Origin of the sequence: Janthinobacterium sp. CG_23.3 (assembly GCF_046115965.1) — a bacterium.
Lineage (GTDB): Bacteria > Pseudomonadota > Gammaproteobacteria > Burkholderiales > Burkholderiaceae_D > Janthinobacterium.
In genome coordinates this window covers 1-56,462 of sequence record NZ_JBJXIB010000011.1, presented here as the reverse complement: position 1 = coordinate 56,462, position 56,462 = coordinate 1, and the positions used below count along the sequence as shown (strand labels likewise).

Here is a 56,462-nt window from a genome sequence, read left to right as displayed (position 1 = left end):
CTGGCTTTGCGCGTCCGCGCGCGCCCCGAAGATCAGTAGCTGCTCAAGGTCTTGGCGAACTTGATCAGCCAAAGCCGCCCCGGACGCTCGCGGTCGTCGCCGCGCGCGACCCGGATCGCGTTGGCGGCGTTGCAGCCGACCACGGTGCTGGTGACGATCACACCGTCGGCGCCGACCGTGCACTTGGTGACGTCGGCGCCGGCGACCTCGACGCCGGCGGCGTCGTACACCCGGGTCTTCATGCCGAAGTCGTTGTCGTTCGACAGCGCCAGCGTGGCGCCGTCGACCAGGGTCAAGCCCTCGGCCTTCTCGGCCATCCAGCCCAGCGCGTTCAAGTCCAGCAGCACGGTCTTCTTCAACGGTTTCACGGCGGCCCAGCTGGCGCCGTTCACGGCCACGCCGCCCATGCTGCTCTTCTCCAGGTCCGAAGTGGCGGCGTTGAAAGCGGCGCCGGAAATGTCGGTCGCCTCGCCCAACTCCACCAGCATCAGCCTGTTAAACACCTTGCCGGACGGCGCCGCGCCCTGCTCGATGACGACGAATTTGCCGCCACCCAGCGCGACCATGTCGCCCAGCTTGGCGTTGCCGGTGCGGCCGTCCTGGTAGTCGGCGCCGTCGAGCGGGTAGGCGTACATCTTGCTGGTGCTGCCGCTCAGCGGATCGAATTCAATCCAGCGCGTGAAGCGGGCGAAGCGTTCTATCGGCTCGCTCGACTTGGTCGGCGCGTACTGCGCCTTGCCGTCGCTCAGCGGGCTTTGCAGGAAGGCGTGCAGCTTGTCGGTGCCGGTGTCGAGCGCCATGCCCTCGACGCCGCGGTTGGCGCGGCGCTTGGCGAAGATCGCCGGTAAGCCTTTGCCCGGCTCGTACTTCGCCTGGATCACGCCGCTGGCCGGGTCGAGCTTGACGATGAAGGGACCGTATTCGTCCGACAGCCACAGCACATTGCGCTTCTTGTCGAACACGATCGCTTCCGGGTCGATGCCGCCGGCGTTGTAGACCGCCTTGCCGGCGGCGTCGAACCGCATCTTGTCGAACACCGGGACTTCGGCCGAATTGCCGACCGCGCCGGGCGGCACCGGCAGGCCCGACGCCTTGACCGCCGCCGAGACCCTGATCGGCGTGCTGGAGGCCAGCACCGCACCTTTTTTACCCAGTGTGATGACGCCGAACGACGGCGCGAAGCTCGGCGACGGGAAGAGTTTGCTGCCGCTACCGCCCTTGCCGCTCGGGTCGGGCAGGTTCGGGCCGTCGCCGTTCGGGCCGCGGTCGGTCAGGCCGTAGAACTCCAGGTCGCCGTTCGGCGCCGTGCCCTTGAACGCCAGGCCGGAGCCGTAGGACGGCAGGAAGCCGAGCGGGAACGCCTCTTTGACCTTGGCGTCGGCGCCCTCGTACGGCACGTAGAAGGCGCTGGCCGCCTGCACCTGGTAGCGCGTCACCGTGACGCTGACGCTGCCCAGCGCGCCGCTCTGCAGCGCCGTCTCGGCGACCGGCGCGCCGGCCTGCGAGGCCAGCGTGTCCTCGAAGTGTTCGCGCGCCAGCGCGCGGCGCTCGTCGTTGATGCCGCGTCCGGCGTACTTGCCGCCCAAGGCCGCCATGTGCGCGCCCAGCAGGGTATGGAAGCTGGCCGGCGCGGCGCCGAAGTCCAGGCTTTTACCCGCCAGTCCGGCCTTCACGTCGGCGCCGATCCTGATGCCGTTGGCCGGGTCGCCGTCCTCGTCGAGCAGTTGCAGCGCCAACAGGCGATTCACCACCTTGTCGTTCTTGACGTCGCCGCCGCCGGCCAGGTCGAGCGGGGTCAGGACGGCGCCGCATGCCGCGCTGCCGAGCGCCAGGCCGGCGACGCTGAAGGCGACCTTGTCGCCCGGAACGCAGGCGAATTCGCCCTTGGCGTTGGTGCTGGCGGTGGCCGCGGCGCCGGCGGCGTACTCCAGCCCTTCGACGGCGCTGTCGAGAAAGACCCCGGTCATGCTGGCCGGCGCTGGCGGCGGCTGCGTCGCGTCGCCGCCGCAGGCGCTCAGCGCCAGCCCGGCGGCGAGCGTGGTCAGGGTCAAAGTGGTGTGCAGCTTCATGCGGGCGTCCTCGTTGATGCTTCGATGATAAGAAGCGGCAACGATACACGACGCGCGTGACCGCCGCGTGACAACGGCTGCGGCGCCCCGCCCTAGGCGCCGAAGCGGCCGTCGGCCTGGCGCCGGAATTCCTTCGGCGTTACGCCCTTCACTTGCAGGAAGCGCCGGTTGAAGTTGGCAACGTTGTGGAAGCCGACGTCGTAGCAGACGTTGGTGACGTACTGGTCGGTGTTCATCAGCAGCTGGCAGGCTTTGTTGATGCGGATGCGGCTGACGAAGTCGGTGAAGCTATTGCCGGTGGTTTTGCGGAAGAAGCGCGAGAACTTGCTCAGCGACATGCCGAGCTGCTCGGCCAGCGCCTCGGCCGAAATCGGCTCGCGGTAGTTTTCGGTGATGTAGCTGAGCACGGCGTTGACCTTGGCCAGCGTGGCGTCGTCGTCGTAGGAGCGCATCGTCGCGCTCGACAGCAAGCGGTAGTTGCCGCTGCGCGCCAGTTGGCACATGAACTGCACGAAGTGGCCGAAGCGCTCGGCCCCGGCGCTGCCGCGGATGCGCAGGAAGTGCTGCTCGGCCTGGGCGCCGATGTCGAGGAATTCAATGCCGTAGGTCGAGCGCTCCAGCAGCGGCAGCAGTTCGCGCAGCTCGGGAACCAGTTTGGCGGCCTGCTCCAGCGGGTCGTGGGCGAATTGCAGGATCATGTCGCGCAGTACCACGCCCTCCTCCGGCACGCTGCTCGAAATCCAGTTGTGCGGCAGCCGCGGCCCGGTCAGCACCAGGTGGCCGGGCGAAAATTCGCCGATGTAATCGCCGACGAACAGCTTGCCGCTGGTCGAGACGATCAAGTGCAGCTCGTATTCGTCGTGGCAGTGCCAGCGCACGCGCGGACTCGGGTAGCCGTGTTCGAGGTAGTTGATGATGCCGTCGTAGTTCTCGCGTTCGATTTCCGGCGACTTCGGTGCGCAGCGGTGCGCTTCCAGGCTGCGTGTCCGCGGCAAAATGTCCATGCTGTCATCCCCGTTTTCGTGTGGCGTGCTGCCAGTGCGCCGGTGCGCCGCCGGCCAAGCCATCCGTAGGTCGGATTAGCGTAGCGTAATCCGACATGCCGGCGTCACGCTAACGGGCGACGGAGCGGTATCATCCACTGTGGCCCAGTTTGCCCGAAATAGCGAGTTCTTCGACCCGTTTCCGTCGTCGCTGATGCTTTTTTGCAGCACTTTAACAATTTACTCCTTTTCCGGCGTTATTTTTAATACCTCCAAGCCAGCTTCCTATACTTTTTTGCAGGCGCCGATACGCTCGCCTATCATCCGCTCCAGCAGCGCCGAATCGACGCAGAAGCCGCGGATGCCCTCGGCCAGCTTTTCGCTGGCCATGGCGTCGTCGTTGAGCATCAGGCGGAAGGCCGACTCGTTCAACGCCAGCCGGGTCTGCGCCGGCGCCGCGTCCGCCGCGCCCAGGCGGCGCGCCAGCGGCGCCTCGCTGGCGGCCAGCTGCGCCAGCAGGTCCGGGCTGATGGTCAGCAGGTCGCACCCGGCCAGCTCGGCGATCTGCGCGGTGCCGCGGAAGCTCGCGCCCATCACCTCGGTGCGGTGGCCGAACTGCCGGTAGTACGCGTGGATGCGCCGCACCGACTGCACGCCGGGGTCGTCGGCGCCGCTGCCAACCACCCCGCCGGCCTTCTTGTGCCAGTCGAGGATGCGGCCGACGAAGGGCGAGATCAGGCGCGCGCCGGCGTCGGCGCAGCAGGCCGCCTGCGCCAGCGAAAACAGCAGCGTCATGTTGCAGTGGATGCCCTCGCGCTCCAGCACGCGCGCCGCCTCGATGCCCTCCCAGGTCGAGGCGATCTTGATCAGCACGCGCTCGCGCGCCACCCCGGCCGCCTGGTACAGCGCGAACAGCGCGCGCCCGCGCGCCACCGTCGCCGCCGTGTCGAAGGACAGGCGGGCGTCGGTTTCGGTCGAGACCCGGCCCGGCACCAGTTTCAGGATCTCTAGCCCGAAGGCCACCAGCAAACGGTCGGCGACCGCGTCGACGCCTTCGCCGCCGTGGTCGCGCACGGCCCGCTCCAGCAGCGGCCGGTATTCATCCATCCGCACCGCCTTCAGGATCAGCGAGGGGTTGGTGGTGGCGTCCCGCGGCGCGAACGCCTTGATGCTTTGGAAGTCGCCGGTGTCGGCGACCACGGTGCTGTACTGCTTCAGTTGTTCAAGTTGGTTCATGGTTTATTCGCAGGGTTGCTCGATCAGGGCGCGCACGGCGGCGCAGACGGCCTCGACGGTCAGGCCGAAGTGCAGGTACAGGGCGGCGGCCGGGCCGGATTCGCCAAAGGTGTCGATACCCACCACGGCGCCGCGCAGGCCGACGTATTTGCGCCAGTAGTCGCCCAGGCCGGCTTCGACGGCGACGCGCGGCGCGCGCCGCGGCAGCACGGCGTCGCGGTAGGCGGCGTCCTGGCGGTCGAAATTGTACGGCGACGGCATCGACACCAGCCGCACGTGGACACCTTCCAGCGCCAGCGCGCGCCGCGCCCGCATCGCCAGCTCGACCTCGGAGCCGGTGGCGATCAGCACCGCCGCCAGCGTGCCGGCCTCGGCCGCCAGCACGTAGGCGCCGCGGCGGATGTCGGCCAGTTGCTGCGCGCTCTTCGGCAGGTACGGCAGATTCTGGCGGCAAAACACCAGGCAACTGGGCGTGCCGCGGTGCTGCAGCGCCACCTGCCACGCCACCAGCGCCTCGGCCGTGTCGGCCGGGCGCCACACGTCCATGTTGGGGATCATGCGCAGCGTCGCGGTCTGCTCCACCGGCTGGTGGGTCGGGCCGTCCTCGCCCAGGCCGATCGAATCGTGGGTGAACACGAAAATCGGATTGATGCGCATCAGCGCCGCCATCCGCAGCGCGTTGCGGGCGTACTCCGAGAACATCAGGAAGGTGCCGCCGAACGGGCGCAGGCCGCCGTACAGCGCCAGCCCGTTGATGATGGCGGCCATGCCGAACTCGCGCACGCCGTAATAGATGTAGTTGCCGCCGCCGGCCGCCGAGACCGCGCGCGCGGCCGGCCACAGCGTCAGGTTGGAGCTGGCCAGGTCGGCCGAACCGCCCACCAGCTCGGGCAGTTGCGCGGCCATGAGGCCGATGGCGTTCTGGCTGGCCTTGCGGGTGGCGATGGTTTCGGCTTTCGCGTCCAAGGCCGCCAGCGCGGCGGCCAGTTGCGGCGCGAAGTCGGCCGGCAGCTCGCCGGCGCGGCGGCGCAGGAACTCGGCCGCCAGATGCGGGTGCGCCCTCCGGTAGCCGGCGAAGCTGGCCTCCCAGTCGCGCTCCAGCGCGGCGCCGCGCTCGCGCCCGTCCCAGGCCGCGTAAATCTCGGCCGGAATCTCGAACGGCGCGTGCGGCCAGCCCAGCGCGGCGCGCGCCGCCGCCACCTCGGCGGCGCCCAGCGGCGCGCCATGCGACTCGTGGCTGCCCTGCTTGTGCGGCGCGCCCTTGCCGATCACGGTTTTACAGCAGATCAGCGTCGGCCGCCCCTCGCCGACGCGCGCGGCGTCGATGGCGGCGCCCAGCGCCGCGTGGTCGTGGCCGTCGACCTCGCGCAACACGCGCCAGCCGTAGGCTTCAAAGCGGCGCGGCGTGTCGTCGGTGAACCAGCCGCCGACCTCGCCGTCGATCGAGATGCCGTTATCGTCGTAGAACACGACCAGCTTGCCCAGCCCCAGCGTGCCGGCCAGCGAACAGGCCTCGTGCGAAATGCCCTCCATCAGGCAGCCGTCGCCGACGAAGGCGTAGGTGTGGTGGTCGACCAGCTCGAAGCCGGGCCGGTTGAATTCGGCGCCCATCATTTTTTCCGCCAGCGCCAGGCCGACCGCGTTGGCCAAGCCTTGCCCGAGCGGGCCGGTGGTGGTTTCCACGCCCGGCGTGTAGCCGTATTCCGGGTGGCCGGGGGTTTTGCTGTGCAACTGGCGGAACTGCTTCAGGTCGTCGATGCCCAGCGCGTAGCCGCTCAGGTGCAGCAGCGCGTACAGCAGCATCGAGCCGTGGCCGTTGGACAGCACGAAGCGGTCGCGGTTGGCCCATTGCGGATTGGCGGGATTGTGGCGCAGGCGGCGCTGCCACAGCGCCAGCGCGATGTCGGCCATACCCATCGGCATGCCGGGGTGGCCGGAATTGGCTTGCTGTACCGCGTCCATCGCCAGCGCGCGGATGGCGTTGGCAAGGTCTTGTTGCTTGGGCATGGCTGTCTCTTTCGCGCGGAAGGGGGCGGCGCGCAAAACCGCGCCGTGGCCCTATCTTGCGGCAAGCGCGCGCTTGAAACCACGTCAAAAAAGACCCAAAACCGATACTATTCCGCGCCCGGTGAACTACTTTTCGTAGGTCGGGTTAGCGCGCAACGCGCGCGTAACCCGACAATGTTGGCTTGGCGGGACAAGAGGACGCGTGCGTGGCGGCGCATTGTCGAAAGGCTGGCTGCTGAAATCGCAGGAAAACATAACACCGCACGATCTGCGGTTTGACCGGCGCGGAGCGACGTAATAATCGCAAACAGGCGGTGGCCAAATCCGCTAACAACTTACGGTCGGGATGCTTTCGCCAGTTCGGAGATCGACCCCGATCCAGCATCGGTAGTCCTTTCCATTCCCATCCGGGCTGTAGGTGCACTGGACCCCTCCCTTGCGGCGATCCCGGTCGCCCTTGTCTTGGCTACACGCTGGATGGAGATCCGGGCCAATTGAATCGAATATCTCTTTCGCAGGCAGGCCTTCAATCGCCATAGCCAGCTTGCGGTCGGCCGCCGTTGGTGCTTCACGCCCCGCCAATTGCTGGCCGGAGAAGATCGCGTACTTTGCATGAAACGGTTTCCACGCACCGGACGACTCAGCGCCATAGGCCAACGAGAGCAGCGCGGACGCCCCAACAACCAACCCTATCAGCATTCGCATATCAACCTCTCAGCGCCATGTGGAAATGATCATCATGGTGAATCATCTTGGTGACGAACGGGATGTCGGGTCCATTGAAGTAGACCTTGATGACTGGGGCATAAATGCAGTGCCCTGACCGTCGGCGCGCATGAATTCGAGCTTTGCCTTCGGGATGGTGCGGCCCATCGAACATGCTTGCATCAGGACCGGCGAGGACATGTCCGCGAGCTTGGTGAACGAAAGGGTCCGGTGCTCGCACCGCTCGGTCGTGTCAGTGGGCCAATTAAGGCTTGTTGACGGCAGGGGCGGTCGGCTGGGTGACAACAGGGGCAGGTGGTTCAGCGGCCACTGGTGCATTGAACAGCCTTTCCATGTTGGCGTTAAATTTCGCCAACGCTTGAAAGCCGCCAAAAACCGCTCCAATGACAAAGATGGTCAGAATGTTGACGCCTAAATTTCCGACGACGTCGCCCGCCCAAGCACCTAGGCCCTTTTTGCTCTTCAGTTCGGCGAGCACAGCCGACACATTCTGGTTTAGAACGCTTTCCCGTATCTCGTCTTCGAAGTCCTGCACCCGTTTGGCCACTCCAGCGTTGAGGAACGCCTCAGCGAGCTGCTCTGCCTGTGCACGATACGTCCCGATCTTCGCAGGCAGGCAGGTCTGCGTGTGGAAGACTTTCAGTTCATCGGGTGTGGGGACACGCGCATGGGTGGAAAAGGTGGCTTCAATGAAAGCAATCTTGTCCCGTTTGTATAGAACATAGGCAATCGCTCCGACGGCATCGTCGGGATCTTTCACCAGTTCCTTGTAGATCCAGTTATAAGGTGAAGCCGACGACGGCGCTCCGTCAGATGAAGGAGCGCCGGGTACAACAGGTACCGGAGAGCTTGGCGCAGGGGGGACCGGTTGCGCTATCAATTACGTTCCATTTACCAAGCGGCGCGCTTCGGCGAAAGCACGATTAATCTCGTCGCGGCTGAAGCGCGACTGGCGGAGAAGTCGGGTTGCGGCCGGCGACAGACCGACTGGCACCTTGTCCTTGCGGGCAATGAGGTCGTTGTTTGCCTGGCGCACGTCATCGCACGTGAAACGCTTCAAGACTTGCTTCATATTTCACCCCATCATTGAGTCACTTGATATCATTGTACCCGAACTGACTTACGGCCTTGTACCCGATGCTGATCTCGACTGCGCATGGGCGGGGCCGCCCATGCCGCATATGTGAAAGTGCTTCAATCGCTTGCAAAACAGTAATATTTTGCGCTCCCGGCAGCCGCAGGTATTGTTTCAAGCCAATGAGATACAAGTCGGCGCGGCTGAATGCAGGTCTATTTGCAGTTATCTCCGGTTTTGATCTCCGGCAGTTGCACCGATTGCTGGCTGAAAAAGCGCTGAATGCAGGTCGGCGCGCCCTCAAACGCAGGTCGCTACATCTATCCGGTGTTTTGAACGATCCACAAAGGCCACGTCGCTAGGCGCCGAAGCGGCCTTGGGCTTGCTGGCGGAAGGCTTTCGGCGTCATGCCTTTCAGTTCGAGGAAGCGGCGGTTGAAGTTGGCGACGTTGTTGAAGCCGGCGTCGTAGCAGATATTGGTGACGTAGCGCTCGGTCTCCATCAACAGTTCGCAGGCCTTGTTGACGCGCAGGCGGTTGACGAAGTCGGTGAAGCTGTTGCCCGTCGCGCTGCGGAAAAACCGCGAGAACATCCGCTCCGGCATGTCCAACTGCTGCGCCAGTTCCTTCATCGAAAACTGGCTGGCGTAATTCTGCACGATGAAATTGATGGCGGAGCTGATGCGCGCCAGCGCGGCGTCGTCGTCGGTCGATTGCATCGGGATCGTCGACAGCAGCTGGTAGTCGCTGCTGCGCGCCAGTTCGCCCAGCAGCGTGAGGAATTCGATGAAGCGCGGCAGGCCGGTGCTGTCGCGGATGCGCATGAAACGCTCGTGCGCCTGCGCGCTGATGTTGAAAAATTCGATGCCGTGCAGCGCCCGGTGCAGCAGCGGCAGGATGCTTTTCACCTCGGGAATCACGCCGGCCAGCGTTTCCAGCGGCGCATGGGCGAACTGGATCACCATGTCGCGCAACTCGACGCCCTCTTCCGGCGTGTCGATCGAGACCCAGTTGTGCGGCACCCGCGGCCCGGTCAGCACCAGGTGGCCGGGCGCGAACTGGCCGATGTAGTCGCCGACGAAGACCTTGCCGCTGCTTTCGAGGGTCAGGTGCAGCTCGTATTCGTCGTGGTAGTGCCAGCGCACCAGCGAGCTGGGAAAGCCGTGTTCGAGGTAGCGGATGAAGCCGAACGTCCCCTTCGGCTCGAAGCCCTGGGTGGCGTCGCGCTCGCGCTCATGCTCGAGCTGCAAGGCGTGGTGGGCGCTTTTTGGCGGCATGTCTCGGTCTCCATCGGTGTGCGCCGCGGCGTCGGCGCGCGTGTGGCTCTTTTGGGGGGGGGACACTCATGCCGCTAAGTCAAGATTCCGTAGGTCGGATTAGCGACAGCGTAATCCGACGCCGAGCCGCCGCCGACGCCTGTCGGGTTACGCCCTTTCGGGCTAACCCGACCTACGAAAATCGTCAGCCGCCGGCACCGGACTACAGTATAGCAAGCCGCGGGGCGCTTAAAACAGCGGTTTCAGGCTGGCGTACAGCGCGCGGTAGCGCTCGAAGCGCGGCAGCAGCGCCGCGTGCCATTGCGGGTCCGGTTCGATCACTTCTAGCACCGGCGGCGCGTAGCAGACGTCGGCCACCGTGCGTTGCGGCTCGGCCGCCAGCAGCCCCAGCCTCGCCGCGCCCAGCGCCGCGCCGACGTGGCCGCCGCTGTTCAGGCTGAGCGGCAGGTCCAGCGCGCTGGCCAGCAGGCGCGCCCAGTAGCGACTGCGGCTGCCGCCGCCGACCAGCGCGGCCATCGCCGGGGCGCCGCCGGCGTCGCGCAGCGCCAGCAGGCTGTCGCGCAGCCCGAACGCCACGCCTTCCAGCACCGAGTAGCCGAGCAGCGCGCGGTCGGTGTCGTGGCGCAGCCCGAAAAACACGCCGCTGGCGTGCGGGTCGTTGTGCGGCGTGCGCTCGCCCGACAGGTAGGGCAGGAACAGCGGCGCGGCGCCGCGCGCGGCCTTGCCGGCGCCTTCGATTTCTACCAGCAGCGCGGCCTCGTCGGCGGCGTGGCTCAGCTGCGCCACCCAGCGCAGGCAGCTGGCCGCCGACAACATCACGCCCATCTGGTGCCATTGCCCCGGCAGCGCGTGGCAAAAGGTGTGCAGGCCCTGCGCCGGGTCGGGCCGGTAGCCGTCGTTGGCGGTGAAGAAGACGCCGGAGGTGCCCAGCGAGAGGAAGCCCTCGCCCTGCGCGACCACGCCCATGCCGACCGCGCTGGCGGCGTTGTCGCCGGCGCCGCCGGCCAGCACCACCGGCGTGGCGATGCCCCAGGCGCGCGCCAGTTCCTCTTTCAACAAGCCGCCTGGCGCCGAGCCTTCGACCAGGCGCGGCATGTGTGAACGGTCTAGGCCGCAGGCGTCGAGCATGGCGTCGCACCAGTCGCGCCGGCCGACGTCCAGCCACAGCGTGCCGGAGGCGTCGGACAGGTCGGAGATGAATTCGCCCGTCAGCAAATAGCGCAGGTAGTCCTTCGGCAGCAGCACCGTGGCGGTGCGGCGGAACAGTTCCGGCTCGTGTTGGGCGACCCACAGCAGCTTGGGCGCGGTGAAGCCGGGCATGGCCAGGTTGCCGGTGATCGCGCGCAGCTGCGGCGCGCGCCGTTCCAGCTCCGCGCATTCGGCGCCGGAGCGCACGTCGTTCCACAGGATGGCCGGGCGCAGCACCGCGCCGGCCGCGTCCAGCAGCACCGCGCCGTGCATCTGGCCGGACAGGCCGATGCCGCGCAGCGCCGCCAACTCGCCCGGGTGGCTGGCGGCCAGCGCGCCGACCGCGTCCAGCGTGGCGCGCCACCAGTCGGCCGGGTCTTGCTCGGACCATTGCGGCCGCGGCCGGCTAATGCTCAGCGGCGCGTGGGCGCTGCCGACGACGCGCTGGGCCGCGTCCATCAGCAGCACCTTCACTTCGGAGGTGCCGAGGTCGATTCCAAGGTACATGGCGGCCTCCCCTTTAGCGCGCCAGCGCGTGGTTCAGCGCGGCCCGCGCGCCGTCGCGGTACAGGCGCGCCAGCGCGTCCGCCACCCCGGCAACGAAGCGCGGCGCCTCGCTCAACTCGCCGAACAGCTCGCGCATCGACAACAGCGCGGCCGGGTCGGCGCCGCCGCGCAGCGCGTGCTCGCGCAGCCGCTCGGCGTACGGGTCGTTGATCGGCATCGGCCGGCCCTGCTCGTCGCTGCCGTTCAGGTAGCGGAACCAGCAGGCCACGGTAAAACCGAGCAGCTTGACCGGACCGCCCAGTTCCAGCTGTTCGCGCACCGACGGCAGCACGAATTTCGGAATGCGCGCCGAGCCTTCGGTGCCGATGCGCGACAATTGGTCGCGGATCGCCGGGTTGGAAAAACGCTCGATCAGCGTGCGCTTGTAGTCGGCCAGGTCGATGCCCTCGACCGCCGGCAGCAACGGCGTCACCTCGATGTCCATCATGTCGGAAAACAGCTGGCGGATGCCGGCGTCGGCCATCGCCTCGTGGGCGAATTCGTAGCCGAACAACATGCCGATGTAACACAGCGACTGGTGGCCGGCGTTGAGCAGGCGCAGCTTCATTTTTTCGTAGGGCAGCACGTCGCCGGTCATTTGCGCGCCGACCAGTTCCCACGCCGGGCGCCCGCCCGGGAAGTGGTCTTCGATCACCCATTGCTTGAACGGCTCGGTCATCACCGGCCAGGCGTCGAGCAGGCCGAATTTTTCGCGCAGCAGCGCGCGGTGCTCGTCGGTGGTGGCCGGGGTGATGCGGTCGACCATGCTGTTCGGGAAGGCACAGTGCTCGGCCAGCCATTCGCTCAGCGACGGCGAACGCAGCGCGGTGAAGGCCAGCAGCATCTTGCGGGCGACGTCGCCGTTGTTTTGCAGGTTATCGCAGGACATCACGGTGAACGGCGCCAGCCCGCGCACGCGGCGCCGCGCCAGCGCCTCGGCCAGGTAGCCGAACGAGCAGCGCGGCGTGTGCGGATTGGCCAGGTCGTGGACGATGTCGGGGTGGCCGGCGTCGAACTCGCCGCTGCCCTGGTTGATGTAATAGCCGCCCTCGGTGATGGTCAGCGAGACGATGCGGGTGGCTGGATCGGCCAGCTTTTCCAGCACAGCGTCCGGGTCGTCCGGCGCGTACATGAACTCCAGGATCGAACCGATCACCCGCGGCACGTCGCCGGCGGCGCTGCGTTCGACGACGGTGTACAGGCAGTCCTGCGCCAGCATGGCGTCGCGGATGGCGGCGTCGTGCGGCAGCAGGCCGACGCCGCAATAACCCCATTGCTCGTGGCCGGGCAGTTGCAGCAGGTCGTCCAGGTAGAGCGCCTGGTGGGCGCGGTAAAAACCGCCCACGCCGATATGCACGATGCTGCGCGCCACCGCGCCGCGGTCGTAGGACGGGCCGGGAATGCCGGACGGCAGGCCGCCCAGCGCGGCCTGGTTCAAGTGCACGGTCGCCTGCGTCATCACGCCGCTCCTTTCGCGACGTAGCCGCAGGTGTTGCCAAGGCGGTCGAAATGGTGCACGAAGTCGTGCTCGAAACTGAGGTGGGTGCGGTCGCCCGGATGCAGGAAAATCCGTTCGCTGCCGCGCGCCACCACCTGGATGTTGTTTTCCAGGCGCGCGTAGACCAGCGTCTCGACGCCCAGCGATTCGACCATGTCGACGCTGGCCGGCAGGCTGCCGGGCTGCGCCGCCGCCAGCACGTGCACGTGTTCCGGGCGGATGCCGACGAAGCCGTCGGTGGGCGCCCCGGCGCCGGCCATTTCGGCCAGCCGCGGCAGGCCGGCGGACGGCACCACGTTCATGCTCGGGGTGCCGATGAACTGCGCCACGAAGCGGTTGGCCGGGCGGTCGTACAGTTCCAGCGGCGAGCCGTGCTGCTCGATCTGGCCGTCGCGCAGCACCACCACGCGGTCGGCCAGGGTCATCGCCTCGACCTGGTCGTGGGTCACGTAGATGGTGGTGGCGCCCAGCTCGCGGTGCAGCTTGGCGATTTCAATGCGGGTCTGCACGCGCAGGGCCGCGTCCAGGTTCGACAGCGGTTCGTCGAACAGGAACACCTTCGGGTCGCGCACGATGGAGCGGCCGATGGCGACGCGCTGGCGCTGGCCGCCGGACAGTTCCTTCGGCGTGCGTTCCAGGTATTTGCCCAGGTCGAGGATGGCGGCGGCCTTGTCGACCTTTTCGCGGATCACGGCGCGGTCGACGCCGCCCAGTTTCAGCGCGAACGACATGTTCTCGAACACCGTCATGTGCGGATACAGCGCGTACGACTGGAACACCATCGCCAGGTCGCGCTTGGACGACGGCAGGTTGGTGATGTCGCGCCGGTCCAGGTGCAGGCTGCCCTTGTCGATCGGCTCCAGGCCGGCGATCAGGCGCAGCAGGGTCGACTTGCCGCAGCCGGACGGGCCGACGAAGACGACGAATTCGCCCTTCTCGATTTGCAGGTCGATGCCCTTGATGGCGTGGTGGTCGCCGAAGAATTTTTCTATGTTGCTCAGTTGCAGGTAAGCCATGATCGATGTCCTATTCTTATATATACGGTACTTATTTGACTGCGCCGAAGGTCATGCCTTGCACCAGTTGCTTCTGGCAGAACCAGCCCAGCGCCATGATCGGCGCGATCGCCATCAGCGAGGCGGCCGACAGCTTGGCCCAGAACAGTCCCTCGGGGCTGGAGTACGAGGCGATCAGCCAGGCCAGCGTGCCGGCGTTGGAGGCGCCCAGGTTGAGCGACCAGAACGACTCGTTCCACGACCAGACCATGCACACCAGCGCGGTCGAGGCGATGCCGCCCACCGACAGCGGCAGCACGATGTAGCGGAACTCGTGGAAAACGGTGGCGCCGTCCATGCGCGCCGCCTCCAGGATTTCGCGCGGCAGCTCGCGCATATTCGTGTACAGCAGCCAGATCATGATGGGCAGGTTCATCAGCATGAACATCACGGTCAGGCCGACGCGGGTGTCGAGCAGGCCGAAGTACTGGTAGCAGATGTAGATCGGCATCAGCGCGCCGACGCCGGGCATGTAGCGCGAGCTGAGCATGAACTTCAGCAGGCCGATGGTGCCGCGGGTCGGGAAGAAGGCCATCGAGTAGGCCGCCGGGATCGCGATGGCCAGCCCGACCGCCGTCGAGACCACGCTGGTGATCAGCGAATTGAAGGCGTAGCCGAGGTAGTGGTCGCGTCCCATGACGTCGCGGAAGCTCTCCAGCGTCGGCGTGAAGAACAGCAGCGGCGGCGTGGCGATCGCCTGGCCCTCGGTCTTGAAGGCCATCAGGCCGAGCCAGAAGATCGGGAAGAACAGCAGCAGCGCGAAAAACCAGGCGGCCACGGTGCGCGTATGCAGGACAAGTTTATTGTTCATCGGTGTCTCCTTATTTCGCCAGGTTCTTGCCGATGACGCGCATCAGGAAGAAGGCCGCGATATTCGCCAGCAGCACCGCGAACAAGGCCCCGGCCGAAGCCGCGCCGATATCGTAGGACAGCAAGGCTTGCTGATAGATCATGAAAGTGATGGTGGTGGTGTCGAAGCCCGGACCGCCGCTGGTGGTAGTGAAGATTTCGGCGAACACCGACAGCAGGAAGATCATTTCAATCATCAGTACCACCGAGACCGCGCGGCCAAGGTGCGGGATGTACAGGTAGCGCAGCTTCTGCAGGTAGTTGGCGCCGTCCATGCCGGCCGCCTCCAGCTGTTCCTTGTCCATCGATTGCAGCGACGTCATGAAGATCAGGCAGGCGAACGGCAGCCACTGCCACGACACCATCATGATGATGGCCAGCAGCGGGAACGCCGACAGCCAGTCGATCGGCGTCAGGCCGAAGAACAGGCTGACCTGGGCGAACAGGCCGTAGATCGGGTTGAGCAGCATGTTCTTCCACATCAGCGCGTTCACCGCCGGCATCACCAGGAACGGCGAAATAAGCAGCACGCGCACGATGGCGCGGCCCGGGAAGGCTTCGTTGATCAGCAGGCCGAGCGCGGCGCCCAACACCACCGTGATGGCCATCACGGAGAACATCAGCACGAAGGTGTTTTTCAACGCCGGCAGGAAGGCGCCGTCGGTGAAGAAAAAGTGGAAGTTCGCCAGTCCGTGGAATTCGTGCTCGCCGGGGCTGAGCATGTTGAAGCGAATGAAGGCGTAATACAGGGTGATCAATAACGGGACGATGGAAATGACGGCCACGGCGAGCACGGCCGGTGTCAGCAAGGTCCGAGGTATGAGTCGTGTCATAAGGTTCTCAGGTGCGCAGAGGGACGCCGGCCCGCGGGCGGGACGGCGATGAAACAGCGGCGCTGGAGCGCCCGGGGAGTCGCTGCAAACCAGCGGCGTAAGACCGGGGCCGGACGGGGACGCCGTGTCCCCGGGGGTCTGGCCCCGGCTCAACGCCGCTGGTTCGGTTTGGCGTTGGCGGCCCGTCGGGGCGCGCCGAAACCGTTTATTTGTAATACCCGCCCTTGCGCATTTCGCGGTCGGCCGCTTGCTGGGTGATTTCCAGCGCCTGGTCAACCGTGACCTTGCCCAGCAGCGCAGCGGTCATTTGCTGGCCGGCCGCCACGCCGATCGCCTGGAATTCGGGGATCGAGGCGAACTGCACGCCGATGTACGGCGACGGCGGCAAGGTGCTCTGGTTCGGCCGGCCGGTGGCGATGGCCTTGCCTTCGGCGGTGGCGAACTTGGCCGCTTTGACGAACTCCGGCGACGCGTAGGTCGACTTGCGGGTGCCGGTCGGCACGGTGGCCCAGCCGGTCTCTTTCGCCACCAGCTTGATGTACTCTTTCGAGGTGGCCCAGTTGATGAACTTTTGCGCCACCTCGGGCTGCTTCGAGCTCTTCGGAATGGCCAGCGACCAGGCCCACAGCCAGTTCGCGCCGCGTTCGGTCACCGCGACCGGCGACTGGGCGAAGGCGACCTTGTCGGCCACTTTGCTCTGCTTCGGGTCGGTGATGAACGAGGCGGCGATGGTGGCGTCGATCCACATGCCGCACTTGCCTTCGTTGTACAGCGCCAGGATTTCATTGAAGCTGTTCGAGGACGAGCCCGGCGGGCCGAAGTTTTTCAACAGGTCGACGTAGGTGCCGACGGCGTCCTTCCATGGCTTGCTGGTGAATTGCGGCTGCCATTTCATGTCGAACAGCTGGCCGCCGAAGGAGTTGGCCATCGTCGTGATCAAGGCCATGTTGTCGCCCCAGCCCGGTTTGCCGCGCAGGCAGATGCCGTACACGCCGTTGGCCGGGTCGTGGATCTTGGCGGCCACGGCGCGGATGTGCGCCCAGGTCGGACGGTCTTCGATCGTCATGCCGGCTTTTTTAACCAGGTCGCTGCGGTACATGATCATCGAGCTTTCGCCGTAGAACGGCGCGGCGTACAGCTTGCCGTTCAGCGACAGGCCGTCGCGGATCGACGGCAGCAGGTCGTCGACGTCGTAGGCGGCGTCGGGTTTGATCGGAATCAGCCAGTCCTTCTTGGCCCAGATCGGCGTTTCGTACATGCCGATCGTCATGACGTCGAACTGGCCGCCCTTGGTGGCGATGTCGGTGGTCATGCGCTGGCGCAGCACGCCCTCTTCCAGCGTGACCCATTTCAGTTTGATATCGGGATTGGCTTGCTCGAAGAATTTGCTGAGCTTTTGCATCTCGATCATGTGGCCGTTGTTGACGGTAGCGATCACCAGGTCGGTGGCGGCCACGGCGGCGTTGCTGACACAGAGTACAGCTGCGCACAGGGCGCCGCTTGCGATACGTTTCATGTTGTTGTCTCCAGTTTTTATCTTTGGCGGTACAAGGTCTGCACCACGTAGACAATGTATCACTCGGCTTCGATACTTTCTGATACTGGAAAACCTAGTGTCGATACTCTTTTGCACAGGGCTTTGGCGGCGCCACCGCGACGCTCGATGACGGCCGCCACTTGATATTTCTTGGCGGGGGGAGCGGTTTTTAAGATTTTCGACTTATGCAATAACGCCAACTTCAGCCCGGTGGAATTACGATATAATCGGCCCGGCATGGCACCTGGTCATGCGGTTTCGCTTTCCTTCAACACCTACTCCACAGCAGGAACTTTTATGCTCATTCTTCACGGCTATTGGCTGTCGCTGGCAGCTTACCGCGTGCGCGTCGCGCTCAAGCTCAAAGACGTGGCGTTTGAGGAACGCATGCATGACCTGTCCTGCGGTCATCAGCATGAGTCGGTGTTTCGCGCCCTGAATCCAGCCGGCGCCGTGCCCGCGCTGGAAGGCGGCACACCCGAACCGCTGACGCAAAGCCTGGCGATTTTGGAGTGGCTGGAAGAAACCTACCCAACAATGCCGCTGCTGCCGCCAGACGCCGCCGGCCGGGCGCGCGTACGTGCAATGTTCTTGTTGACGGCGGCCGATGCGCATCCGCTAGTGGTGCCGCGGGTGCAAAAGCGCCTGGCCACGCAGTTTGGCGCCAGCGAGGCCGCTGGCCGCGAATGGGCGGCGCACTGGTTTACCGAAGGCCTGGCCGCTTACGAAGCACTGCTTTCCGATGGCGCGACGCGCTGCCATAACGAAACGCTCAGCCTGGCCGACCTGGCGCTGGCTAGCCATTTGATTGGCGCAGAGCGTTTTGGCATCGATATTTCAACATTCCCCCGCGTGGCAACGGTCGGCGCGTTGCTGTTCAAGCTGCCGGAATTTGAATCGTCGCATCCGCGCCATCAAGTCGGCGCCGTGGCGACCTGAAGGCCCATGCCGGCATACCGGCCGCGGTTACCCGGGCCCCGGGCGCGAAGCGACACTGACAGAGGCGATCGTGCGCACCACTTTCGCGTTGACCGCAAAAACTGCCGGCGACTACTTGCGGCGACTCGCATTCTTGACATAACGAGGCCTACCGGCCCGCTGAAACGCGCAACCCAGGGGCATACTGGTGCGCTAGTTACCCAGCACAGCCTGGCGCCGCGGCGGCAGGGAAAATCAATGTGAATTCAATCAGATCGGCATTGGTCCGCACGTTGATGGCACCACCGTGCAGATCCATGATGGCACGCACAATCGAGAGACCTAGTCCGGTCGATCCATCGGCGTTGCTGCGCGCCGCGTCCGCGCGAAAGAAGCGCTCGAACAAGCGATCCAAGTGTTGCGGCCCGACCGGTATTCCCGTATTCGCCACGCTAATTTCGGTCGCGCCGTCGCGTGCGATTGCGCGCAGCGTAACAGTGCTGCCTTGGTCGGCATGGCGCACCGCGTTCGACACCAGATTGGCCAGCGCACGGCGCAGCAAATTAGGATCCGCCACCACCTGGCCATCGCCAACGCAATCCAACCGCAATCCGCGCTCGTCGGCCATGCCGCTGAAAAAATCGGAGGCATTTTTTAATTCGCCCAGGGCCGACAGTTGCTGGCGCGCCAGCACCACGTCGTCTTGCGCCGCGCGCGCCAGAAATAGCATGCTGCCGATCATGCGCGCTAGCCGCTCCAGTTCCTCGATGTTGGAGGCGATCAGTTGCTCGTACTCGGTGGCGGTACGGGCATTGGCCAGCATGACTTGGCTTTGAACCAGCATATTGCTAATCGGCGTGCGGAATTCGTGGGCGAGGTCGGCGGAAAAACTGGACAGGCGCAGGTAGCCTTCCTGCAGCCGGGCGAGCATGGCGTTAAACGCTTCGATCAGAGGCCTAAGTTCCGATGGCGCCGCGTCCACGTCGAGCCGCTGGGCCAGCGTGCCCGGCTTCACCAGCGCGGCCTGCGGGGCCAGGGTGCGCAGCGGACGCAGGCCGCGCCGCAGTATGAGCGCCGCCAGCAGCGCCGCCAGCAACGCGCTGACCAGGACCGCGCCGGCGATCTGGCCGCGGTACCGGGCCAACATCGCGCTACGCTCGGCGTAGACACGCGCGACGATCACCGTCACCTCGCCGCCGCCGAGGCGCGCGCTGCCGGCGATAACCCTGCCGGGAGCGTTGCGGCTACTCGACCAGTGGGCGATCGACGCCGGACCCGGCGCCCATCCGGCCGACGCCGGCACAGGATACGACTCGCCAGACGCGTTGATGTCGACCAGCACCGCCCCGCCGGGCGCCAGCAAGCGTACTAGTGAGTTCTCCTGGCCGCTCATCGTATCGCGGAAATAGTCTGGCTGGGAGCTGACCAGTTCGGCCGCGCCGGGGCGCCCGAGCAGCATCTGTACCTGGCGCAGCTTGCCCAACAGCTGGATGTCGTCGCGCCGCTCGAGTTCGCCGACGAAAGCCCGATACAGGTACATACCCAGCCCGGCGGCGGAGAGCGCGACCACCAGCACGAACATGGCGGTAACCCGTAGCGTCAGCGACTGACGAAGTGAATGACAAGACGCGGCCTTCACGCAGCCGCTTCCTCGTCGCACACATAACCCATGCCACGCCGCGTATGGATTAACTTTCGGGGGAAGGGATCGTCGATCTTGCGTCGCAAGCGGCGCACCGCCGCATCGATGACATTCGTGTCGCTGTCAAAATTCATGTTCCACACTTGGGAGGCGATCAGTGAACGAGACAGCACTTGGCCCTGGCGGCGCGCCAACAAATGCAGCAAAGCGAACTCTTGGGCCGTCAATGTGATCGTCACGGCGCCGCGCCGCACACGACGCCGCAATACGTCGATATCCATGTCGCCGATTTGGATCAGGTCTTCCTCGCGCGCCGGGCCGCGCCGTAACAGCGTGCGAATCCGCGCCACCAGTTCGACGAATGCAAACGGCTTCACCAGATAGTCGTCGGCGCCCAGTTCGAGGCCACGCACCCGGTCCTGCACCGCGTCACGCGCCGTCAGAAACAGCACCGGGATCTGCGCGGTCGCCGGGTCGTCGCGCAAGGCAGTGAGAACCTGCCAGCCATCCATACGCGGCAGCATGACGTCGAGTACGATCAAGTCGATCTCGCCTTCGCGCGCAATCGATAAACCGTCGCGCCCGTTGCGCGCAAGCTGCGTGGAGAATCCCGACTCGCTCAAACCGCGCTGCAGATAGTCGCCGGTTTTCGGCTCGTCTTCGATTACCAGGATAGTCATGGGCACAGGCACCGGATAAACCCACATTGTATGCCGATCGAAGCTGCTCGAACATGACGAAACTGTCATCCGGCGGTCAGGATTGCGTAGTGCGGCGAGTGGGAAAATGGCTGCCATACCAACTGACCAAGGAACATCATGCGCAAACCGATTGTTATCCTGATGACGACGCTGGCGACGCTGGCAGCGCTTCCGGCGGCGGCCCAATTTCGCGATTTGCCCGAATTGACGCTGGAGGCAGCTAACCGCCTGGCCGGCAGCGCCATCGAGACCTGCCGCAGCCAAGGCCGCGCGATCGTCGTCTCCGTGCTCGACCGGGGCGGCAACTTGGTAGCGCTGCAGCGTGCTGACGGAGTTGGCCCGCACAATATCGAAGCCAGCAGACGCAAGGCATACACCGCTTTATCGACCAAAAACGCCACGCTCGACCTGGCGCGCCAAGCGCAAGCCAATCCTGACGCCCGCAATCTGGCCACCTTGCCTGAATTGCTGCTGCTGGGCGGCGGCATACCGCTGCTGGTAGGCGCTCAGCCCGTAGGCGCCATCGGCGTCGCCGGCGGTGGCGGCGCGTCCAACGATCACGCCTGTGCAATAGCCGCCATCCGTACTCTGCCCGGCCTGGATCAGCCCCATCCCACCCTTTGATCCCTTCCACAACCATTTAGGAGAACAGCATGAAACGAATTAAACAACTGGTACTCGCTTGCGCCCTGGCCTCGACCACGGCCCTCGCGGCGGCCGCGCCCAACCCGCTCAGCGTCCATGTGCTCGACCTGCAAAGCGGCCAACCGGCTGCCGGTGTTGATGTCACCCTGGAGCAGCACGTGGGCGAACAGTGGCGCCAATTGAGCACCGGCGCCACCAACGCGCAAGGCCGGATTCCCGCCCTTTATCCCGCCGACAAAAAAATGACGGCCGGCGAATACCGGATTGTTTTCAACATCGGCGAATACTATGCGCGCTACGGGCGAGCGACTTTCTTTTCCCGCATACCTGTCGAGTTTAGCGCGGATGCAACGGCTGAGCACTACCATATTCCTTTGCTTCTGAGCCCGTTCGGCTATTCGACCTATCGCGGCAACTAAGGCTTATGTAGGCCGCGGCGCCCGGCCGCGGGACCTGGCACGGCAGCTGGGAGGGGTTTCAAGCCGGGTCGCCGCCGCCCTCGACGATGGCGTTCACTCGGTCGAGGAAGTCGATGTAGTTGATCGGCTTTTCGATATAGCCGTCGCAGCCGGCTTCCAGCAGCCGCTCGCGGTCGCCCTTCATGGCGAACGCCGTCAGCGCCACCACCGGCACCGCGCGGGTGCGCGGGTCGGCCTTGAGTATCCGGGTCGCCTCGATGCCGTCCATGCCCGGCATCTGGATGTCCATCAGGATCAGGTCGAGCCGCTCGCGCCGGGCGATGTCGAGCGCCAGCGGCGCCCGATCGGCCTCGAACAGGATGTGGCCGCAGCTCTCCAGCAGCGTTTCGATCAGCGTCATGTTGGCCGGCGAGTCTTCGACAATCAGTATGCGCGCCATGGCGCCCTCCTCAATGTGGGTCCGGCGCAGCGTCGCGCTGCTGCAGGGCGCGGTTCACTTCGCGCAGCAGTTGTTGGCGGTTGAAACTGTCTTTTCCCATGATGCGCAGCACCTGGCCGTTCAGGCGCACGCGCTCGGCCTGGCCGACCGTGGCGCCGCTCAGCACCAGCGTCGGCACGCCGGCCGTCTCGGGCAGCAGTTCCAGCGCGTCGACCAGCTCGAAGCCGCTGATGTCGGGCAGCAACAGGTCGACGATGACCAGGTCGGGCGGGTTGGCGCGCGCCAGCGCGATGGCGCTGTGGCCGTCCGGCGCACACAACACCTTGTAATTGAGCCCGCCGAGCAGGGCCGCCACCCGCGCGCTGGCGGCGACGTCCTCGTCGACCAGCAGCACGGTCGGCGCCGGCGCGCCGTCGCCGCCCAGGCCGAGCGCGTAGACGGCGTCGATCAGCGCCTGGTGCTGGATCGGCTTTTGCAGCAGTTGCGCCGCGCCCAGCGCGCAAGCCTTGAGTTCCTCGGCGCTCAGCGCGACGATCAGCACCGGCGTCGGCCCCAATAGTGGATTGGCCTTGATCTGTTCGAGCACGTCCCAGCCGCTGGCGCCCGGCAGCGCCAGGTCGAGCGTGATCAGGTCGGGAGCGCCGCGCTCGGCCAGCGCCAGCGCGCTGGCGGCGTCGGCCGCGACGACGACCTCGAAACCGATGCTGTCGAAGTTCCGGCGCAGCAACTCGGCGGCGTAGGCGTCGTCCGCGATCACCAGCACGCGGCGCCCGCGCGCCGGTTCGACCGCGTCGGCGCCGGCCAGCGCGCGCCACGGCAGCCAGACCGAAAACTGGCTGCCCAGCCCGACGCCGCTGGCGACGCCGACGGTGCCGCCGTGCAGCGCCGCCATGCGGCTCACCAGCGCCAGGCCCAGGCCGCTGCCCTCGTGGTGGCGCGCCATCGACGAGTCGAGCTGGCGGAAGCTCTGGAACAGGTGGCGCATGTCGTCCGGGTTGACGCCGATGCCGTGGTCGCGCACGCGAATTTCCAGCCACTGCTGGAACTGGCCAGGCGGCAGCGGCAGCACCCGCGCCGCCATGCCGGCCGGCGCGCCGTGGCCGACGCCGGCGCGCCCCAGGCGGTGCGCCGACAGCGTCACTTGGCCGCCGTCGGCGCTGAACTTGACCGCGTTCGACAGCAGGTTGTAGGCCATCTGTTTGAGCTTGCGCAGGTCGAACATGGCCGCTTCCAGCTCGCCGCAGGGCTCGAAGGCGAACGTCACGGCGCGCTTCGCCGCACCCTCCAGCACCAGGCTCAGGCAGCCGCGCAGCAGCGCGTCCGGCTGCACCGGTTCGAGTTCCAGTTCCATCTTGCCGGCTTCGACCTTGGACAGGTCGAGGATGTCGTTGATCAGCGCCAGCAGGTGCTTGCCGCTGGTGACGACGTGGCCGACACAGACCTGCTGCCTCTCGCTGAGCGGTCCCACCACGCCGCCGCGCAGCAGGTCGGAAAAGCCGATGATGGCGTTGAGCGGGGTGCGCAACTCGTGCGACATATTCGATAGGAACTCCGACTTGAGCCGGCTGGCCTCCTCCAGCTGGCGGTTCTTCTCGTCGATCTCGCCCTGGCGCTCTTGCAGCGCGCGCACCGCCAGTTCCAGGTCGCGGTTTTTCTGCTCCAGGATGGCCAGCAGCTCGGCGCGGCTGTCGGCCAGCGCGCGCGCCGCGCGCATCTCGGCGGCTTCGCGCTCCTTGGCGCCGAGTTCGGCGCGCACGCGCCGGCGATCGTCCTCGAATTGCTTGCGCCGCAGCTGCGCGCGCACGCGCGCCTTGAGCACGTCGAACTCGCTCGACTTGAGCACGTAGTCGTCGGCGCCGATGCTCAGGCCCTCGATCATGGCGTCACGGTCCTCCATCGCCGTGAGCATGATCAAGGGGATGTCGCGGGTGGCCGGGTCGGCCTTCAGGCGGCGGCAGGTCTCGGTGCCGCCCAGGCCGGGCATGATGCGGTCGAGCAGGATGCAGTCGACCGCCTGCGCCCGCACCATCCGCAGCGCCTCCTCGCCCGAGTGCGCCAGGATCACGTCGTAGCCCTCGCCCAGCAGCACCTCGGCCTGCACGCGCAGGTAGCTTGGGCTGTCGTCGACGGCCAGGATGCGGGTTGCGCCGAGCAGGCCGGCCGCCGGCTGGCAGGCGCCGTCGCCGGCCTTGCGCAGCACCGCCTCGAGCCGCGCCAATATCATCGCCAGGCCCTCGTCCTTGCGCACGAAGGCGTCGGCGCCGCTGTCGAGCGCGTTCAGCTCGGCGCCCTGCCGCTCGGACGCGGTCAGCAGGATACAGGGGAGGTGGCGCAGCGCCGCGTCCAGGCGCAACTTGCGCACCACGCCGTGGCCGTCGATACCCGGCAGGACGGCGTCGACCAGCACCGCCGCCGGCCGGTACTGGCCGATGCTGCGCAGGCCCTCCTCGCCGCTGGCGGCGCCGGCCACCGCGTAGCCGCGCGCGCGCAGCGCCTCGGCCAGCGCGCCGCGGAAGGTGGCGCAGTCGTCGATTACCAGGATCGTCGCCGGCGCCGCCGCGGCGGAGGCCTGCTCCAGGTCGGCGCGCGCCGTCAGGCTGTCGTCGACGATAGGGACAGGCGGCAGCGGGCCGGCGTTCATGGCGCCTGCGCCAGCGCGACCAGCGCCGGGCCGATGCCGGGCAGCGGCAGCACCCGCCTTGCCGTGTTCGGCAGCGCCGTCATACGGCCGGCTCCGCCACGCGGCTTTGCCAGACGCAGGCGGGGGCCCGGTCAAGCATGGACGCGGGCATCGCGGCGAGCGCCTCGAGCGGTAGCGGGCGCGGGGTGTCGCGCGCGTGGCGCAGCGGCAGCGCGCACGCCAGTTGACCGCAGCGGCACAGCGGGAACGACGTCGATAGCGCTGGCTCTGGCTCTGGCGCGTGCTGCACTGTCAGGCTCCCTGTTCGGCAGCGGCGGCGTGGGCCGGCGCAAAGTCGGTTTCGTCAATCAAGCGGGTTTATTTCCCAGCAATACTACACCCAGTCTTGCCCAACATAACTAATTTTCATCAAAATGCGGGCACCCCGGCGCGGAAAGAAAGTATCGACTATTGCGTGGGTAGTATCAAAGCCGGCGCGGGATCGTTGCTAGACTTTCCCCAACGGTGCCAGAGCGCATCGCCTACCCACAGACAAGGAGATTTCAATGAAGCTCGACACCCGCGCCAGCGCGCACCACGGCCGTCCGCGCGGCAAGGCAGCGGCGCCATGAACCGGCTTGCATCGAAACACGCGGTGCTGACCGGCGCCGGCGGCGGCATCGGCCTGGCGGTGGCCGAGGCTTACCTGGCCGAAGGCGCGCGCTGCAGCGTGGTCGACCTGGCGCCGACGCCGCCGGCCGCGGCGGCGGCACTGCTGGCGCGCTATCCGGACCAATTGTGCTACCTGGCCGCCGACGTGCGCGACGCCGGCTCGGTCGGCGCCATGCTGGCGGCCGCCGTCGAACGCCACGGCCCGGTCGACATCCTGTTCAACAACGCCGCCGTGTTCGACATGGCGCCGCTGCTGGAGTCGGACCTGGCGATGTACCAGCGCCTTTTCGACGTCAACGTCAAAGGCATGTTCATCGTCATGCAGCAAGTATTGCAAGGCATGGTCGACGCCGGCCGCGGCGGCGCCATCATCAACCTCGCGTCGCAGGCCGGACGCCGCGGCGAGGCGCTGGTGTCGCACTATTGCGCCAGCAAGGCCGCCGTGATCAGCTACACCCAGTCGGCCGCGCTGGCCATGGCGCCGCGCGGCATCCGCGTCAACGCCATCGCGCCGGGCGTGGTGGACACGCCGATGTGGGGCCACGTCGACGCGCTGTTCGCCCGTTACGAAAACCTGCAACCGGGTGAGAAGAAGCGCGCGGTCGGGCTGGCGGTACCACTCGGGCGCATGGGCACGCCGGCCGACCTGGCCGGCACGGCGATCTTCCTGGCCAGCGACGATTCGGCGTACATCACGGCGCAGACGATCAACGTCGACGGCGGCTCGGTGATGAGCTAGCCCTCCCCTTATCCATTAGTAGCAGCAACACCGCGGCGCCACCCCGGCGCCGCGGCGGTATCCTTACGTCCCGAGCAATTGTTTAACACATAGTCAACACATAAAAATATAACCAGGAGACACACCATGAATCGCACGATGTTGAAAGTTTTACCCGCCGCCATCACCCTGGCGCTGGCCTGCGGCAGCGCCGCCGCCGGCGACGAAGAAGGCTTCCACGGTTACTTCCGGGTCGGCGCCGGCAGCACCAGCGGCGCCGGCGGCCCGCAGGGTTGCTACGGCCTGGGCGGCAACACGATGAAGTACCGCCTCGGCAACGAATGCGACGCCTACTTCGAGGGCGGCTACACCAAGGAAATCGCGAAGAGCGGCGGCGTCAGCTACGTCGCCACGGTATGGGCCAACATCTACAGCCCGAACTCGGACTTCGGCGACAAGAAACTGGGCTTGAACAAGGCCTACATCGAGGCCAAGGGCCTGGACTTCCTCAACGGCGGCACCGCCTGGATGGGCAAGCGCTTCTACTACCGTCCCGACATCCACATGCTGGACCTGCAATACATCAACTTCAACGGCACCGGCGCCGGCCTCGACCAGATCCAGGCCGGTCCGGGCAAGTTCTCCTACGCCTTCTTCAAGGACAACGACACCAACACGCTCGACGCCAACGGCAAGGTGGTCGGCACGCCGTCGGCGATCCGCCAGAACTTCATCTACGGCGACGTGCCGCTCAACCCCAACGGCACCTTCGACGTCGCGGCCACCATCATCACCGCCGAGGGCAAGGACGACGACGCCCTGGGCCAGAAGCACAACGGCTGGCAAGTGTCGCTGTTCCACAAGCAAGCCAAGGTCTTCGGCGGCGCCAACACCTTCGGCGTGCAGTACGGCGTCGGCCCGGGCACCGGTATCGGCGTCGGCAATTCGCGCATGGGCGCCTCCGGCTACACCTCGCTGGGTTCGGACGTGAAACGCGTGCGCGTCTTCAACGACCTGTGGGTCCAGCCGACCGAGAACATGGGCATGGAAATGGTCGCCCTGGTGCAAAAAGACAAGTCCGACGCCGGCGGCTCGTCGACCTGGACCTCGCTGGGCGTGCGCCCGGTCTACGCTTTCAACCAGAACCTCAAGATGGTCGTCGAACTGGGCACCGACCGCGTCACCGACAGCCGTGGCCCGACCAAGCGCCTGACCAAGCTGACGCTGGCGCCGACGATCTCGGCCGGCCCCGGCCTGTGGTCGCGTCCCGAGCTGCGCGCCTTCGTCACCTACGGCAAGTGGAACGATGCGGCGACCGCCTCGGTCAACGCCTCCAACAACTCCGGCCCGATCTACAACAACAACACCAGCGGCACCTCGTTTGGCGTCCAAGTGGAAAGCTGGTTCTAAACTGTGGATAAAAAAATGCGCGCCCGGTTGGCGCGCATTTTTTTGGGGCTATTACGTGCCCGGCGTTGTTACTTCACGCCAAGCGGCAACTCTGGATACTCCTGGCTCAGCGCATATTTCACGCCGCCCACGGTGACGCTGTAATTCGACGGCCCTGAAATTGGCAGCCGGTAATTCAGCGTCAACGCCACCGACGCGCCCGGCGCCAGCGTTTGCCATGCCGGCAGCGCGAAGCGGGCGTGGTTGAAGTTGGCCTTGAAGCCACCGATATTGTTCGGCCCGGCATAACCGGCCACGGTGGTGGTCAATCCGAAACCGGACTGGTCGCTCAGGTCGGACGGCGCCGACACCGGGTAGTCGAACTCGAACACGGTGCCGCCCGGCAGCGTAACCGCCGAGTTGTTCTTGACCGTCATCACCGGATTGATCGGGTAGTTGCTGTCGCCCGGCTTCCACGAACCGAGCGTGATGCCAACGTTGGCGGCGCTGGCGGGCAGCGCTCCCTCGGCGCGCCTGTTGCCGTAAGGTCCGGCGGTCTTGAGCGCGTCATACAAGGTGTTGGTCAGCGTGTAACCCATGCCGTACTGGCCCTTGCCACCGTTCTTGCTCGCGTCCCAGGCATAGTCGCCGGCCATCTCCCAAATCATCACGCCACCGATATTGTTATTGATGATGTACTGCGCCTTGGCGCCGATCGATTGCGTGGTCTCGGTCGAGATAAACACTTTTTTGGTCGCGTTCCACAACCACGGCGCCGCCATCGTGCTGCTGTAGTACGGCACATAAGTGCCGACGATGGTTTTATCGGTGACTTTGTAGGCGTCCAGGTAGTCCGGAACGATGCCGTTTTGCAAGTTCAGCGCGTGCCACAACGGGTTGCCGCCGCCGGGCACGGGCTTGCCTTGGCTGTCGAGGTCGAACCAGACGTTGTCGATGCCGGTCGCGCCCATGCCGCAGGTTTTGACGCCTGCGCAGGTGACGGTGGAGCTGGTCAGCGCGGTGGTGCCCCACAGGCCGTTGGTGCCGCCGGTCACGTCTTTCCAGCCGCGGGTGTAGTACGGCACGCCGATGTTGATGCGCCCCGCCTGCATCGCGCCGCGGTAGTAGCGGTAGGCCCAGTCGGTGTTCAGATAGCCGATGCCTTGGTACTGGTAGGCGTTGCCGGCCTTCAGTTCGGCGTCGTTGCCGTCGTCAAACAGGGCGGCGTTGGGACCGACGTACTGGTTCCAGGCGCCGTGCAAGTCGTACGACATCAACGTGGCGTAGTCCAGGTACTGCAAGCCGGACATGTTTTCCTCGCCGCGCAAGATCCAGCCTGAAGCCGACCCGGCAATGGTCAACATATAATACTTGTTGTCCTGCACCGAGGCCGCGTCGAGCTTCTGGCGCACCGTTTTCAGCAGCACATTGTAGCTGGCCATCAGGCCGTTCAGGCGCGGTTTCGAGATCGCGAAGTCGATCGGGTTGCCGGCCTCGGCGTTGGTGGTCGGGTGCTCGTAGTCGACATCGATGCCGTCGAAGAAGCTGTACTGGCGCAGGAACGCCACCATCGAATCGGCCAGCGTGTTAATGCCGGCGCTGTTGAGCGAGCCGTCGGCGTTGGTGGTGGCGGTGTAGAAGCCGGTGCCGCCAGCCCAGCCGCCGACCGAGATCAGCACTTTGATGCCGGGGTGCTTTTTCTTGTACTGGGCCAGCAGGTTGAAATGCCCCTTGTACGGCAGCGACGGGTCCATCGCCGCCGCCGGCACGGCCGGCCAGGTCAGGCCGGTTTCCGGATTGGTCGGGCCGCTGCCGATGGCGATTTTGGAGGTGGCCGGATCGACGGACGCGAACGCGTAGTTGAGGTGGGTGATCTTGTCCCACGGCAGATTGTTGACCAGGTAGGCCGGGCTGCCGTCCACGCCGGTGCGCCAACTGGTGAAGTAGCCGATGATGCGGCGGTTCAAACCGTTGGCGAGGATTTCGCGGCCGTTGGCATCGTAGACTTTGCAGTACGGCACGCTGGCGACGCTGGAACTCAGACCGTCGGGACGACATGGCGTCGGAGTTGGAGTTGGAGTTGGAGTTGGAGTTGGAGTTGGAGTTGGAGTTGGAGTTGGAGTTGGAGTTGGAGTTGGAGTTGGAGTTGGAGTCGGAGTGGGCGTTGGCGTTGGCGTTGGTACGCCACAGCTGTCGGCGCTGACGCCGGTCCATGCTTGCTGCCAGGCCCAGCCAATGCCAGGCTCGTAAGCGGCATTTCCGGACGAGCACCAGCCGGCGACGGTGCAGCTGTAATTGCCGCCGGCGTGCGATACGGTTTGGCCGGCAATGTAGCTTGAGCCCGCAACGTAGGGCACGCAGTTCGGGGTGGGAGTCGGCGTTGGGGTAGGCGTCGGGGTTGGGGTCGGGGTCGGCGTCGGCGTCGGCGTACCCGACGCCAGCGCCCATGGGCCGGCCTCATTGGCCGCGCTCGGCACGTCCCCTTTCGTCCACCACTTGGCGTTGTACACCGCGCCCTGGTAGCTGGCGCACTGGCCGCCGGTGTAGACGGTGGCCGCATCCCAGTCCACGCAAGAGACCGTAGTCGAGGCCAACAGTTTGGTCTGCGGCCCGGTTTGCGCCTCCTGCCCGCCGCCGCAAGCGGCAAGCATGCCGCTCAGGATGGCCATCAATAATGCACTGCGTTTAGTATTCAATTTTGTCTCCACGTGGTTATAGTTTACGGCGAAGGAATGGCTTCCCTCTCCGATTCTCGGGACCCGGCCTTGCTCTGTTCACTCAAGAATTCATGGGCGGGGACGGCGCCGTTGCGTTGCCGTCCCCGCCTGCGCGGCTATTGCAGTTTTACGTTCCAGTTCGCTTCCACGCACTTGACGTAGTTGCCAGCGATGAGGGCGCTGTATGGGGTCTGGTAACTCACCAGCTGGCACTGGTTGTCGCCGCCCGCGCTCCAGTTCTTTTCCCAGTAGATGTTATAGGCAGCAGAACTAGACGGGCCAAAGCGCTGCATGTTGGCGCAGGACAATTGCTCGCCGCTATAGTCCCAGCCGAGGTCCGCGGCAAACTGCTTGAAGTAGTCGATACGGTTTTGCGCCGCCGGCTTTTCCGTGCCCAGTCCACATTCCGCGTTGATGATCATGATGGTGGTCGCGAAATTGTTGCCGGCGCCGGCAGTGCGGTCGGCCTGGTTTGGCACCCAGGTGCCGTCAAGCACATGCAACATCGACGGTTTCGGCGGCTGCGGGTAGACGAAGAAGAAAGTCGCCGACGCCAGGTTGAGCCAGGTCGACGCCACCAGATCCGGATTTTTCAGCAGCACCGACTGGTCGCCATTGTTCATCGCTTGCGAGAACGGTCCGTAGTTGTAGTTGTAGGACAGCTGTTTGGCGCCACGGCCGAAGTACTTTTTGAAGCTGCCGTCGGCGTTGACGCCGCACGTCCACACCTTGTTGAACACCGGATCGGCGCATTCGATGTTGTAGCCGCAGCCGGCGCCGGTTTCATCGCACCCCAGTTCGCGCAGGTATTTCAAGCCTTGGCGCCATTGCGGAAGCGGGCTGCTGGCGTTGTGGTCGCCCGTTTCTTGGCCGAAATGGGCGAACATGGTGGCTAAGGTGTGGCGGCAGATCGCATCGGCGTTGCGCCCATCGGAATAGTCATCGCATACAGCTGGAAATTTTGCCACCGACTGCAAAAATCGTTGATAGGTATAGCTTGGGTCGCGCGCGGCAAAATAGAAATCCCACTTCAGCGCCGGCAGCAGGCGCTCCACCCGCTTCACGTTGAGCGGATTGCCCGCCAAGCCCGCCTGCACCTTCTCGACATCGGCGTTCGGCAACGTACGGACCGAGGCTTTCACCTTGCGGAAGAAATCGCTATTCGTCAACAAGGCTTCGTTGGCTTCGGCCTGGGCCTTGGTGGGAATTCCAGGCGTTGGCGTGGGCGTTGGCGTTGGCGTGGGCGTTGGCGTGGGCGTGGGGGTTGGCGTTCCACTACAAGAATTCACTGCCGCCCAAGCTGACGAAGAAGCCCAGCCCTTCCCCGGTTCATACGCAGCACTCGATGACGAACACCAGCCAGCAACGATGCAACTGTAGAAGCTGCCAGCATTGGACACAACCTGCCCTACAGCATAATTTGTGCCGGCCGCATACACGGCGCAGCTTGGCGTTGGCGTTGGCGTCGGTGTCGGTGTTGGCGTTGGTGTTGGCGTTGGCGTCGGCGTTGGCGTTGGCGTGCCCGACACCAATTGCCACGGTCCGTTCGGATCGGCTTTTGGCGCCTCGCCCTGCACCCACCACTTGGCCTTGTAGACTATGCCTTGATACGTCGCGCATTGCGCGGCGACATAAATTTGGCTGGCACTCCATTCGGCGCAGGCTTCGCTGACAACACTACTGGCCAATAATTTTGACTGCGCCGGCGTATCGGACTGCGAACCGCCGCCGCACGCGGCAAGCGTTCCACCCAACAAGCCTGCTAACAACCTGCCCATTTGCTTTGTTTTCATTTGGTCTCCTGAACGTGCGACTAAAAACTATCTGAGTAGCTCTTTGATGTTGTTCGAAAAGAAAGCGCAATGAGCGGCCGTGGCTTTCTGCATAGAGAATGCGGCCATGGAAATTGGTAGTCAAGTGGTTTTTATTAAAATACAATGTTTCAATACCACTTTGTGCAAGCACGGTGCGATTTTTAATGTCTGGAGGGCCACCATACCGATTTTAAAAAGAAATGAGTAATTAATACCGCGTGCATCAAACCCTCAAACTGGTATGGACTGGTATGACAGCGGTCACGCCGTCTAGGCGCGACCGCGCGGGTCTGTCGGACAAGCTAGCGCGGCATGCGCATGCGCAGACGCCGCCAGCCGATGACGATGCCGCTAACACTGATGAGCATGCCGCCAACGCTGATGGCAATCATCCACAGGTCCCACCATGGACGCGACGCCAGCAAGGGTGTCCAATCCCAGCTGTGCAGCAGCGAAAACAGCCAACGCCCGACACGCTGGTGCGCGTCGACTTGCTTGACGACCGCGCCGCTGGCCGGGTCGATGTACAACCAGGTGGCGTGGGGGTCGTCGAACTTCAGGCGCAGCACCGGCAAGCGCTTTTGCCCGCCCGTCATGGTGTGGGCGACGCGGCCGTAGTAATAATTGTCGTATTCACCGAGTACGCTGGCCTGCGTGACCTGGTGCGGCGCCAACATGGCGCCACCCAGCGCCCGCATCGCCGCAATGCCGAACGCCTTGAACGGCAACGCCGGCCCGGCCCCTGCGGCAAGCAGGCGGGTGCGGCCCTGCCCGTCCGCCGCCAGGTAATAACCGGCGCCGTCGACGACGCGCCACTCCAGTTCGCGCACCTCAAAGCCGCTGTCGGCAAGTAGTTGCAGGGCCTGCCCGGCCGGCAGCGTGAAATGCGCGGCGTCCCAGTCGTGCCGTTGCGCCACCTTGGGCGCGCCGGAGTCCAACACCTTGAACGGATTCATCGACATCAGGCCGCTGAAGATGAAGGTCACGACCAGCGTGCCAAACACCAGGCCCAGCAGATGGTGCCAGCGCATCCACGGCGCCCGGTACGGCGAGCGCGAGCCGCTGCGAAAGCGCCCCGAAAAACGCCAGCGCCACAGCCCCACCAGCATGCCCAGCAAGGACAGCGCGGTGGCCGCCAGCGCGGTATAGACGACGATGTCGTTCCAGAAACGCTCGACGATGCCGCCGCGCAACGGATACAGCCAGTGGAGCCAGCTACCGACCCAGTTCCAGCCGCGCTCGTTCACGCTGGCGTCGCGCACCACCTCGCCGGTACGCGCCGAAACGTACAGGCGGGTCGATTCGGCGTCGCCCATCTGCACCCGATGCAACGGCCGCTGCCCATCCAAGTTCCTGGAATGGCTGAAGGCGTCTTCCGCCACCAGGTCCTGGTAGGCCGCCGGCACGCCCGGCATAAACGCCCGCGCGGCCGCCAGCGCGGCGGCGGCGTCGACGCTATCGACACGCCGGCCGCTGGCGCCGTCGAGCGCCACCACGTCCGCCTTGCCATAGTTGAGCAGCGCCAACGGCCGCCCGGCCACCGACGTCAGGCGCAGCGCGGTCGGCGCCCCGTTGTGGCCGGCGGCCCGCAGCCATTGTTGCAGCGACGCGCAGCAGCGCCCGCCGTCAAGCGCGGGCAGCGCGGCCAGCCGCTCCGCCTGCGTCAATTTTGGATAGCCGACGTACATCATCACCACGCCGGAGAAGAACCACATGGCCATGAACAGGCATAGCACAACGCCAAGCCAGCGATGCAGCAGGTACAGGGTGCGCTTCATATCGCCGCGCCGCTCAGAACCAGGATTGCAAGGTCAGGTCCAGCGAGCGCGGCGCACCCAGGTAAACACTGGCGCCGCCCACGTTCGCCGCGTAGACCTTGTCGCCGGCGTTTTTCAGGCGCGCGGTAAGCTTGGTGTTGCGCTGCAACTGGTAGCTCAGGCTGGCGCCAAACACCGTGTAGCCGGCGTCGCTGACGGTGTTGGCCGTGTTGCCAAAGCGCCGGGACAGGTGGCGCGCGTCCGCGCTCAGTTGCAGCGCCGGACTCACGTTCCAGCTCAGCCAAAAGTTCGACACCCACGCCGGGATGTTGGCGGGCACCTTGCCGGCGCGCGAGACCGCCTGGCCGCCGACGTTCTCGACAAAGGCGTCGTATTGCGCGTCGGTATAGGCCAGGTTACCCTGCAGCAGCCAGTTCTGGTTCAGCTTGAACGAAGTGGCCGCCTCCACGCCGCGGGCCGATTGCTGGCCGACCGGCAGCGTGACGCCGGGATGGTTCTGGTCGGCGATCGCCAAGTTGCGGCGCGACAGCTGGTAGGCCGCCAACGTCGCGCTGCCGCGTCCGCCGAGGTAGTCGAACTTGCTGCCGACCTCGACCTGGCGCCCGGTAGTCAGCTCGGAGCCGCGCGCCTGGCCGTAGGAGATCGAACTCAACAAGCCGGCAGGCGGATCGGCCGCCGTGCTGTACTGGACATACATGTTGGCGTGCGGCGCCAGGTCGTACACCAGGCCCAGGCGGCCGGTGGTGGGCGCGTAGTCGTGCTTGAAATAGGCCGGGCTGGCGGCGCTGGCAAGCTTGTGATTGATCACTTCGATGTCGATGCGGTCGTGCCGCAAGCCGCCCACCAACGCCAGCGCCGGCGTCAGCCGCAGGCGATTTTCCAGGAACAAGGCCAGGGTCTCGACCTTGTTGGTGCGGTCCGGCGTGAAACCCGGCTTCATGCCGGGCACGTCAAAGAAGTTTTCCGTCGCGAACACGACCGGGTTGACGGTGCTGACGGTGCCCGGCAGCGACAGCGGGAAGCGCGTCTGCGTGTTGCGGCTGTAGTCCAGACCGGCCGACCAGTCCGCCTTCATGGCGCCCAGCGCGCCCTTGTGGACCCACTCGACGCGCTCGCCGCTCAGTTGCTGATCGTGCCGCTGCAACAAGGCACCGGAGCGCACCACAGCCGTGTTGGCCGCGTTGAAAACATAGGTTTCCACGTTGCGGTAATCGCGCAGGGCGTCGTAATGGTAGACGGTGTTCTTCAGCGTGGTCTGCGGCGACAGGCGGTACTCCAGCAGCGAACGGGTCCACTGCACGGTCTGCTCGTATACGCCGTCGGCGGCATTGTAGTTCTTGAAGCGGGTGGCCGGGTCGATGCGGCCGTCGCCGCCAAGCGGATTGAGCAGCGGCGTGCCCCAGTACGGCCGGTCGACCTTTTCGCGCTGATATTCCAGCGCCAACGTGTGCGACAGGCGCGGGCCGAAGTCGCTCAGCAGCGAGGCGGCGGCGTTCAGCGCGGCGCGCCGCTGGCCGTCCACATAGCCGTTGCTGTGGCTGCGGTTCAGGTCCAGGCGCACGGTGTGGCGCGCGCCGCCGGCCGCGCCGATGCCGCGGTTCACGCCCAGCGCCAGGTCGGCGTTCGAAAACGAGCCGTAGCGGGCGCGCAGCTCCAGCGCGTCGGCGTCGCGCTGCGCCAGTTTCGTCACGTAATTGATCGAGCCGCCGACGGCGCCGGCGCCGAACAGGTAGGTCGACGGCCCGCCGACCACCTCGACCCGGTCGTAGATCCAGCTGTCGACCGGGCGCGCGGCGATGGCGTCGTATTGCGCCGTGATGCCGTTGAACAACTGGGTCAGGCTGGACGCGCCGAAGCCGCGGTAGTACACCGAGCCGGCCGCCCCCGGCGGCGACGCCGCGCTGACGCCGGGCACGCCGGCCAGGATTTCCTGGGTGTTGTCGGCGCCGCGCAGTTCGATGCTGGCGCGGTTGACGATGGCCACCGAGGCCGGCGTTTCGCGCGGCGTCAGGCCCAGGCGCGAGCCGGTGGTGTTGGCGTCGTCCAGCGACAGCTTGTCGCCGGCGCGGGCGGCGCTGACGGTGATGGTCGGCATGCTTGCAGCGTCGGACGGGATGGTTTCGGCGAAGGCCGGCGCGCACAGGGCGGCGACGGCGGCGGCGACTACGGTTTTGTTGACGTTCATATTAAAGCGACCTCGAAACTAGAAAATGCAAAGGGCGGCAAGGCGTGCGCGCACGGGCGCGCACACCCCATCGGCCGGCGCGCAAGGCGCCGGACTACGATGGCCGGATAAGCGTATTGATCTAGGAGAGGACGGGGGGAGCGCGCGGATGCGCGACCGACCACGCGAACAAGGGCCGTGGCGCGGAGAAAAACAGGCTGGGATACAGCGCCGGCGGTGACGCCGGCAAGGCGAACGAGAAACGCAGCTGCGCCGGCGGCGGCGCCGGCGTGTGCAGCGCGCAAAACGGGCAATGTTCCAGGCCGGCGTTCGACGGTCCGGGCTGCTCGCCCGGCGCCAGGTCGGCTACGGCGACGAGTTTGCTTCCCTGCGCCGAGCAGATCTGCATCCATTCGGAGCTGCCTTCCTTGGCCAGCGCCCGCGCCAGCGTCGGCGCCAACGCCAGCCCCAGGATGGCGGCGAGCGCGATCCAGGCAAGCAGGCGGCGAAGGGCGTGGGATGGGAACATGGGCGCAATTCTAAACAGCGGCCTCGTGCGCGTCAATATGCAGTACGGCATATGCGGGGGGCAAGGTGATTGCGCGCCTTACACCAAGGGCGTAACCCTGGGGTCGGACCTGAAGGTCAGTCCCCGGCTCGACGCCGCAGCTTGATTTTCGGCGTTGCCGGCCCGCTAATTAAGCGGCATGCCAGGCCAGCGCGGCGCTGAAGTTACCGGGAACGTCGAGCGGGCAGATCTGCAACGACGGCCAGTCCGGCATGTGATGCGTACACTTGAGCCGCTTGCCGTCCTGGCGGTCAATCGCCACTTGCCGCAGATACTCGCCGACGCCCACGCCGAGCGCCTTGAGCGCGGCCTCCTTGGCGCTCCAGCGCAGAAAGAAATCGGCCAACGGGTCCGCCGCCGCGTGCATGGCCAGACATTCCTGCGGTGTCAATGCGAAGGCGGCCAAGGCGGCCAATTCGATGCCGGCGTCGTGCATTTCCACGTCGACGCCCAGCGCGGCGACGGCGGGGGCGGCGCCGAGGGCGATCAGCACGCAGTTGCCGGCGTGCGCGACGTTGAACGCCATGTCCGCACTCGCCGCCGCGCCGGACGGCAGCCCAGATTGATGCAGCAGATACGGCTTGCCATATGCGCCGCTGGCAAATTCCAGCTGCCGCGGCGCCGCGCCGACGCGCTCGGCCAGCAGCCGCCGCAAGCCGGCCCGGCCGGCAACCGAACGCAGGCGGTCGGCATGCCGGTGCAGGCGCAGCGCCCGCGCGCGCTCGCCTTCACTGAGCAATTCCCAGTCGGCCTGCGCCAGCGGCGCTTCCAGCGCCAGCTCCAGGCGCCAGACTTCGACGCCGGGAGGCGCCTCGTCAGGCAGCGGCAAGCGCGCCATAGGCAATTGCGTTCGCGACATCCTCTTTACCAATCAGGGTGTAGACAATGATATGACGACGTAAAAAAGCCCCGAGAACGGGGCTTTTTTACACTGCTTAACACCCGGAAGTGTTTGAATTATGGCGGAAAGGGTGAGATTCGAACTCACGGTACACCAAAGATGTACACTGGATTTCGAGTCCAGCGCATTCGACCACTCTGCCACCTTTCCTTGCTTAACTTCAAGCGAGCTCTGTATGAGCGAGGCAGAATTTTAGCATAGCTCGCGCAAGGCATGCCGCTTATTTTTGGGGATATTCGGCGCTATCCGCCCGTAAAACGTTGGGACGTAAAAAAACCCCGATAACGGGGTTCTCCTACACTGCTGAGTACTCGAAAGTACTTGAATAATGGCGGAAAGGGTGAGATTCGAACTCACGGTACACCAAAGATGTACACTGGATTTCGAGTCCAGCGCATTCGACCACTCTGCCACCTTTCCTGCTTACTTCTGATCGCTTGCTGCTGCGAGAACAAGATTATAGCAGGGTATAAAAAAAACGGAAGGGGCAAAGGGGGAAATATTTGACCCCTGCCCCGCGTTCAAGTTCAGGCTGCAACCAGGCGGGTCAGGCCGCCCATGTATGGCTGCAACACCGCCGGGATCTCGACGCTGCCGTCGGCTTGCTGGTAGTTTTCCAGGATCGCCACCAGGGTGCGGCCAACGGCCAGGCCGGAACCGTTGAGGGTGTTGACCAGTTCCGGTTTGTTCTGGGCGTTGCGGAAGCGCGCCTGCATGCGGCGGGCCTGGAAGGCTTCGCAGTTCGACAACGAGGAAATTTCGCGGTAGGTGTTTTGCGCCGGCAGCCACACTTCCAAATCGTAGGTTTTGGCGGCGGTGAAACCGATGTCACCGGTGCACAGCGACATCACGCGGTACGGCAGGCCGAGGCGCTGCAAAATGGTTTCGGCGTGGCCCACCATTTCTTCCAGCACTTGGTAGGACGTGTCCGGGTGCACCACCTGGACCATTTCGACTTTGTCGAACTGGTGCTGGCGGATCATGCCGCGGGTGTCGCGGCCGTAGCTGCCCGCTTCCGAACGGAAGCATGGCGTATGCGCCGTCATTTTCAAGGGCAGCGCATCCAACGCCAGAATTTCGTCGCGCGCGATGTTGGTCAGCGACACTTCCGAGGTCGGGATCAGGTAGAAGGTTTCGCCCTCGCCTTCCGTGCCGCCTTTTTTCACCGAGAACAAATCGGCTTCAAACTTCGGCAACTGGCCGGTGCCGCGCAGCGAGTCGGCATTGACCATATAGGGCGTGTAGCATTCGGTGTAGCCGTGCTCGTCGGTATGGGTATTCAGCATGAACTGCGCCAGCGCCCGGTGCAGACGGGCCATGCCGCCCTTCATCACCGAAAAGCGCGAGCCGGTCAGCTTGGTGGCGACTTCGAAGTCCATGCCCAGCGGCGCGCCGACGTCGACGTGGTCCTTGACCTCGAAATCGAAGCTGCGCGGCGTGCCCACTTTGCGCACTTCGACGTTGCCGCTCTCGTCGGCGCCGACGGGCACCGATTCGTGCGGCAGATTCGGCACCGTCTGCATGAAGTCGCTCAGCCTGGCCTGCACCAGCGCCAGCGCGGCTTCATCGGCCTTCAGGGCGTCGCCCAGGCCGGCCACTTCCGCCATCACGGCCGAGGTGTCTTCCCCCTTGCCTTTCAACATGCCGATCTGCTTGGACAGCGAATTACGCTTGCCCTGCAGTTCTTCGGTGCGCGTCTGGATTGCCTTGCGTTCGGCTTCGAGGGCGTTGAACCCCGCCACGTCGAGCTGGAACTTGCGCGTCGCCAGGCGCGCTGCGACCTTGTCGATGTCTTTACGGAGAAGTTGGATGTCTATCATGGGGTAGTGGCGCTATGTCGAAAGCACAATTGTACCAAGCCGCGACCACTTCCTTACGGGTTTTGCGCAGATTCGGCGCATTCCGACGGTGACGCGCACGCCGACGCGTCCGCCGCGCGGTGCACCAGCTGGCCAAGCTTGGCGACGGCGCGCTCGATTTCCGGGCTCCAGTTGTTGCCGCAATTGAGGCGGATGTAATTGCGGAACTTGCCCGAGGCCGAAAACAGCGGCCCGGGCATGATGGAAATGCCCGCGGCGCTGGCGGTGTGGTGCAGCGCCAGCGCGTCGATTTGCTCCGGCATTTGCACCCACAGCACGAAACCGCCCTGCGGTTCCGACAGCGAGCATTCCACCGGAAAATAGGACGATACCGCGTCGGACATGCGGGCGATGCGCTGGGCCAGCACGCGCCGCATCTTGCGGGTCTGGATGTCGTAGCTGCTGCCGTCGAGGAAATCGGCCAGCACCGCCTGGAAGAAATGGCTGGTGGCGCCGCTGGAGACGGTCTTCAGCAGCGCCACCTGCTGCGCGTAGCGCCCGGCGACGACGTAGCCGACCCGCGCCGCCGGCGTGATCGCCTTCGAGAACGACGAGCACATCAGCACGTGGCCGCTGGTATCGTAGGCTTTCACCGGCCACGGCCGCTCCGGGGTGAAGCACAGGTCGCCGTAGATGTCGTCCTCGATCAGCGGAATGCCGTACAGCGACAGCAGCGCCGCCAGGCGTTTCTTGTTCTCCTCCGGCATGACGCAGCCGAGCGGATTGTTGGCGTTCGGAATGAACAGGCAAGCTTGCACCAGGCCGGCGCGCATGGCCAGCTCCAGCGCGTCCAGCGACGGCCCGGTCTTCGGATGGGTCGGAATTTCCAGCGCCTTCATGCCCAGGCTCTCTATCATCTGCAGCAACACGAAATAGGTGGCCGACTCGATGGCGATGGTGTCGCCCGGCTTGGCCACCGCGCGCAGGCACAGGCTCATGGCCTCGGTGCAGGAACTGGTGACGACGACCTCGCTCGGATCGACCTGGCCGCCCCAACTGAGCGCGCGGCGGTTGATCTGGCGCAGGAAACCCGGCTCGTTGGTCTCGAACACGCTGACCTTGGCCAGCAGGCCCGGGTCGCGCCGCGCCACCGAACTGACGGTGCGCTGCATGCGCTTGATCGGCAGCATTTCGTCCGGCGGCCACGCCGAACCGAGCTGGACGATGTTGGGCACCTCGTTCAGGCTCAGCACCCGCATCAGCAAGTTGGTGATACCGACAAAGGCCGGTTCCTTCAAGTGCTGGGTGTCGGTCATGGCCGCCAGCATCTTGGCGCGGTGGCGCACGTAATAGCCGGCCTGCGGCTTGGCCTCGACCAGGCCGCGGTCTTCCATCAGCCGCAACGCCTGCATGACGGTGCTGATCGACAGGCGCTTTTGCTGCGCCAGGTGGCGGATCGACGGCAGCCGGTCGCCGGGCGCGAAGACGCGGCTGGCGATCATCGCGCCGAGTTCGTTGGCCAATTGCTCGTAGAGGTTGATTTGCATGGACATCCGATGATTGTGACGCAAACGGGGTGGCCGACGACAGGTACAGTAGCCTGCTTTTTTGACCAGAACAGTTTAATTGAAACGCGACTGTGATGATAACAATTGTGGTTTATTGCATCTGTTATGGTCCGCCGCCAGCCCGTATTCTGGACCCATGATTTCACAGCAAGGGAGAACGGAAATGGAAAACCAAGCGAGAACGACGGCCAAAGGCCACGTTGAATATGAATTGACCGAACAGCGCCTGCTGCGGCTGAGCAATGCGATGGGTCGCCGCGTGGAATGCGTGTCGGGCCTGGCCCTGATCACCGCGTACGGCGAATCGACCGACTTTTCCCTGCGCCAGGGCAATGTGTTCATCATCCCGAACAACGGCCTGACCTTGATCGAGGCGATCGGCAACGGCCGCATCCGGGTGAAGTCCCCGGCGCTGCCGGGGCAGGCGTCGTTGGCGCGCACCCAGCGCAAGGTGGCGCAGCTGCTGCGCCGCCTGTGGGTCGCCGTGCAGGGCGAGCAAAAGGCGCCGCATTAACGCCGCGGGTCGTCGGGTTACGCTGCGCTAACCCGACCTACGGCATCGTACGTTGGATTCGGGCTGCCAATCCAACGCAGAGCGCGCCGCAATATCTACCCTTTGCCCGCCTTGCGGTCCAGCTCCCTGAGCCAGGCCAGCTTGTCGGCGATTTTGCTTTCCAGGCCGCGCGGCACCGGGCGATACCAGCCCGGCTCCGGCATGCCGTCCGGGAAGTAGGTTTCGCCGGCGGCGTAGGCGTCCGGCTCGTCGTGCGCGTAGCGGTAGGCGTGGCCGTAGCCGAGTTCCTTCATCAGCTTGGTCGGCGCGTTGCGCAGGTGCACCGGCACCTCTTTCGACTTGTCGCGCTTGACGAAAGCCATCGCGGTGTTGAAAGCGTTGTAGCCGGCGTTGCTCTTGGCGGCGATCGCCAGGTACATCACCGCCTGGCCCAGCGCCAATTCCCCTTCCGGTGAACCCAGCCGCTCGTAGGTTTCGGCGGCGTCGTTGACGATCGTCAGCGCGCGCGGATCGGCCAGGCCGATGTCTTCCCAGGCCATGCGGATGATGCGGCGCGACAGGTATTTCGGGTCGGCGCCGCCGTCGATCATGCGGCAAAACCAGTACAGCGCGGCGTCCGGATTCGAGCCGCGCACCGATTTGTGCAGCGCCGAAATCTGGTCGTAGAAATTGTCGCCGCCCTTGTCGAAGCGGCGCGAGTTCAAGGTCAGCGCGTTGTCGACGAAAGCCGCGTCGATCTTGGTGACGCCGGACGAGCCGGCGGCGGTCTCGGCCTGCTCCAGCAAATTGAGGAAGCGGCGCGCGTCGCCGTCGGCGAAGCCGATCATGGTGTCGACGGCAACGTCGTCGAATTCAAGGTGTGGCAGCGAACTCGCGTGCGCCTTCTTGAAGAGCTGTTTCATCTCGTCTTCGTTGAGCGACTTCAACACGTAGACCTGGGCGCGCGACAGCAGCGCCGAGTTCACCTCGAAACTGGGGTTTTCGGTGGTCGCGCCGACGAAGGTGACGAGGCCCGATTCGACGAAGGGCAACAACGCGTCTTGCTGCGATTTATTGAAGCGGTGGATTTCGTCGACGAACAGCAGGGTGTGCTTGCCGGACTGGTCCAGGTTGTGCTGGGCCTGGTCCATTGCCGCGCGGATGTCCTTGACGCCGGCAAACACCGCCGACAACGCGATGAACTCGCTGTCGAAGGCATTCGCCATCAGGCGCGCCAGCGTGGTTTTGCCGACGCCGGGCGGCCCCCACAGTATCATCGAATGGGCCTTGCCGGCCTCGAACGCCAGGCGCAAGGGCTTTCCCGCGCCCAACAGGTGGCCTTGCCCGATGACTTCGGGCAGGCTCTTGGGCCGCAACGCTTCGGCCAGGGGCTGGCGCGGCGCGGTTGAAAATAGGTCGGCCATGGTGTTTACCGATTGCGGGGCACGGGTGCGGCGAGCGCCGCCCCAGCCTTAATTATTGAAGACGTCGGCGCCCTTGGGCATGACAAATTTAAAGTGCGCGGCATTTTGCGCCGGATTTTTCTGGAAGTTCTTGAACGCCAGCACCGACGTTTGACCGAAGGAATCGCGCAACTCCATCGCCTCCGGCACGCCGTTGCGCAAGCCGATGCTGATTTCGTCGAAGGTGGTGTCCTTCGCCTTCGGGGTCGCCTTCAACCACTCCAGGCCGTCGCGGCTGCCGGCTTCGGCCAAGGTGAAGTTCTTTTCCAGGTCGTTGCTGCCGAACAGGATCGCCGCCGGCGACGAACCCAGCGCGTTGCCCAGCTTCTTGGTGGTGACCTGGTTCAAGTCCTTGTCATATATATACAGCTGCTCGCCGTCCGCTTGCAGCAATTGTTCGTACGGCTTGACATAGGTCCAGATGAACTTTCCCGGACGGGCGAACTCAAAGGTGCCGGTGGCCAGCGCCGACGCCTTGGCGGCGGCGCCGTCGGCCTTCTTGACTTGGCGCTGGGTGAAGTCGCCCTTGGCCGATTTGGTGCCGGAGACAAAAGTCTTGAACTGTTCCAGCGCGCTGGCGGAGGCGCCAGCGGCGAACAACATGCCGCAAGCCAGGGCCAAAGCGCTCAATGCGCCGCGTTTTTTCAATAAAGTCATGCGATTATCCTTGTTCTGCGCTCGTGGCCGGCACCAGGATTTCCCGGTTGCCGTTCGACTGCATGGTTGACACGACGCCGCTTTGCTCCATTTGTTCAAGCAGGCGGGCCGCGCGGTTGTAGCCAATGCGCAAGTGACGCTGCACCAGCGAGATCGACGCCCTGCGGTTTTTCAGTACCACGCCAACGGCCTGGTCGTACAGGGCGTCGGCCTCGCCGCCGCCCTCGCCCGCCGGCGCGCCGTCGGCGCCGCCCTCTTCCAGCGTGCCGCCTTCAAGTATGCCTTCAATGTAATTCGGTTCGCCCTGCGACTTCAAGTGGCTGACGACGCGGTGCACTTCCTCGTCGGAGACGAAGGCGCCGTGTACGCGCACCGGCAAACCGGTTCCCGGCGGCATGTACAGCATGTCGCCCATTCCCAGCAGCGCCTCGGCGCCCATCTGGTCGAGAATGGTGCGCGAGTCGATCTTGGACGACACCTGGAAGGCGATCCGGGTCGGAATGTTGGCCTTGATCAAGCCGGTGATCACGTCTACAGATGGGCGCTGCGTCGCCAAAATCAAGTGCAAGCCGGCGGCGCGCGCCTTTTGCGCGATACGGGCGATCAATTCCTCGACCTTTTTGCCGACCACCATCATCAAGTCGGCCAACTCGTCGATGATGATGACGATGGTCGGCAGCTTCTCCAGCGGCTCCGGCGAGTCCGGCGTCAGGCTGAACGGATTCGGGATGTGCTCTTCCTTCTTCTGCGCCTCGGCGATCTTGGCGTTGTAGCCGGCCAGGTTACGCACGCCCAACTTACTCATCAACTTGTAACGCCGCTCCATTTCGTTGACGGCCCAGTTCAGCGCGTGGCCGGCCTGGCGCATGTCGGTCACGACCGGCGCCAACAGGTGCGGAATGCCCTCGTAGACCGACATCTCCAACATCTTCGGATCGATCAGGATCAGGCGCACGTCGAGCGGGTCGGACTTGTACAGCAGCGACAGGATGGTGGCGTTGATACCCACCGACTTGCCCGAACCGGTGGTGCCGGCCACCAGCAAATGCGGCATCTTGGCCAGGTCGGCCACCACCGGCTTGCCGGCGATGTCCTTGCCCAGCGCGATGGTCAGACTGGAGACGCCGTCGTTGTAGACCTTGGAGCCGAGGATTTCGGTCAGGCGCACGATCTGGCGTTTCGGGTTAGGCAATTCCAGCGCCATGTAATTCTTGCCGGGGATGGTTTCAACGACGCGGATCGAGGTCAGCGACAGCGAACGGGCCAGGTCGCGCGCCAAGCCGACGATCTGGCTGCCCTTGACGCCGGTGGCCGGTTCGATTTCGTAACGCGTCACCACCGGGCCGGGATAGGCGGCCACGACCTTGGCGTCGACGCCGAAGTCGGACAGTTTCTTCTCGATCAGGCGGCTGGTGAACTCCAGCGTTTCCACCGAGACCGTCTCGACCACCGGCGGCGCCTCATCGAGCAGCGACAGCGGCGGCAGGCGGCTGTCGCCGTCGTGGAACAGCACGGCCTGGCGCTCTTTTTCCACCCGCTCGGATTTGACGACGGCGACGAACTGCGGCTCGATCTTGACCGGCGGCGCGGCGACGTGCTTTTCGATATGCTTGGCGCGCTCGATCACCACCACCTCTTCGCGCTTGACGGCGGCGACCTCGCCCTGGCGGCGGTCTTCGCGGTCTTCGTAGCGCAGCACGAACCAGTCGATCGCCACTTCGATGGCGGCGCCGATGCGCTCGGCCACCGCCAGCCAGGAAACATGGAAGAACAGGCTGAAACCCAGGCCGAACAGCAGCAGCAACAGCAAGGTGGCGCCGGTGAAGCCGAAGGCGACATGGGCCGAATGGCCGACCAGGCGGCCCAGCACGCCGCCCGGGGCCAGCGGCAGTTGCACGTGCAGCGAATACATGCGCAGGAATTCCAGGCCCATGCTGCCGATGAACAACAGCACGAAGCCGACGGCGCGGATCAAGCCCTCTTGGTGGTGCTCGGGGTCGGCCTCTTTCTCCAGCAAAAATTTCCGCGTCAGGCCGCGGTAGCTTTTCCAGACCGAGCGCAACAGCAAGACGCACCACCACCAGGCCGACATGCCGAAGATGTACAGCAACAAGTCCGCCAGCCAGGCACCGGCGCGCCCGCCCAGGTTGCCGACCTTGGGCACGAGGTTGGCGTGCGACCAGCCGGGGTCGCCCTTGGTATAGCTGAGCAAAATCAGCACGAAGTACAGGCCGAAGGCGGCCAGCGCGAACCAGCGCGCCTCCGACAATAGCCGCACCAGCCGGTTCGGCAACGGTTGGCGTTCGGTCACGCTACGGGTGTACTTGGAGGGGGTGGGTTGGCTTGGTTTCGTCATACTTTAAAAAACGATGCAACTATGTGCATGGTGCGGGCAGGGAAATACCCATATACAGGTATTCTAAGCCATAAGGGGCCGCGCCGGCCTCACGATTCATACGCTGGCGCCGCTTCGTCTATAATCTCGCCAGTGCTTGCGCCAATTCAATGTGCGCGCGCCGAGCCGCCCCGGCGCGATCGCCCGGACAGGCCGCCGCCCTTGTTCTTTGCAGCAATCGGCCCCACCTCGGGTCCATCAAACCTATTACGTAAAAAGCCTCCTATGACCACTACCAAGCACGCCCGCGTTTTGATCCTCGGTTCCGGCCCCGCCGGCTACAGCGCCGCGGTGTACGCCGCCCGCGCCAACCTGAAGCCGATGCTGGTCACCGGCGTCGAGCAAGGCGGCCAGCTGATGACCACCACCGACGTCGAGAACTGGCCCGGCGACCCGATGGGCGTGCAAGGTCCGGAACTGATGCAGCGCTTGTTGCAGCACGCCGAGCGTTTCAACACCGACATCGTGTTCGACCACATCCACACCACCTTCCTGAACGAAAAACCCATCCGCCTGCTCGGCGACAGCCACGAGTACACCTGCGACGCGCTGATCATTTCGACCGGCGCCTCGGCCCAGTACCTCGGCCTGCCGTCGGAGACGGCGTTCATGGGCAAGGGCGTGTCGGCCTGCGCCACCTGCGACGGCTTTTTCTACCGCAACCAGGAAGTGGCCGTGGTCGGCGGCGGCAACACCGCCGTCGAGGAGGCGCTGTACCTGTCGAACATCGCCAACAAGGTAACCCTGGTGCACCGCCGCGACAAGTTCCGCGCCGAGGCGATCCTGATCGACCGCCTCAACGCCAAGGTGGCCGAAGGCAAGATCGCCATCAAGTACAACCACACGCTCGACGAAGTGACCGGCGACGAAGGCGGCGTGACCGGCATCAACATCAAGTCAACCGACGACGGCGCCGTCACCGCGTTGAAGGTGCACGGCGTCTTCATCGCTATCGGCCACAAGCCGAACACCGGCATCTTCGAAGGCCAGCTGGACATGCACAACGGCTACATCAAGACCCGCACCGGCCTCGAAGGCATGGCCACGGCCACCAGCGTGCCCGGCGTGTTCGCCTCCGGCGACGTGCAGGACCATATTTACCGCCAGGCCATCACCAGCGCCGGCACCGGCTGCATGGCCGCGCTGGACGCCCAGCGCTACCTCGAAGGCCAAGAGTAAGCCGCGATGTCGTCCTTAAAATCCCTGGCCGACCTGAAATCCTTGCGCAACACGCTCAAGGAGCAGGAGGAGGCGCGCGCCGTCGCCAGCGCCGAACGCGCCAAGCGCGAGCGCGTGGTGGCGCACGAAAGCAATTTGTTCCGCAACAGCATGGGCAACGTTGCGCCCATGCCACAGCACACCAAGCGGGCGCCGGCCGCCCCGGCCGCGCCGATGACGCCGCGCCAGCAAGAGGACGACGACCGCGCCGTGCTGCGCGAGTCGCTGTCGGACCTGTTCGAGGTCGACGCCTTGATGGACGACGCGCCGGTGCTCAGCTATACCCGGCCCGGCGTCGGCCCCGACGTGGTGCGCAAGATGCTCAAGGGCCACTGGCCGATCCAGGACGACCTGGACCTGCACGGCATGCGCCGCGACGCCGCCCGCGACGGCTTGGGCGAGTTCCTGCGCGTGGCGACGCGGCGCAAGCTGCGCTGCGTGCGGGTGATCCACGGCAAGGGCCTGGGCTCGAAAAGCCAGGAACCGGTGCTGAAGTCGATGGTACACAGCTGGCTGGTGCAAAAAGACGAGGTCGTCGCGTTTTGCGTGGCGCGCCGCTCCGAGGGCGGTGACGGCGCCCTGGTGGTGCTGCTGCAGGCGGCGCTGCAAGCGCTGTAGATCGGGTTAGCCGGAACGGCGTAACCCGCCTGGCGTCGGCAGCGGCTTGGCGTCGGATTACGCTGTCGCTAATCCGACCTACGGAAGCTTCACAGGTCTGACCCCAGGGTACGCCGTTGGCTTGAATAAATTTAACGACGCCGCCGCCCAAGCGAACTGCCCCCCCCCCGACAATCCCGAACCAACTATTTTCACCACGTCCCGCGCTTGCTTTTTACGCCAACATACTATACCTTATAGTATATTACTTTTAACAACTTTGATATGCTTGCAAGCCCGCCCACCTCGATTAACGGCACGGCACGCCAACCCCGCCACGCCTGGCTCGACGCCGGCTTGGCGCTACTGACCGGCGGCGGCGCCGACGCGCTCACGATAGACCAGCTCTGCGTGGCAGTCGGACGCTCCAAGGGATCGTTTTACCACCATTTTGCCGATGTCGACGCGTATGCCGAAGCCCTGCTGGACCATTGGCAAGAGCTACACACGGAAAACGTGGAGCGCGCCGTGGATCAACTCAGCAGCGTTTGGGAAAGGCGCATGAGACTGGCCAATCTGGCGTTGACGCTGGACGGCGCCATCGAGCGCGCCATGCGCCAGTGGGGCGCGCGCAGTCCGCTGGTGCTAGACCGCCTCAGGGACATAGACCAGCGCAGAATTGCCTATCTCGCCGGTTTGATTGCCGAACTGCGCGACGATGGCGACCGCGCGGATGCCCTCGATCTGGCGCGCATCGAGTACGCCACCTTCGTCGGCATGTTGTATGTCTTCCCCGATGGCCGGCACGAGGACATGCTGCGAATGTTGCGCCGCTTCATAGGATTGATGACACCGGAGGCGCCCACCCGCACAATCGATTAAAGGTATGCAAGAAATAAGTTGTCGATGCGGACGCGCGTGAAGTGATGCGATGCTCCATTAATGCAATTCACTGCCAGGAACACACCATGAATCGGACACTGTTTGTTACCGCGCTGCTTGCCGCATTGACCGCGGCGCTTCACACTTTCGTCGGTACGGCCGAAATTGAAACACCCCTGATGCAGTCCAGCCTTCCCCGCGAAGTGGCGTTGCTGCTGTACGCGGGTTGGCACTTGGTCAGCGTTGCCTTGACCCTGTCCGCGGTGTCGTTCTTCGCCGCCGCGCGCAGCAAGAACGCCTCGCTGCGCAGCATGGTCACGATGCTGTCGTCGATGTGGCTGGGATTTGGCGCGGTGTTTATCGTGGTGGACCTGGCCTACGCCGGCCCGGCCATGCTGCTTGCCCTGCCGCAATGGGTGCTACTGCTGCCGGTGGGCGTCCTGGGCCTGTGGGGCAACGCGCGCGCCGCCTCGGCGGTAGCGCACTGACCCCCTGCCGCGCCCGATAAGTTCAAGAAGGCAACACAACGCGGCCCCGTTCGGGGCCGTGCCATGTTAACCTACGGACATTATCGTTACGTCCCTTTGCCGCTATGATGCCCCCCTCCCTGCCCCCCGGCTCGCTGATTCGCGCCATCGAAGTGATCGCCATCCTGGTCGGCGCCCTGTCCGGCTTCATCGAAGCGCGGCGCAAGCGGATGGACGTGGTCGGCGTGTTTACGGTGGCCTTCATCACCGCCTTCGGCGGCGGCACGCTGCGCGACATCCTGCTCGACAAGCGGCCGCTGTTCTGGGTCGCGCACCAGGAATACGCCATCCTCACCTTCGTGCTGGCCCTGGTCGCCGCGCCGCTGGTGCGCACGCTGCGGCAGATCGTCTCGGAGCGCCTGATCGTCATCGCCGACGCCATCGGCCTGGGCCTGTTCGCCATCGCCGGCGTGTCCGAGGCGCTGCGCGCGGGCATGCCGCTGTTCATCGCCTCGATGATGGGGGTGATTACGGGGATATTCGGCGGGGTGCTGCGCGACATCGTCTGCAACGAGGTGCCGATGGTGCTGCGCGACGGCAAGCCGTACGCGATTTGCGCCTTCATCGGCTGCTGGCTTTATCTGGCGCAAAAACACTTCGGCGTGGCCGCCGACGTGGCGCTGTGGACCAGCGCGGCGGCGATTACCGTGCTGCGCCTGCTGACCTGGAAATTCGACCTGCGCCTGGGGCGATAGGCGGTGTCGGCCAGCGCGCCGGCGACATACCATACCAGAAAGGCATACAGCCGGGATCAAACCCTCGGGGTCTGGCCCCAGGGTTAGGGTGCGTGGTTTGTCATGCGCAGCGGGCTCGCTTAGACCGCGTCCGGACCGGTTTCGCCGGTGCGGATGCGGATCACCTGCTCGACATCCTGCACGAAAATCTTGCCGTCGCCGATCTTGCCGGTGCGCGCGGCCTTGATGATGGCGTCAACCACTTGCTCGGCCATGCCATCGTCGACGACCACTTCCACCTTTACCTTCGGCAGGAAGTCGACGACGTATTCGGCGCCACGGTACAGTTCGGTATGCCCCTTTTGGCGGCCGAAACCCTTCACTTCGGTGACGGTCAGGCCGGTCACGTTGACTTCGGCCAGGGCCTCGCGCACTTCGTCAAGCTTGAACGGTTTGATAACGGCGGTAATCTGTTTCATGCTGCTCTCCTTAAGGGGTTATTCGTAGAATTTCGATGTGATCGGGTAGCGCCAGTCGCGGCCAAAGCCGCGGTGCGTGACCCGGATGCCCACCGGCGACTGGCGCCGCTTGTATTCGTTGATCTTGATCAAGCGTGTCACCCTTGCCACGTCGGCCGGCGGGTAGCCGGCCGCGATGATGTCGGCGATCGGTCGATTCTCTTCCATATACATTTGCATGATAGCGTCCAACACCTCGTACGGTGGCAGCGAATCCTGGTCGAGCTGGTCCGGGCGCAACTCCGCCGATGGTCCGCGCGTCAAAATGCGCTGCGGAATCACGTCGGACACGCCGTTGCGGTAGGCGCACAGGCGGTATACCAGCGTCTTGGCGATATCCTTGATCACGGCAAAGCCGCCGGCCATGTCGCCGTACAGCGTGCAGTAGCCAACCGCCATCTCGCTCTTGTTGCCGGTTGTTAGCACGATGCTGCCGTGCTTGTTCGACAGCGCCATCAACATGGTGCCGCGGATGCGCGCCTGGATGTTTTCCTCGGTCGCATCCTCGGCCAGGCCGGCGAATTCCTGCGCCAGCGTGGCGCGGAAGGCGTCGAAGGTCGCGTTGATCGAGATTTCATCGTAGCGTACGTTAAGGCGGCCTACCATGTCGCGCGAATCGATCCAGGAGATATCGGCGGTGTACGGCGACGGCATCATCACCGCGCGCACCCGGTCGGCGCCGAGCGCGTCGACCGCCACGGCCAGCGTCAGCGCCGAGTCGACGCCGCCCGACATGCCGATCAGCACGCCCGGGAAGCCGTTCTTGCCGATGTAGTCGCGCACGCCCAGCACCAGCGCCTGGTAGACCTGGGCTTCGATAGTGAGCGCCGGCGCCAGCGCCGACGGCAGCGGCCGCGCGCCGTCGAAACTCACCACCTGCAAGTCTTCGTCGAAATGCTTGAGCTGGGCGCACATCGTGCCGTCCTGGTCCATGACGAAGGAGTCGCCGTCGAAAATGAGTTCGTCCTGGCCGCCGACGAGGTTGGCGTACACCAGCGCCAAGCCCTGCGAGCAAACGTTCCGGCGCATAGTTTCATAGCGCAGGTGCTGCTTGTTCATATGGTAGGGCGAGCCGTTCGGCACCAGCAGCACTTGCGCGCCGGCCTCCTTGGCGCGCGCCGGGGCGTGGGCGAACCAGGTGTCCTCGCAGATATTGACGCCGAAGCGCACGCCCTTGACGGCGAACACCAGCGCCCGGTCGGCCGACGAGAAGTAGCGTTTTTCGTCGAACACCGTGGTATTTGGCAAATCGTGCTTGCGGTAGGTGCCCAGCACCTCGCCGTTGAGCAGCACCGCGGCGGCGTTGTAGCGCTTGTCGCTGCCCTCCTCCATCACCGGCAGGCCGACCACCACGTGCAAGTCCTTGAACTGGGCCAAGTCCAGCGCCAGCGCGGCAAACGTCTCTTGGGTTTTTGCGTAGAATGCGCTGCGCAGCAGCAGGTCTTCCGGTGGGTAGCCGACCAGCGACAACTCCGGGGTCAACACGATATCGGCGCCCGCCTCGACGGCGCGGCGCGCCATGTCGACGATCTTGGCGCGGTTGCCGGCCAGATCGCCGACGGTACTGTTCATTTGGGCGATTGCGACTTTGACTGTCATGATGGCGATAGTGGTAAATTCGATTGAATAAAGCGGGACGGGTCCCGGGGGCGAACAGCGGCCCGACAATGGCTGGTGAATGCACACCGACAAAAATGGATTATCGCACGGGTATCGTTTCTTCTCTGGCCGAAATTGGCGAATCGGCATGGTCGGCGCTGCTGGCCACGCAGCCGGACGCCAATCCCTTCCTGTCCTACGCGTTTTTGCACGCGCTGCACGAGTCCGGCAGCGCCGCGCCCGACGCCGGCTGGCAACCGCAGTACCTGGCGCTGTGGCAAGGCGAGGTGCTGGCCGCGGCCATGCCGCTGTACGTCAAGTCGCACTCGTATGGGGAATACGTGTTTGACTGGGCCTGGGCCGACGCCTATCAGCGCAACGGCCTGGACTACTACCCCAAGCTGCTCTCGGCGATTCCCTTCACGCCGGTGGCCGGCGCGCGCCTGCTGGCGCGCGACCCGGCCGCCCGCGCCGCCCTGGTCGAACTGCTGTGCGCGCAGCAGGAAGCGGCCGGCATGTCCTCGACCCATGTGCTGTTTCCACCGGAGGAACAGGCCCAGCAGTTGCAGCGGGCCGGCTTCATGCTGCGCAGCGGCGTGCAATTCCACTGGCTGAACCCGGGCTACGGCGATTTCGAGGCCTTCCTGGCGACCTTGGAGCACAAGAAGCGCAAGAACATCCGCGCCGAGCGGCGCAAGGTGCGCGAGGCCGGCGTGACGATGCGCCAGGTGCGCGGCGCCGACGCCGGCGAGGCCGACTGGCGCTTGTTCCACCGCTGCTATGCCAACACCTACGCCGAGCACCGCTCGTCGCCCTATCTGAACCTGGATTTTTTCCTGCGCATCGGCCGCGCGATGCCGCGGAACATCTTGCTGATCATTGCCGAGCGCGACGGCAGGGATATCGCCGCCTCGCTGGTGATCCACAGCGAGGACACGCTGTTCGGCCGGTATTGGGGCGCGCTCGAACACGTGCCCTGCCTGCACTTCGAGACGTCGTACTACCAACCGCTGGAGTTTTGCATCGCGCAAAACATCGCCACGTTCGAGGGCGGCGCCCAGGGCGAACACAAGATGGCGCGCGGTTTCCTGCCGCAAAAGACCTGGTCGGCGCACTGGCTGGCCCATCCGGCGTTCGCCGACGCCATCGAGCGCTTCCTCGAACGCGAAAGCGGCGGCATCGACAGTTATATCGACGAGTTGAACGACCGCAACCCGTTCCGCCAGGGCGCGCCGGCCGGCTGAACGGCTGCCGGCTGCGGCGCGCTTGTCGTGGCGTGGACGCGGCGCGCGCCGAGGCGAGCGTAATCCGACCATGTTGGCCGAAGCGCGACGCGCCGCTCCAGGCCAACGTTGCCGGTTTACACCCGGCGGGCTAACCCGACCTACGAAAATCGCGCTAACTGAACGGCGCCGGCAGCAACAACGGGGCGCGCAGTTTGACGATGTGGCGGAACTGGTCGGCGTCGATCACTTCCATGCTCCTCAGTTCGCTGCCAAGCATGTCGACGTACAGCGCCTGCGGATGGCGGATCATGTGGTCGAGGCCGTCCACCATGATCGCCAGGATGTCGCTGGCCGGGTCGTAGACGAAGCCGAGCAAGGGCACCCATTCGGCTTCGATATGGCTGCCAATTTCCAGCGCGTCGACTTCCAGTTCGACGCTTTTACCCGGCAGTAGCTTCGACATCCGGTCGAAATATTCTTGCCAATGCGGCTTGTCGATTGTCGCGATTGCCATACCCGCCTCCGCGGTTTCGCCGGCGTCGCCACCGGCCGTGTTCAAACGATGCCCGCCGTGCGCGCCCGGCTGCCGCCGGGCGGCGCGCTAGTGGGCGGCCGACCTCATGCGCCGTTCGCCGGCGCGGCGCTCGTGCCTGGTTCCGGCGTCGCGCGACCGGGACGCCGCCGGCCCGGGTTGCCGGCCGGCGTAGACGCGGTAGGCCAGCGCCAGGTACAAGGTGCCTGTGAGCAGTGCGCAGGCGCCGATCATCCATACCAGCGCCAGCGCACCGGCGCCCGGGTAGGCCAGGATCAACAAGCCGAAGACGAGGGACGTGGCCGCGCCGAGTATCAACAACCACTCGCCGCCGATGACCTTGCGCAGCCGCACCGCCAGCACGATGTCGAGCACGCCGGTGACGAGGGCGTTGACGCCAATGACGACCACCAGGGCCAGCACCGTCAGCGCCGGGTGCAGCGTCGCCAACAGCCCGGCGACGCTGCTGACGACGCCCGACAACAGCAAAATCCACCAGTCGTCGGCTTGCTTGCGGCAGCGCAGCGCGCCCGCCACCGCCACCGCGCCGGCCAGCATGGCGTACACGGCAAACACGGCAACGAGGGAGATCAGCGTCACGCCCGGCATGGCCAAGGCGAAGACGCCGAAGCAGACCGCGATGGCGCCGCGCAGCGCGGCTATCCACCACGACTGCATCAGTGCGGGAACGGAAATCATCGATCAGCCTCCCCTCCAGTCGAACGGACGACGCCGTCCGATAGGAGTCAGATCGATTCACGCGGCGCGAGTTCCGGGCGGCGCGCGCCGAGTCCGCCGGGAGTTTGTCGCAGATCACGCGCCCCGCCGAGCTTGCGCGCGCGGCCGGCGCAAAAAAGAAGCGCACGCCGCGTAACCGCGGGAGTGCGCTTGTCTTGTGCGCCCGCCCGGCCCGGAGCCGGTGCGGGCGGCGGCCGCGGCTTACTTCGCCGCTTCCGCTTCTTCCTGCTTCTTGTACGAGGCGACGCCGTTCAGGATTTCCGCTTTCGCGTCTTCCGGGCCGTACCAGCCGTCGATCTTGACCCATTTGCCTTTTTCCAGATCCTTGTAATGCTCAAAGAAATGCTGGATCTGGCGCAGGCGCAGTTCGTTCAAGTCTTCCGGCTTCTGCCAGTGGCTGTAGATCGACAGTACCTTGTCGACCGGCACGGCCAGCACTTTGGCGTCTTCGCCCGCTTCGTCGGTCATTTTCAGCACGCCGATGGGACGGCAACGCACCACCACGCCCGGGAACAGCGGGAACGGCGTGACCACCAGCACATCAACCGGGTCGCCGTCGTCGGACAGCGTGTTCGGCACGTAACCGTAGTTGCACGGGTAGTGCATCGCGGTACCCATGAAGCGGTCGACGAAAATGGCGCCGCTTTCCTTGTCGACTTCGTACTTGATCGGATCGGCGTTCATCGGAATTTCGATGATGACGTTGAAATCGTTCGGCAGGTCGCGCCCGGATGACACTTTGTTCAGACTCATGGAATTTCCTCGGTTTGCAGATGATTAATTTTTACCGGCGTAATTATAACGAAGCGGCGCCGGTTTGTGCGGCGCAGCAAGAAAAACGGCCCGTTTCTCTTGCGAAAAACGGGCCGTCCGGCACCGCGCTTACAGGATCGTCGCCAGCGCGCACTGGCGGTAGTGCGCCGCCGCCTCGTCCGGCTGTTGCAGCGCGTCGTGCAACTGCGCCAGCTTCAGATGGGCTTCGCGCACCATGCGCGCGTCGCCGGCGTCCGACAGCGCCTGTTCCAGGTGGCGCTGGGCCTTGCCCCAGAGTTTTTGTTTCAGGCACAGCGCGCCCAGCGTCAGCGCCAGTTCGGCGTCGGCCGGGCGCTGCCGCAGCCAGCGCTCGCAATGTTCGATCTGCGCCAGCAGCGCCGGCGTGCCCGACGGCGCCGCCGCCTCGCGGTAGGCGCGCACCACGCGCTCGTCCCAGTTGGCGGCGAGCGCCTCCTCGGCCACCAGGCGCGCCTCGTCGTGCAGGCCGCGCAAGTTGAGGGCGGTGGCGGCGCGGCAGGCGACGTAGGGCTTGACCCGGTCGACGCCGGGAATGCTCGACCAGACCCGCATCACCGATTCGGCGTCGTGGGTGCGGTCCGACAGCAGGTCGTCGTAGGCCAGCTCGCGCAGGCGCGACGACAGCGCCGGGTGCAGCGCGCGGTGCTTGTCGAGCGAACGCACCAGGCGCAGCACTTCCGGCCAGTTCTTGGCTTGCTGGTGCGCCTTGAGCGACCATTGCAGCGCGTGGATGTGGCGCGTGCCGCTGGCGTTGAGTTCGCGTACCGCCTCCAGCGCCGCCTCCGGCTGGTGCTCGTCGACCAGCAATTCGGTGACCGTCATCAGGCGCGCGGTTTTCAGCGCGGCGTCGCCGGCGACCTTGCTCAGCCACAGGTCGCGCCGCTCGCCCTGGCGCATGCGGTGCGCGGCGCGCGCGCCGATCAGCGCGGCCAGGCCGGCGTTCTCGGGCAGCTCGCCGGCGCGCAGCGCGGCTTTTTCGGCGTGCCCGAAACGCCCCTCGAACAGCGCCTTCAGGGCGTCGCGCAAGCCCTTGTTGGCGTCGCGCTCGCGCTTGCGCAGACGGTATTCGGCGACCCGGCCGGGCATCCTGACGGTGGCGCGGAAGGCCCGCAGCGCCAGGTACAGCAACACGAACAGCAGCGCCTGCAGCACCAGGAAGAAGTTCAGCGACAGGTCCATCCGGTACGGCGGGTAGAACAGCACCACGTTGCCGGGGTTGAAGCGCGCCGTCACGGCGATGCCGATGGCGGTGGCCATCAGGGCGAGTAACCAGAGAAATAGACGCATGGGGCTTAAGGCTTCGCTTTGTAGTTGCGCACCGCGTTCAGGCTCTCGGACAAGGTCGGCATGTCAATCGCGAGATTGCTTGCCTGCACTTGCCGCAGCAGCGCCTGCGCGGTCTGGGTGGGCTGGGCGCGGGTGTCGAAGTACTTCACCAGCGCGTCCTGCGCCGCGATCAGGTCGCTGCGGAAGGCCGTCTCGTTGCGCGATAGCAGCGCCAGGCGCGCGTTGAGCAGGCGCAGCTTGACGTTTTCGCGCAGGAAGTACGCCTGCGTCGGCGACAGCAGCAGCGCCTCCGGCGTCTCGACGCTGCGCAGGCGGATCAGCTGGCGCACGTCGGTCCACATTTCGCTGCTCCAGCTGGTCCACACGCCCTGCGCCTTCAGCCACAGCGGATTGGCCGGCGCCGGCGCCGGCGCCGGCGCGGCGGCGGGGGGGGGGGGGAGGGGGAGGGGTGGGGACGTACGTTGTTTTCGGTGTGTTGACTGCTGAGGCTTCTCCTCTCTGGTCCTCGCGCATC

At 65.2% G+C, this 56,462-nt stretch carries 48 protein-coding genes, 2 tRNA genes and 1 pseudogene; 12 read left to right on the top strand and 39 right to left on the bottom strand.

Annotation, left to right across the window (positions count from 1 at the left end):
• Positions 1-32 precede the first annotated feature (32 nt).
• The 15 genes and pseudogenes from ACFDR9_RS05285 to ACFDR9_RS05215 form a co-directional block, all read right to left on the bottom strand.
• Entirely contained in the window at positions 33-2,069 is a 2,037-nt protein-coding gene (locus ACFDR9_RS05285) for an esterase-like activity of phytase family protein (RefSeq protein WP_409030298.1), read from the bottom strand.
• Positions 2,070-2,161: 92 nt separating this feature from the next.
• On the bottom strand, positions 2,162-3,073 hold the full coding sequence (locus tag ACFDR9_RS05280) for an AraC family transcriptional regulator (RefSeq protein WP_035787624.1): 912 nt from the start codon (positions 3,071-3,073) through the stop codon (positions 2,162-2,164).
• A 264-nt stretch (positions 3,074-3,337) separates the two neighbouring features.
• On the bottom strand, positions 3,338-4,288 hold the full coding sequence (tal, locus tag ACFDR9_RS05275; RefSeq protein ID WP_409030297.1) for a transaldolase: 951 nt from the start codon (positions 4,286-4,288) through the stop codon (positions 3,338-3,340).
• A gap of 3 nt (positions 4,289-4,291) precedes the next feature.
• On the bottom strand, positions 4,292-6,295 hold the full coding sequence (gene tkt / locus ACFDR9_RS05270; protein ID WP_409030296.1) for a transketolase: 2,004 nt from the start codon (positions 6,293-6,295) through the stop codon (positions 4,292-4,294).
• Positions 6,296-6,622: 327 nt separating this feature from the next.
• A complete protein-coding gene (locus tag ACFDR9_RS05265) occupies positions 6,623-7,000 on the bottom strand; it encodes a hypothetical protein (RefSeq protein ID WP_409030295.1) in 378 nt (125 codons plus the stop codon).
• Positions 7,001-7,111: 111 nt separating this feature from the next.
• A pseudogene (locus tag ACFDR9_RS05260) lies at positions 7,112-7,252 on the bottom strand (type VI secretion system tube protein Hcp); the annotation flags it as partial.
• A 13-nt stretch (positions 7,253-7,265) separates the two neighbouring features.
• Positions 7,266-7,781, bottom strand: coding sequence for a hypothetical protein (locus ACFDR9_RS05255; protein ID WP_409030294.1), 516 nt, complete (start codon positions 7,779-7,781; stop codon positions 7,266-7,268).
• A gap of 120 nt (positions 7,782-7,901) precedes the next feature.
• Positions 7,902-8,093 carry a hypothetical protein gene (locus tag ACFDR9_RS05250; RefSeq protein ID WP_017876563.1) on the bottom strand — a complete coding sequence of 64 codons (192 nt, stop codon included), beginning with the start codon at positions 8,091-8,093 and terminating at the stop codon, positions 7,902-7,904.
• A 361-nt stretch (positions 8,094-8,454) separates the two neighbouring features.
• Positions 8,455-9,372 carry a helix-turn-helix domain-containing protein gene (locus tag ACFDR9_RS05245; RefSeq protein WP_409030293.1) on the bottom strand — a complete coding sequence of 306 codons (918 nt, stop codon included), beginning with the start codon at positions 9,370-9,372 and terminating at the stop codon, positions 8,455-8,457.
• 228 nt (positions 9,373-9,600) lie between these two features.
• Positions 9,601-11,067: a xylulokinase gene (xylB, locus tag ACFDR9_RS05240; protein WP_409030292.1), complete on the bottom strand. Its 1,467-nt coding sequence runs from the start codon at positions 11,065-11,067 to the stop codon at positions 9,601-9,603.
• Between the two features lie 13 nt (positions 11,068-11,080).
• On the bottom strand, positions 11,081-12,565 hold the full coding sequence (locus ACFDR9_RS05235; RefSeq protein WP_409030291.1) for a mannitol dehydrogenase family protein: 1,485 nt from the start codon (positions 12,563-12,565) through the stop codon (positions 11,081-11,083).
• Positions 12,565-13,620 (bottom strand): ABC transporter ATP-binding protein, encoded by a 1,056-nt coding sequence (locus tag ACFDR9_RS05230; protein WP_409030290.1) that lies wholly within the window; start codon positions 13,618-13,620, stop codon positions 12,565-12,567. The genes ACFDR9_RS05235 and ACFDR9_RS05230 overlap by 1 nt, the downstream gene beginning before the upstream one ends.
• A gap of 31 nt (positions 13,621-13,651) precedes the next feature.
• Positions 13,652-14,470 carry a carbohydrate ABC transporter permease gene (locus tag ACFDR9_RS05225; protein WP_017876568.1) on the bottom strand — a complete coding sequence of 273 codons (819 nt, stop codon included), beginning with the start codon at positions 14,468-14,470 and terminating at the stop codon, positions 13,652-13,654.
• A 10-nt stretch (positions 14,471-14,480) separates the two neighbouring features.
• Positions 14,481-15,341, bottom strand: a complete 861-nt coding sequence (locus tag ACFDR9_RS05220; RefSeq protein WP_026132851.1) for a carbohydrate ABC transporter permease — start codon at positions 15,339-15,341, stop codon at positions 14,481-14,483.
• Positions 15,342-15,546: 205 nt separating this feature from the next.
• Entirely contained in the window at positions 15,547-16,857 is a 1,311-nt protein-coding gene (locus ACFDR9_RS05215) for an ABC transporter substrate-binding protein (RefSeq protein WP_409030289.1), read from the bottom strand.
• A 318-nt stretch (positions 16,858-17,175) separates the two neighbouring features.
• Here ACFDR9_RS05215 and maiA point away from each other — a divergent pair, with 318 nt between their 5' ends.
• A complete protein-coding gene (gene maiA / locus ACFDR9_RS05210; RefSeq protein WP_409030288.1) occupies positions 17,176-17,817 on the top strand; it encodes a maleylacetoacetate isomerase in 642 nt (213 codons plus the stop codon).
• A 196-nt stretch (positions 17,818-18,013) separates the two neighbouring features.
• Here the strand turns inward: maiA and ACFDR9_RS05205 are convergent, their stop codons facing one another.
• Together ACFDR9_RS05205 and ACFDR9_RS05200 are read right to left on the bottom strand one after the other, a co-directional pair.
• Positions 18,014-19,435, bottom strand: coding sequence for a heavy metal sensor histidine kinase (locus ACFDR9_RS05205; RefSeq protein ID WP_409030287.1), 1,422 nt, complete (start codon positions 19,433-19,435; stop codon positions 18,014-18,016).
• On the bottom strand, positions 19,432-20,118 hold the full coding sequence (locus ACFDR9_RS05200) for a heavy metal response regulator transcription factor (RefSeq protein ID WP_409030286.1): 687 nt from the start codon (positions 20,116-20,118) through the stop codon (positions 19,432-19,434). Before ACFDR9_RS05200 ends, ACFDR9_RS05205 begins: the two co-directional genes overlap by 4 nt.
• A 138-nt stretch (positions 20,119-20,256) precedes the next feature.
• Here ACFDR9_RS05200 and ACFDR9_RS05195 point away from each other — a divergent pair, with 138 nt between their 5' ends.
• Entirely contained in the window at positions 20,257-20,763 is a 507-nt protein-coding gene (locus ACFDR9_RS05195; RefSeq protein WP_409030285.1) for a GlcG/HbpS family heme-binding protein, read from the top strand.
• A 29-nt stretch (positions 20,764-20,792) separates the two neighbouring features.
• Entirely contained in the window at positions 20,793-21,203 is a 411-nt protein-coding gene (gene uraH, locus ACFDR9_RS05190; protein ID WP_409030284.1) for a hydroxyisourate hydrolase, read from the top strand.
• Between the two features lie 58 nt (positions 21,204-21,261).
• Here the strand turns inward: uraH and ACFDR9_RS05185 are convergent, their stop codons facing one another.
• Positions 21,262-21,642 carry a response regulator gene (locus ACFDR9_RS05185; RefSeq protein ID WP_409030283.1) on the bottom strand — a complete coding sequence of 127 codons (381 nt, stop codon included), beginning with the start codon at positions 21,640-21,642 and terminating at the stop codon, positions 21,262-21,264.
• Positions 21,643-21,652: 10 nt separating this feature from the next.
• A complete protein-coding gene (locus ACFDR9_RS05180; protein WP_409030282.1) occupies positions 21,653-24,283 on the bottom strand; it encodes a response regulator in 2,631 nt (876 codons plus the stop codon).
• 607 nt (positions 24,284-24,890) lie between these two features.
• Here ACFDR9_RS05180 and ACFDR9_RS05175 point away from each other — a divergent pair.
• Positions 24,891-25,673, top strand: a complete 783-nt coding sequence (locus ACFDR9_RS05175) for an L-iditol 2-dehydrogenase (protein WP_409030281.1) — start codon at positions 24,891-24,893, stop codon at positions 25,671-25,673.
• Positions 25,674-25,799: 126 nt separating this feature from the next.
• A complete protein-coding gene (locus ACFDR9_RS05170; RefSeq protein ID WP_409030280.1) occupies positions 25,800-27,062 on the top strand; it encodes a maltoporin in 1,263 nt (420 codons plus the stop codon).
• 68 nt (positions 27,063-27,130) lie between these two features.
• On the opposite strand, the gene ACFDR9_RS05165 is transcribed toward ACFDR9_RS05170, so the two are convergent.
• The 10 genes from ACFDR9_RS05165 to ACFDR9_RS05120 form a co-directional block, all read right to left on the bottom strand.
• Entirely contained in the window at positions 27,131-29,737 is a 2,607-nt protein-coding gene (locus ACFDR9_RS05165) for a chitinase C-terminal domain-containing protein (RefSeq protein WP_409030279.1), read from the bottom strand.
• Between the two features lie 137 nt (positions 29,738-29,874).
• Positions 29,875-31,551 (bottom strand): glycoside hydrolase family 19 protein, encoded by a 1,677-nt coding sequence (locus tag ACFDR9_RS05160; RefSeq protein WP_409030278.1) that lies wholly within the window; start codon positions 31,549-31,551, stop codon positions 29,875-29,877.
• 323 nt (positions 31,552-31,874) lie between these two features.
• A complete protein-coding gene (locus tag ACFDR9_RS05155) occupies positions 31,875-33,350 on the bottom strand; it encodes a PepSY domain-containing protein (protein WP_409030277.1) in 1,476 nt (491 codons plus the stop codon).
• 13 nt (positions 33,351-33,363) lie between these two features.
• Complete coding sequence (locus tag ACFDR9_RS05150; protein ID WP_409030276.1) at positions 33,364-35,535, bottom strand: TonB-dependent receptor; 2,172 nt, start codon at positions 35,533-35,535, stop codon at positions 33,364-33,366.
• 121 nt (positions 35,536-35,656) lie between these two features.
• The gene (locus ACFDR9_RS05145) at positions 35,657-36,043 is read right to left on the bottom strand and encodes a DUF2946 domain-containing protein (protein ID WP_409030275.1); all 387 of its coding nucleotides are present in this window, start codon (positions 36,041-36,043) and stop codon (positions 35,657-35,659) included.
• 169 nt (positions 36,044-36,212) lie between these two features.
• The gene (locus ACFDR9_RS05140; protein WP_017876586.1) at positions 36,213-36,920 is read right to left on the bottom strand and encodes a 4'-phosphopantetheinyl transferase superfamily protein; all 708 of its coding nucleotides are present in this window, start codon (positions 36,918-36,920) and stop codon (positions 36,213-36,215) included.
• 122 nt (positions 36,921-37,042) lie between these two features.
• Positions 37,043-37,133 (bottom strand) — tRNA-Ser (locus tag ACFDR9_RS05135).
• A gap of 179 nt (positions 37,134-37,312) precedes the next feature.
• A tRNA-Ser gene (locus ACFDR9_RS05130) sits at positions 37,313-37,403 on the bottom strand.
• Between the two features lie 107 nt (positions 37,404-37,510).
• On the bottom strand, positions 37,511-38,803 hold the full coding sequence (gene serS / locus ACFDR9_RS05125) for a serine--tRNA ligase (protein WP_409030274.1): 1,293 nt from the start codon (positions 38,801-38,803) through the stop codon (positions 37,511-37,513).
• 53 nt (positions 38,804-38,856) lie between these two features.
• Positions 38,857-40,329, bottom strand: coding sequence for a PLP-dependent aminotransferase family protein (locus ACFDR9_RS05120; protein WP_409030273.1), 1,473 nt, complete (start codon positions 40,327-40,329; stop codon positions 38,857-38,859).
• A gap of 184 nt (positions 40,330-40,513) precedes the next feature.
• On the opposite strand from ACFDR9_RS05120, the gene ACFDR9_RS05115 reads away from it, so the two are divergent.
• The gene (locus ACFDR9_RS05115) at positions 40,514-40,864 is read left to right on the top strand and encodes a hypothetical protein (protein ID WP_409030272.1); all 351 of its coding nucleotides are present in this window, start codon (positions 40,514-40,516) and stop codon (positions 40,862-40,864) included.
• 95 nt (positions 40,865-40,959) lie between these two features.
• Here the strand turns inward: ACFDR9_RS05115 and ACFDR9_RS05110 are convergent, their stop codons facing one another.
• The 3 genes from ACFDR9_RS05110 to ACFDR9_RS05100 are packed head-to-tail and all read right to left on the bottom strand — an operon-like array spanning position 40,960 to position 45,319.
• On the bottom strand, positions 40,960-42,267 hold the full coding sequence (locus ACFDR9_RS05110) for a replication-associated recombination protein A (protein WP_409030271.1): 1,308 nt from the start codon (positions 42,265-42,267) through the stop codon (positions 40,960-40,962).
• A 48-nt stretch (positions 42,268-42,315) separates the two neighbouring features.
• The gene (lolA, locus tag ACFDR9_RS05105; RefSeq protein WP_409030270.1) at positions 42,316-42,963 is read right to left on the bottom strand and encodes an outer membrane lipoprotein chaperone LolA; all 648 of its coding nucleotides are present in this window, start codon (positions 42,961-42,963) and stop codon (positions 42,316-42,318) included.
• Between the two features lie 4 nt (positions 42,964-42,967).
• Positions 42,968-45,319: a DNA translocase FtsK gene (locus ACFDR9_RS05100; protein ID WP_017876592.1), complete on the bottom strand. Its 2,352-nt coding sequence runs from the start codon at positions 45,317-45,319 to the stop codon at positions 42,968-42,970.
• Between the two features lie 264 nt (positions 45,320-45,583).
• Here ACFDR9_RS05100 and trxB point away from each other — a divergent pair, with 264 nt between their 5' ends.
• The 5 genes from trxB (at position 45,584) to ACFDR9_RS05075 (ending at position 49,277) form a co-directional block, all read left to right on the top strand.
• Positions 45,584-46,537, top strand: coding sequence for a thioredoxin-disulfide reductase (trxB, locus tag ACFDR9_RS05095; protein WP_409030269.1), 954 nt, complete (start codon positions 45,584-45,586; stop codon positions 46,535-46,537).
• A gap of 6 nt (positions 46,538-46,543) precedes the next feature.
• Positions 46,544-47,194 (top strand): Smr/MutS family protein, encoded by a 651-nt coding sequence (locus ACFDR9_RS05090; protein ID WP_409030268.1) that lies wholly within the window; start codon positions 46,544-46,546, stop codon positions 47,192-47,194.
• A 264-nt stretch (positions 47,195-47,458) separates the two neighbouring features.
• Complete coding sequence (locus tag ACFDR9_RS05085; RefSeq protein WP_409030267.1) at positions 47,459-48,055, top strand: TetR/AcrR family transcriptional regulator; 597 nt, start codon at positions 47,459-47,461, stop codon at positions 48,053-48,055.
• Positions 48,056-48,141: 86 nt separating this feature from the next.
• Positions 48,142-48,543, top strand: coding sequence for a hypothetical protein (locus tag ACFDR9_RS05080; RefSeq protein WP_409030266.1), 402 nt, complete (start codon positions 48,142-48,144; stop codon positions 48,541-48,543).
• Between the two features lie 104 nt (positions 48,544-48,647).
• Positions 48,648-49,277 carry a trimeric intracellular cation channel family protein gene (locus ACFDR9_RS05075; protein WP_017876597.1) on the top strand — a complete coding sequence of 210 codons (630 nt, stop codon included), beginning with the start codon at positions 48,648-48,650 and terminating at the stop codon, positions 49,275-49,277.
• A gap of 119 nt (positions 49,278-49,396) precedes the next feature.
• Here ACFDR9_RS05075 and ACFDR9_RS05070 read toward each other — a convergent pair whose 3' ends face one another.
• Together ACFDR9_RS05070 and ACFDR9_RS05065 are read right to left on the bottom strand one after the other, a co-directional pair.
• Complete coding sequence (locus ACFDR9_RS05070; RefSeq protein WP_017876598.1) at positions 49,397-49,735, bottom strand: P-II family nitrogen regulator; 339 nt, start codon at positions 49,733-49,735, stop codon at positions 49,397-49,399.
• Between the two features lie 18 nt (positions 49,736-49,753).
• Positions 49,754-51,373, bottom strand: coding sequence for an NAD+ synthase (locus ACFDR9_RS05065; RefSeq protein WP_409030265.1), 1,620 nt, complete (start codon positions 51,371-51,373; stop codon positions 49,754-49,756).
• A 95-nt stretch (positions 51,374-51,468) separates the two neighbouring features.
• Between ACFDR9_RS05065 and ACFDR9_RS05060 the strand changes: the two genes are divergently transcribed.
• Complete coding sequence (locus ACFDR9_RS05060; RefSeq protein ID WP_409030264.1) at positions 51,469-52,617, top strand: GNAT family N-acetyltransferase; 1,149 nt, start codon at positions 51,469-51,471, stop codon at positions 52,615-52,617.
• A 154-nt stretch (positions 52,618-52,771) separates the two neighbouring features.
• Here the strand turns inward: ACFDR9_RS05060 and ACFDR9_RS05055 are convergent, their stop codons facing one another.
• From ACFDR9_RS05055 to ACFDR9_RS05035, 5 genes are all read right to left on the bottom strand, one after another.
• On the bottom strand, positions 52,772-53,113 hold the full coding sequence (locus ACFDR9_RS05055) for a DUF5335 domain-containing protein (RefSeq protein ID WP_409030263.1): 342 nt from the start codon (positions 53,111-53,113) through the stop codon (positions 52,772-52,774).
• A gap of 87 nt (positions 53,114-53,200) precedes the next feature.
• Entirely contained in the window at positions 53,201-53,830 is a 630-nt protein-coding gene (locus ACFDR9_RS05050) for an HdeD family acid-resistance protein (RefSeq protein ID WP_409030262.1), read from the bottom strand.
• Positions 53,831-54,070: 240 nt separating this feature from the next.
• Entirely contained in the window at positions 54,071-54,622 is a 552-nt protein-coding gene (ppa, locus tag ACFDR9_RS05045; RefSeq protein ID WP_409030261.1) for an inorganic diphosphatase, read from the bottom strand.
• A gap of 129 nt (positions 54,623-54,751) precedes the next feature.
• Positions 54,752-55,948: a heme biosynthesis protein HemY gene (locus ACFDR9_RS05040; protein WP_081611829.1), complete on the bottom strand. Its 1,197-nt coding sequence runs from the start codon at positions 55,946-55,948 to the stop codon at positions 54,752-54,754.
• A gap of 5 nt (positions 55,949-55,953) precedes the next feature.
• Positions 55,954-56,462, bottom strand: a 509-nt coding sequence (locus tag ACFDR9_RS05035) for a uroporphyrinogen-III C-methyltransferase (RefSeq protein ID WP_409030260.1), incomplete at its 5' end; no start/stop codon positions are given.

Excerpts from the sequence above, each read along its gene's own strand:
- ACFDR9_RS05285 (WP_409030298.1), bottom strand. The coding sequence starts at position 2,069 with ATGAAGCTGCACACCACTTTGACCCTGACCACGCTCGCCGCCGGGCTG.
- ACFDR9_RS05280 (WP_035787624.1), bottom strand. The coding sequence starts at position 3,073 with ATGGACATTTTGCCGCGGACACGCAGCCTGGAAGCGCACCGCTGCGCA.
- tal (WP_409030297.1), bottom strand. The coding sequence starts at position 4,288 with ATGAACCAACTTGAACAACTGAAGCAGTACAGCACCGTGGTCGCCGAC.
- tkt (WP_409030296.1), bottom strand. The coding sequence starts at position 6,295 with ATGCCCAAGCAACAAGACCTTGCCAACGCCATCCGCGCGCTGGCGATG.
- ACFDR9_RS05265 (WP_409030295.1), bottom strand. The coding sequence starts at position 7,000 with ATGCGAATGCTGATAGGGTTGGTTGTTGGGGCGTCCGCGCTGCTCTCG.
- ACFDR9_RS05250 (WP_017876563.1), bottom strand. The coding sequence starts at position 8,093 with ATGAAGCAAGTCTTGAAGCGTTTCACGTGCGATGACGTGCGCCAGGCA.
- ACFDR9_RS05245 (WP_409030293.1), bottom strand. The coding sequence starts at position 9,372 with ATGCCGCCAAAAAGCGCCCACCACGCCTTGCAGCTCGAGCATGAGCGC.
- xylB (WP_409030292.1), bottom strand. The coding sequence starts at position 11,067 with ATGTACCTTGGAATCGACCTCGGCACCTCCGAAGTGAAGGTGCTGCTG.
- ACFDR9_RS05235 (WP_409030291.1), bottom strand. The coding sequence starts at position 12,565 with ATGACGCAGGCGACCGTGCACTTGAACCAGGCCGCGCTGGGCGGCCTG.
- ACFDR9_RS05230 (WP_409030290.1), bottom strand. The coding sequence starts at position 13,620 with ATGGCTTACCTGCAACTGAGCAACATAGAAAAATTCTTCGGCGACCAC.
- ACFDR9_RS05225 (WP_017876568.1), bottom strand. The coding sequence starts at position 14,470 with ATGAACAATAAACTTGTCCTGCATACGCGCACCGTGGCCGCCTGGTTT.
- ACFDR9_RS05220 (WP_026132851.1), bottom strand. The coding sequence starts at position 15,341 with ATGACACGACTCATACCTCGGACCTTGCTGACACCGGCCGTGCTCGCC.
- ACFDR9_RS05215 (WP_409030289.1), bottom strand. The coding sequence starts at position 16,857 with ATGAAACGTATCGCAAGCGGCGCCCTGTGCGCAGCTGTACTCTGTGTC.
- maiA (WP_409030288.1), top strand. The coding sequence starts at position 17,176 with ATGCTCATTCTTCACGGCTATTGGCTGTCGCTGGCAGCTTACCGCGTG.
- ACFDR9_RS05200 (WP_409030286.1), bottom strand. The coding sequence starts at position 20,118 with ATGACTATCCTGGTAATCGAAGACGAGCCGAAAACCGGCGACTATCTG.
- ACFDR9_RS05195 (WP_409030285.1), top strand. The coding sequence starts at position 20,257 with ATGCGCAAACCGATTGTTATCCTGATGACGACGCTGGCGACGCTGGCA.
- uraH (WP_409030284.1), top strand. The coding sequence starts at position 20,793 with ATGAAACGAATTAAACAACTGGTACTCGCTTGCGCCCTGGCCTCGACC.
- ACFDR9_RS05185 (WP_409030283.1), bottom strand. The coding sequence starts at position 21,642 with ATGGCGCGCATACTGATTGTCGAAGACTCGCCGGCCAACATGACGCTG.
- ACFDR9_RS05180 (WP_409030282.1), bottom strand. The coding sequence starts at position 24,283 with ATGAACGCCGGCCCGCTGCCGCCTGTCCCTATCGTCGACGACAGCCTG.
- ACFDR9_RS05175 (WP_409030281.1), top strand. The coding sequence starts at position 24,891 with ATGAACCGGCTTGCATCGAAACACGCGGTGCTGACCGGCGCCGGCGGC.
- ACFDR9_RS05170 (WP_409030280.1), top strand. The coding sequence starts at position 25,800 with ATGAATCGCACGATGTTGAAAGTTTTACCCGCCGCCATCACCCTGGCG.
- ACFDR9_RS05160 (WP_409030278.1), bottom strand. The coding sequence starts at position 31,551 with ATGAAAACAAAGCAAATGGGCAGGTTGTTAGCAGGCTTGTTGGGTGGA.
- ACFDR9_RS05155 (WP_409030277.1), bottom strand. The coding sequence starts at position 33,350 with ATGAAGCGCACCCTGTACCTGCTGCATCGCTGGCTTGGCGTTGTGCTA.
- ACFDR9_RS05150 (WP_409030276.1), bottom strand. The coding sequence starts at position 35,535 with ATGAACGTCAACAAAACCGTAGTCGCCGCCGCCGTCGCCGCCCTGTGC.
- ACFDR9_RS05145 (WP_409030275.1), bottom strand. The coding sequence starts at position 36,043 with ATGTTCCCATCCCACGCCCTTCGCCGCCTGCTTGCCTGGATCGCGCTC.
- ACFDR9_RS05140 (WP_017876586.1), bottom strand. The coding sequence starts at position 36,920 with ATGGCGCGCTTGCCGCTGCCTGACGAGGCGCCTCCCGGCGTCGAAGTC.
- serS (WP_409030274.1), bottom strand. The coding sequence starts at position 38,803 with ATGATAGACATCCAACTTCTCCGTAAAGACATCGACAAGGTCGCAGCG.
- ACFDR9_RS05120 (WP_409030273.1), bottom strand. The coding sequence starts at position 40,329 with ATGCAAATCAACCTCTACGAGCAATTGGCCAACGAACTCGGCGCGATG.
- ACFDR9_RS05115 (WP_409030272.1), top strand. The coding sequence starts at position 40,514 with ATGGAAAACCAAGCGAGAACGACGGCCAAAGGCCACGTTGAATATGAA.
- ACFDR9_RS05110 (WP_409030271.1), bottom strand. The coding sequence starts at position 42,267 with ATGGCCGACCTATTTTCAACCGCGCCGCGCCAGCCCCTGGCCGAAGCG.
- lolA (WP_409030270.1), bottom strand. The coding sequence starts at position 42,963 with ATGACTTTATTGAAAAAACGCGGCGCATTGAGCGCTTTGGCCCTGGCT.
- ACFDR9_RS05100 (WP_017876592.1), bottom strand. The coding sequence starts at position 45,319 with ATGACGAAACCAAGCCAACCCACCCCCTCCAAGTACACCCGTAGCGTG.
- trxB (WP_409030269.1), top strand. The coding sequence starts at position 45,584 with ATGACCACTACCAAGCACGCCCGCGTTTTGATCCTCGGTTCCGGCCCC.
- ACFDR9_RS05090 (WP_409030268.1), top strand. The coding sequence starts at position 46,544 with ATGTCGTCCTTAAAATCCCTGGCCGACCTGAAATCCTTGCGCAACACG.
- ACFDR9_RS05085 (WP_409030267.1), top strand. The coding sequence starts at position 47,459 with ATGCTTGCAAGCCCGCCCACCTCGATTAACGGCACGGCACGCCAACCC.
- ACFDR9_RS05080 (WP_409030266.1), top strand. The coding sequence starts at position 48,142 with ATGAATCGGACACTGTTTGTTACCGCGCTGCTTGCCGCATTGACCGCG.
- ACFDR9_RS05075 (WP_017876597.1), top strand. The coding sequence starts at position 48,648 with ATGATGCCCCCCTCCCTGCCCCCCGGCTCGCTGATTCGCGCCATCGAA.
- ACFDR9_RS05070 (WP_017876598.1), bottom strand. The coding sequence starts at position 49,735 with ATGAAACAGATTACCGCCGTTATCAAACCGTTCAAGCTTGACGAAGTG.
- ACFDR9_RS05065 (WP_409030265.1), bottom strand. The coding sequence starts at position 51,373 with ATGACAGTCAAAGTCGCAATCGCCCAAATGAACAGTACCGTCGGCGAT.
- ACFDR9_RS05060 (WP_409030264.1), top strand. The coding sequence starts at position 51,469 with ATGGATTATCGCACGGGTATCGTTTCTTCTCTGGCCGAAATTGGCGAA.
- ACFDR9_RS05055 (WP_409030263.1), bottom strand. The coding sequence starts at position 53,113 with ATGGCAATCGCGACAATCGACAAGCCGCATTGGCAAGAATATTTCGAC.
- ACFDR9_RS05050 (WP_409030262.1), bottom strand. The coding sequence starts at position 53,830 with ATGATTTCCGTTCCCGCACTGATGCAGTCGTGGTGGATAGCCGCGCTG.
- ppa (WP_409030261.1), bottom strand. The coding sequence starts at position 54,622 with ATGAGTCTGAACAAAGTGTCATCCGGGCGCGACCTGCCGAACGATTTC.
- ACFDR9_RS05040 (WP_081611829.1), bottom strand. The coding sequence starts at position 55,948 with ATGCGTCTATTTCTCTGGTTACTCGCCCTGATGGCCACCGCCATCGGC.